Source organism: Marinobacter sp. G11 (assembly GCF_021282325.1).
In the GTDB taxonomy this organism is placed as follows: Bacteria; Pseudomonadota; Gammaproteobacteria; order Pseudomonadales; family Oleiphilaceae; genus Marinobacter; species Marinobacter vinifirmus.
Map to the genome: position 1 here is coordinate 1 of NZ_JAJSPB010000008.1, position 57,671 is coordinate 57,671.

Sequence of the window (57,671 nt, forward strand, 5' to 3'; positions counted from 1 at the left end):
CGGAGCACTGTTTACCGGCAGCTTCGACGTTTGCAAAAATTGCCACGACTATTGAAATCGTTTTTTGGCCATCCGGATTTGGCTTATATCTCCGGGTAATGTTCGCTTACTTTATTTCGAATTAGTAACGCCGATCATATCGACGATTCCGGCCCATGCACGGTTCCAGGCATTGTATTTGGAAATCCCGGCCATTCTTGGGCGATGATTGACCTCGACAATGGCGATTTCGCCTCCCGCGCCTTTCACCAGCGCGGGAATGAACCGATGGGCGTGATCGAACCACGGCAGTTTGAGAAAGGTCGACCGGGGAAACAGCTTCAGTCCACAGCCTGTATCGGGAACTCCATCATGTAGAAAGGCGTTGCGAATACGATTAGCCAGGCGTGATTGGAAACGTTTCCATGCTGTATCCTTCCGATTTCTACGATAGCCGGCGATACAAAAGTCGGGATTGTGAAGTCTGTTCGCTTGTTGCAACAGTGCTGGAATATCGGCGGGGTCGTTTTGACCATCTCCGTCCATTGTCACAATCAGTTGGCCTGTGGCGCGAAGGATACCGGTCGCCAGTGCCCCGCTCTGTCCGATGCTCTGTTCATGTCGAACCGCCAATAGCCTGCCCCCCAAAGCCTCGGCAGTGCGACGAGCTGTTGCCAGTGTCTGGTCGGAACTGCCATCGTCCACGAGCACGACTTCAAAGCCCGGGTAATCCCTCATAACGTTGAAGGCCTCGGTCAGCAGCTTCGCGATGTTTTCCTGCTCGTTTTTTGCAGGAATGACCAGTGACAGAGTGCTGTGCTGAGACATTGAGATATTCTCCAAGATGTTAACCAAACCACGTTGCCGTGCGGTTTATGCCTCGGAGAATTATCAGCCTTGAAGCTTAACCGAATCTTAAGAGCGTTTCGTGAGCGCCGGGCATCGTGCTGGCAGCCATACTTGCACACAAAGCCCGGGTTGACCGTCTGCCCTGTCTGCCAGGATAAGATGGCCACCATGGAGCTCGGCAATACGCCGAGCAATCGCCAGCCCCAGCCCTGCGCCTCCACCTTTACGTTGATCCAGTCGCACAAACCGGCTGAGTGCGCGTTCACGCTCCTCCGCGGGAATTCCAGGACCCTGGTCACAAACCGAAATGGCGTAGCCTTCACCTGCGGGAACGAGATTGGTGGTGATTATGGTATGAGGCGGACTGTATTGGATGGCGTTGGCCAGCAAGGAGCGCATGAGGGTGTTAATCAGGGCACGATGGCAGCTAATCAGGGACTGATCCGTTTCGTCCTGGAGCACCGGCTCTATGTTTTTCTTTAGCGCCAGCGGTGCAACATCTGCGATGCTTTGTTCCAGAATGGCGGAAAGATTGTGATGCTCCGGCGGAAACTGAGCGCCGGAGTCCACCCGACTCAGTAACAGCATTTGTTCGACCAGATGAACCATTCGGTCTACGGCCTGGATAAGGTCTCCATATTGTTCGGGGTTGTCACCGTAAACTTTCTCCAGATTCAGGCGCAGCGCGGCCAATGGGGTTCGCAGCTCATGTGCCGCATCAGCGGAGAAGCGGCGTTCACGTTCCAGAGCCTGATTCAGCCGTCTCAACAGGCCGTTGACTGCGTGCACCAATCCAGCTACTTCTTTCGGAGCCTGACGATCATCGAGGGGATGGATGTTCTCAGGCGCCATGTTCCGAACCGGTTTTTCGAGCTTTCTCAAAGGCTTGAAGCTCACCTGAATTGATGCCAGGACGGCTATGGCCAGTAGAGGCAACGCCAACAGAAAAGGCAGAACGTTGCCCAGCGCAATTTCCTGGCTCAGTTCATCCCGAACGTCCTCTCGCTGGGCGGTACGTATCCAGAATCCGGTCGATGTATCTCGCATGGTAAACGTTCGCCATTGATAGCCGGCGGCCTCCTGCCAGGCAAATCCTGGCTCAAGGCCCTGGGCATCGTTAGCCCGGAGCGTGTCCAGCACAGGTTGTTGATCAGGAGACCAGACTTCGAAAGCGATTTTGCGTTCGTATTTATGCCCGGCACCGTCGGGCAGAATTTCGTCCTCTTCTTCATCGCCCTGAAATAATGCGTCCGGCAATTCGAGAGTTTTCGACAGCGTAAAGGCTAACTGCTCGATAGACTGAGTGCTCGAGAGATGTTCCACCAGCCCCTGCACAATCCGGGTACTTTGTGCCAGCTCCGCATCGAACAGTTCGTCCAACTGGTGATTGCTGACATAGAACCCCCAGCCTGCCGCGATCAGAGTGATCATAAAAACAGTGCTGGTAATTAGCAGAATCAGCTTCCGTGTCAGGCTCATATTTCTTGGCCTTCCGAGGCTGCTTTGCTGTCCAGCATGTAGCCAACGCCGCGCACAGTGCGAATGGCCTGCTTACCCAGCCGCCGGCGCAGATGGTGAACGTGAACTTCCAGGGCGTTGCTCTCGGCACCCTGATCCCAGCCGTAAAGTTGTTCCTCCAAACGTCGTCTGGTTGCCACCTGATCAGGGTGCCGCATCAGATAGTGAAGGATCTGCAGTTCGCTACGGGGTAGCACGAACGTCTCTGTGCCTACCTGCAATTGCGCAGAGTCCGGATCAAGCACGAGTCGCCCCACCTTGAGTCCTGAGACTCGTGTGCCTGAGCGGCGGCGAGTAACCGCCCTTATCCGGGCTTTCAGTTCTGACATGGCAAAGGGCTTGGTCAGGTAATCGTCTGCCCCTGCATCCAGTCCCTGTAGTTTTTCGGTCAGTTCGCTCCGCGCAGTCAGGATGATGATGGGCAACTCTACGCCCTGCTCCCTCACCTGGCGGACAATGTCCAGGCCATCGACACGGGGTAACGTCAAGTCAAGAATGGCCAGGTCAAAGCTCTCGTTCAGTAAGGCGTTCAGAGCCTGTTGGCCATCATCGACCCAATCTACGGTATTCTGGTCGTCCCGGAGCATGCTCAACATGGTGTTGGCCAGGGGGTGGTCATCTTCGGTCAGAAGTATGCGCATTCTGTTACAGCCATCCGTTTGGTGTTCAACTCAAAGGTTGTTTGTGCTCTTCAGTGTAATTGAAAGCTGGCGGAGTGCGGCCGGAATCATTGCTCAACCCTGCACTCTTGGTTACCGGTTCCAGCAGAAACAGAATGTAACGCCGGTTTTGATCGACCGGATCGGCTATCTGCTCCAGTTGGTCGAGCAAGTCCCGCTGATCTTTATCCACCGCTACAGCGATGGGCAACGTTCGATTTCCATCAGCGAGTTCGCGCCTGAGGGCTTCCACCTCAATGCCATCAACTCTACCCGCGCTGTAAAACCGGGCAGAAAACGGAGGTTCGCCGGTATAAACAAGCCTCGCAGAGGGCTTGTCAGACAGATGGCTGGCGGTCATCACCAGCTCCCGTTCCGTTCTCAGCAGCTCCGGATGAAGGCTCACCCAGCCGCTGGCAAGTGAGCCAAGCACGGGGATGAAAAGGGTGGCGGCCACTGAGGAACGCTTCAAGCGTCGGCCGATGTCTGGCATCAGTAGCCCGGAGCTGAGCGCGGCAACAAATGGCAGACCAGGCAGCACATAGGTCCAGAGTATGTTACCGGCCAGGGTAAAGAACACGGCCGGTGTCACCGCGGCCAGGAGTACCAGCGCGCTGACATGTTGTTCGCCAGTATGCCATTGCTGCAGCTGGAAGGCGCCGCACCAGTGGTTGTGAAGCACGCCAGCCACCGCGACAAGCCCCCAGGGCATGCTGGCAAGCACAAGATAGAGCCAGATCGTGCCCCGGGGGAAATCATGGGCACTGCCGTAAAGGTCACCCTGCCAGCCGCTGACGACAAAGCGCTTGATGTGCTCACCGACAATGAAGTAATCCAGGAAACCCGGTGTCTTCAGCTCTGCCAGGACATACCAGGGCGCTGACATCAACAGGGTCAGGGCCAGACCGCGCACCCAGGGCAAACTGTGCCAGAGGGTCTGCCAACGGTTGAAGGTGAGCGCCCAGAGGAACACCGGCAGGCCAGCAAGCACCAGAACCAGTGGTCCCTTGGCCAGCAGGCCAGTAGCCAGGCCGATGAAGAACAGCCAGCCCCAGAGCGGCGGCCCCCCCTGCAGGCGAATGATCAGGCTCACCAGTGTCAGGCTGGTGCCAAGGGCCAGGAATGAATCTGTCATTACCGTGCCGGCAGACAGAAAGCCCAATGCCGTAGTGGCGTAGATTAACGCAGCCCAGAGCCCTTGAGTTTTGGCTCCGTGGCCGAGCGGGTCGGGGTGCAGGTAGCGACGCAGGTTGTAGACCAGCCAGACGATGCCGACATTGGCCAGCCAGGAGGGCAGTCGGCCGGCGAATTCGCTGACGCCGAACAGCTTGAACGACAGTGCCTGAGTCCAGAACGACAGGGGCGGCTTGCCCCAGAAAGGCACACCAATATCGAACCAGGGGGTTATCCAGTCGCCGGTTTCCGCCATAATCCGCGCCATCTCCGCGTAGCGGGGCTCGGTGGTGTCCGCGAACGGCAACAAGGCAGACAGGCCGAGCCTGGCAGCAAGCACCGAGACCAGCAGCCACAGCAAGGTGTTACTGATTCTGGTCATGGCCGGCCACTCGCAGCATGGGTTGTATGTAAGTCATGGTCTCCTGACTATCTTCCGCCACGATAAAAACCGGGCGTTGCTTGGTTTCCATATAGATGCGCCCGATGTATTCCCCCAACAAGCCGACACACAGAAGCTGGACGCCGGACAGGAAGGTGATCATGGCAATCAGGGAGGCATAGCCCGGTGTTGAAATGCCGAAGGCCAGCGCCCGGATTACCTCCCAGAGGCCAACGGTGCCGCCTGCCCCCGCGGCCAGTAAGCCCAGCACAAGGGCCAGTCGCAGTGGTCGGGTCGAGAATGAGGTGATGCCCTCCATGGCCAGGTGTACGAGTTTCAGGTAGTTCCACTTGGTGCTGCCTGCGATTCGGGGGTCGCGATCGAATTCCAGGGTTACGGTGGGCATACCGACCCAGGCAAACATGCCCTTGAGGTAACGGTTGCGTTCCGGAAGCCGGTTCAGGGCCTCGACCGTGCGCCGGCTCATCAGCCGGAAGTCGCCGGTATCGACCGGAATCGGAGAATCGCTGATCCGATTGATCAGACGATAGAAAAGGCTGGCCGTGATGCGTTTAAGCCAGCTTTCGCCGGCCCGGGATCGGCGTTTCATCAGCACGACATCGGCCCCTTTGCGCCATTCGGCAAGCATGTCGGGAATCAGTTCGGGGGGATCCTGAAGGTCTGCATCCATAAGCACCACGGCCTCGCCGCGGGCGTGCTCCAGGCCGGCCGAGACTGCCGCCTCCTTGCCGAAGTTTCGGGACAACTGCAAGACACGGATTTCTGGCTGCCGTTGCCTGGCGGCCATCAGAATGGCGACCGAATCATCCCGACTGCCGTCGTCGACAAACAGCAGCTCAAAGCTGCCGTCGAGCTTTTGCCCGGTCGTCCAGAGTCGAGCCAGCAGGGCCGGGAGCACTTCAGCCTCGTTGTGGACCGGAATAACTATGCTCAGCATAGGTTCAGGGGAGCTTGAGCGTTGTTTTTTCATGGAAAACAAACCTCTTGGCAAAGAAGTAATTGGCAACCGTGACGAGTGCCGTGGCCAGGAACTGTGCTGACAGGACTTTGAGGCCAGCCAGGCTGAGAACGGAGAAGCTGAAAAGGTTCAGGGTCCAGCCCAGACTGGCTGCCGCCAGGTATCGCGGCATCGCGACTCGGTGCGGCAGGTTCGAGGCAAACGCGTACTGATGCTGGGCCACGTAGTTGAAAACCAGTCCGGCCGTGGCTCCGGTTGCTGTTGCTAGCCTGGGGTCAAGCCCGGCCTGAACCAGCAGGCCCATCATCAGCCAATGCAACAGCGTGGCCAGTCCGCCGGCTGCAAGGAAACGGGCAAGTCGGCGTTGAAAAAAATGGCGAGCTTTGGGCATAGGTGTTTGCGTCTGTGTCGATTGTTTTCGGGATAGCCCCGAGGTTGGCCGCAATCTACCCCTCCTTTCTTAAGTGAGCCTTAACCGTGCAGGCACAGAAACCTTAAGGCGCTCTTAAGGTTTCTGTGGTGCCGTCTTAAGACTGGTTTAAGCCAGCCTTTCTAATCTGTCAGCCATGACCCTGCGTCCGTCTGGGCCAGGAAAAGCAAGCAGAGAGAAGGCAGCCATGACTGATCCGTTAACAATGTCGACCTGTTGTCCTCCGGATTCCGGGGAGTTGGTTCCGGCCGTCCGTTGTGCTGGCCGGTGGTTTTGCGAAATCCAGTCCAACACGCCATTGGCCCACACGGTGTCGGATTTCATTCGGCGCCGCTTCCTCCACGCGTACGGGGCCGAGCCTTCCCTGCGTATTCCACGGCTTCTGGCCCTGACAACCGCTCAGGGAACGCTGCTGGCCGCCGTTGGCGTGCGCAATGCGGAACAGGAACGGCTTTTTCTGGAGGATTACCTGTCGGTGCCGGTGCAAACACTGATGCCGGAACCGGGAACAAGGCGCAGCGGTATTGCCGAAATTGCCCACCTGGCCGGGGTGGAAGCCGGGGTCAGCCGCTATCTGTTCGCCTCGCTCTCAGTGTGGTTGGATGCTGCCGGCTATGACTGGGTGGTGTGTACCGGTACCGACCAGTTGCGCAACAGTTTCCATCGGCTCGGCATCGCCACGCAGGTGCTGGCGGATGCCGACCCTTCAAAATTGCCGGATGGCGGCGCTGGTTGGGGTCGCTATTACGACCATCATCCGGTGGTGATGACCATCAAGGTCGCTGATGGTATGGCGGCCTTGCGCACCGCCGGCTTGCTGAAGCTGGTGCAGCCGGTTGTTGCGGCCGAGTATAAACCGCAGGCGGACCTGGGAGGTGCCTATGGCCGCCTTGCCTGATCTCCTGTCTCAGCGGGTCCGGCAACATCCGGAGCGCATTGCACTGCAGGGGCCAGACGCCAGTTTCAGTTATCAGCAGCTATGGCGGGCGGCGCAGTTGGTGGCCGAACAGTTGCGAAACCTGGGTGTTAAACGCATCGGGCTGTGTGGCGTCAACACCCCGGCCTGGGTGGTGGCGGACCTTGCCTGCCTGATGGCAGAGGTGGTGTGTGTGCCGGTGCCGGTGTTTTTCTCCAAAAGCCAGACCGAGCACCTGATTCAGCGGGCAGGGCTGGATGCCCTGCTGTTCAGTGCCGAGGCCGAACAGGCGGAGGTGATTGGCCAGGGTGTCTGGCTGCGGCACCTGCCGGTGTCTCCGGGGGCGGCCTGGATGCCGGAACACACCGCCAAGATTACCTTCACCTCCGGCAGCACCGGTACCCCCAAGGGCGTGTGCCTGTCGGCGCAGCAGATGGCTGCGACCGCTTGTGCACTGCAACAGCGGCTTGAAGGTGTGACGTTACAGCAACACCTGTGCATCCTGCCCCTGGCGACCCTGCTGGAGAACATTGCCGGGGTATACCTGCCCCTGCTGATGGGTGCCACGGTGACGGTTGCCCCGCTGCAAACCCTGGGCATGACTGGCAGCAGCGGCCTGGAACTGGGCCAGCTGGTGGCCGGCCTGAATCAGCACCAGCCCCATTCGGTGATTCTGGTGCCGGAGCTGGCCATGGCGCTGGTCAATGCCGCCGAGCAGGGTTCGCTGGCTACGGATTCGTTTCGTTTCCTGGCCGTTGGTGGTGGCCGGGTTTCACCGGATTTTCTGGCCCGTGGCCGGGCGATGAATTTGCCCCTGTATGAAGGTTATGGCTTGTCTGAGTGTGGCTCGGTGGTGGCCCTGAATGTACCGGGCGTGGAGCGGGAGGGCACTGTGGGCCGGCCGCTTTCGCATGTACAGGTTCAGGTGGACGACAATCGGCGGATTCTGGTGCGGGGCAACACCCATCTGGGTTATCTGGGCGACGAGCCCGAAGATGATGGCTGGCTGGACACCGGAGACCTTGGGGCGATCAGCCCGGAGGGCTTCCTGGCTGTTAACGGCCGCGCCAAGAACCTGATCATTACCAGTTTTGGCCGCAACATCAGCCCGGAATGGCTGGAGAGCGAGCTGGTACAGGCCGTGGGCGCCGCCCAGGCCGTGGTGTTTGGTGATGGCGAACCACAACCCAGCGCCTTGCTGGTGGTTCGGGATGGTCGTGGCCCGGACAAGCTGCGGGCCGCCCTGATGGCACTCAATGCCGGTTTGCCCGACTACGCCCGTTTGCAGGCCGTGTACATACGCCGGCAACCGCTGACCCAGGCCGAGGGCCATATCACCGCCAACGGCCGCCCCGTGCGGCACCAGATTCAGGCTGACCTGCCCATGCTCATGGCCGAAGCCTTTCCCCTTTTTATGAATCTTTCTGTGCCTGCGGGCACTTCTCCCCAACAGACAACGCCAGGAGTCTCCAACATGGCATTTTTTGACCGACTGCAATCCGAAACCGAACAGGCCCGGGCCCATGTCACCGGAGCCCCGGTGATTCAAGCCATCCAGGAGGGTCGCTTTGACCTTGAAGGCTACACCTGGTTTCTGACCCAGGCCTACCACCACGTGAAACACACGGTACCGCTGATGATGGCTTGCGGCGGGCGGCTCCCTGAGCGGCTGGAGTTTGTGCGCAAGGCGCTGGTGGAATACATCGAGGAAGAATACGGCCACCACGAGTGGATCCTGAACGACCTGGAAGCCTGTGGTGAAGACAAGGAAGCCATCCGCCATGGCCAGCCGGATACCTCCATCGAGCTGATGGTGGCTTACCTGTACGACCGCATCCAGCGCGGCAACCCGGCCGCCTTTTTCGGCATGGTTCAGGTACTGGAAGGCACCTCCATCGAACTGGCCACGCCGCTGGGCGAAGCCATCCAGAAACAGCTGGGCCTGCCTGACCAGGCCTTCAGCTATCTGTATTCTCACGGCGCACTGGACCAGGAGCACTTCGAGTTTTTCCGCAACCTGATGGACAGCATTACAGATCCGGACGACCAGCAGGTCATCATCGAGTCGGCCCGCATGGTGTATCGACTTTACGGCGACATGCTGCACAGCATTCCGCTGCCGGCCAGTAACAAGGAGCAGCGCCATGAGGCTGCATGACCGAACCTTTCTCCTGCTGGGCGGCACTGGCGGCATTGGCCAGGCCCTGATCAGCCCCCTGGTGGAAAGTGGTGCCCGGGTGATTGTGGCGACCCGCCATCCCGAGCGGCTGGAAAAGCGCGCAGGCGTTTCCCCGGTGCACCTGGAGCTGGCCAGCCTGGAACTGGACCGGCAACTGCAACAGCTGACCGAGGTGTATCCGGATATTGATGGCGTGATCCACTGCGCCGGCCAGAACCGCTTTGCAGCGCTGGAGGGCATGGCGGTCAGCGACCTGGACGCCCAGCTCATGGTCAACCTGCGTTCCGCCATGCTGGTCGCCCGGCATTTTGTCCCGCGGTTCCGTAAAGCGGGGATGGGCGGCCTGGTGTTTGTGGGTTCCACCTTCGGCAGTATCGGGTTCCCGGGCTACACCGCTTACTGTGCCAGCAAATTCGGCCTGCGCGGCTTTACCGAAGCCCTGCGCCGGGAGCTGGCGGATACCCCGGTGCAGGTGGTGTACGTGGCCCCCAGGGCGACCGCCACGGCCATGAACCCGGAGCCGGTGAACGAGTTGAACCGGGCGCTGGGCAATGCCATGGACGCTCCGGAAACCGTGGCGGCCCAGATTCTTCAGGCCATGGAAAAGGATGAGCGCCGGCGCTTCCTGGGCTGGCCGGAAAAACTGTTTGTGGTGATCAACGGCATCCTGCCGAAGATGGTGGATAAAGCCATGTTGAAACAACTGCCGGTCATCCGGCGCTTTCTGGATTCAGGAGCAATGTCATGAAGTGGATGATGATGGTATTGGCCGCGTTGCTGGCCATGCCGGCGTGGGCCCAGGGTGTACCAACCGAACTGGCGCAGATCCAGCAACGCTGGGCTGAAATCCAGTATCAGACACCCGAACAGGAAAAAGAAAAGGCATTCGAGGCACTGGCCACCGAGGCCAAGGCCTTTGTTGAGCGTTACCCGGGCCGGGCCGAACCGCTGATCTGGCAGGGTATTGTGCTCAGCACCTACGCTGGCGCCAAAGGCGGTCTGGGCGCCCTGGGGCTGGTAAAAGAGGCCAGGGCTTCACTGGAAGCGGCACTGGACATCGATCCAGAGGCACTGGACGGCTCGGCCTATACGTCTCTGGGTAGTCTATACTACCAGGTCCCGGGTTGGCCGCTGGGGTTCGGGGATGACAGCAAGGCCCGGAGTTACCTGCAAAAAGCCCTGGCGATCAACCCTGATGGCATTGATGCCAATTATTTTTTCGGGGATTTTCTGCTGGATCAGGATGAGCCGGAGCGGGCGCGGGTGTACCTGGAAAAAGTACTGTCGGCGCCAGGCAGGCCGGGCCGTGAGCTGGCAGATGACGGTCGCCGCCGCGAGGCCACACAGCTTCTCGGGCAACGCTGAGCAAACACCCTGCCGGGTGCCGGAACGTGTTCCGGTGCCCGGTGTGATGCATCGAGCTTATCGCCTATATAAGAAAACAGAATTTCACCTTATATATCGTTTCAGTATATCCTTAGATCAAATCATAGATATCGGCGACATCCAAGGTGAATACCATGACTCAGCCTATCGTTCAGCATTTCTTCGACGAACCCACCAATACCTTCAGTTACGTGGTGCGTGATCCGGACAGTCAGGCCTGTGCCATCCTGGATTCGGTGCTGGATTTCGACTACGCCGCCGGCCGCACCGACGTGCGCTCTGCAGACGAGATCATCCAGTACGTTCGAGACAACAACCTGACGGTTGAGTGGATTCTGGAGACCCATGTGCATGCAGATCACCTGTCTGCAGCACCCTATCTGCACGAACATCTTGGCGGAAAGACGGGAATTGGCGCAAAAATCGTCGATGTTCAGGAAATTTTTGGTAAAGCTTTCAATGCAGGCACCGAGTTTGCCCGCGATGGCAGCCAGTTCGATAAGCTGTTCCAGGAAGGCGACACCTTTACCATCGGCAACCTGCAGGGCCGGGTGTTGCATACCCCGGGCCACACCCCCGCGTGCCTGACCTACGTGATCGACGACGCTGCGTTTGTGGGCGATACCCTGTTCATGCCCGACTACGGCACCGCCCGCTGCGATTTCCCGGGTGGCGATGCGCGCACCCTGTATCAATCGATCCAGAAGGTGCTCACCCTGCCGCCGGAGACTCGTATCTTCCTGTGCCATGACTACAAGGCACCTGGCCGGGATGAGTACCAGCATATGACCACGGTGGCGGAGCAGCGTGAGGCCAATGTGCATGTGCATGAAGGTATCTCCGAAGAGGAGTTTGTGAAAATGCGCACCGAGCGGGATGCCACCCTGGACATGCCCCGGCTGATCCTGCCCTCGGTGCAGGTGAATATGCGGGCCGGCCATATGCCACCGGCAGAGGATAACGGCCAGGTGTACCTGAAAGTTCCGGTTAACCGGTTCTGAGCCGGGTATGAACTTCAAACGCTACCTGCCCATTCTGCAGTGGGCACCACACTACAGCCGCAACCAGGTCACCAGTGACCTGATCGCGGCTGTGATTGTCACGGTGATGCTGATCCCGCAGTCGCTGGCCTATGCGTTGCTGGCGGGACTGCCGGCCCATGTCGGGCTGTATGCCAGTATCCTGCCGCTGGCGATCTACGCGGTGTTCGGCACCAGCCGAACCCTGTCGGTGGGGCCGGTGGCTGTGGCTTCATTGATGACAGCGGCTGCCCTGGCGCCACTGGCGGAGGCCGGCACGCCCGAATACGTTGCCGGTGCCGTGTTGCTGGCGGTGATGTCGGGCCTGATGCTGACTGTCATGGGGGTGATGCGGCTTGGTTTTCTGGCCAACTTCCTCAGCCATCCGGTGATTTCCGGGTTTATCACCGCCTCCGGCATCGTCATTGCTGCCAGCCAGCTGAAGCACCTGTTCGGTATCCAGTCTTCCGGCCACAACCTGATTGATATCGTCGGTTCGCTGTTAAGCGGCCTGGCTGATACCAATCTGCCCACTCTGCTGGTGGGTGGCGGTGCCCTGCTGTTCCTGGTGTGGTCCCGTCGCTACCTGAAGCCGCTTCTGAGCAAGCTGGGCCTGGCGCCCCGTGCCGCGGATATTTTCACCAAGACGGCACCGATTCTGGCAGTGGTGGTGACAACCCTGGTGGCCTGGGCCCTGCGGCTGGATGAACAGGGTGTCCGGCTGGTGGGTGCCGTGCCATCGGGTTTGCCCTCCTTTACCATGCCAAGCCTGGAGCCCTCGGTATGGTCCCAGCTGGCCGTCAGTGCCTTGCTGATCAGTGTGGTGGGCTTTGTGGAATCGGTGTCTGTGGGCCAGACGCTGGCCGCCAAGCGGCGCCAGCGTATTGATCCGGACCAGGAGCTGATTGGCCTGGGCACCGCCAACCTGGGTTCCGGTTTCTCCGGAGGTATGCCGGTAACCGGTGGCTTCTCCCGCTCCGTGGTCAACTTTGATGCCGGCGCGGAAACGCCGGCGGCGGGAGCCTATACGGCGGTGGGCATTGCCCTGGCCACCCTGTTCCTGACGCCTGCCATTGCCTGGCTGCCCCAGGCCACGCTGGCAGCGACGATTATCGTGGCGGTGGCTACGCTGATTGACCTGCCGGCCCTGGCTCGCACCTTCCGGTATTCCCGTACCGACTTTGGCGCCATGCTGGCCACCATTGTGCTGACCCTGGTTCACAGTGTGGAGGCAGGCATTATTGCGGGGGTGGCGCTGTCCATCGGGTTGTTCCTGTATCGAACCAGCCGGCCCCACAGTGCCGTGGTGGGCCTGGTGCCGGGTACCGAGCATTTCCGCAATGTGTTGCGCCATGACGTGGAACTGTGCCCGAAGGTAACCTTCCTGCGGGTAGACGAGAGTCTGTACTTTGCCAATGCCCGTTTCCTTGAGGAAACAGTGATGGACCTGGTCAGCCGGGAGCCGGAGCTGACAGACCTGGTGCTGGTGTGCCCCGCGGTTAACCTGATTGATGCCTCGGCACTGGAAAGCCTAGAAGCCATCAATGAGCGCCTGCACGATGCCGGCGCAAGGCTGCACCTGTCTGAGGTGAAAGGCCCGGTGATGGACCGGCTCAAGGGCACGGAGTTTCTTGAGCACCTGGGCGGTGGCGTGTACCTGAGCACCTATGAGGCCTGGCAGGCACTCACCAACCGGCCGGCGATCGCATGATCTGAGCGCAGTGATCCCATTGACCGGTGCGGGGGTATGTTGAACACTGCCCCCGTGTTTCTTGGCGCTAGTAACCGGTGACCACTGATGGGAATGACTGACAACCTGCTCTCCACTGGCCAGTGGCTGTTCACGGCACTGCTGTTTGTGCTGGTTCTGATTGCCGCCCTCCGGTCCGTGGACTGGCGGGCCTTCCGCAACGATGACGCGGCCCAGCACACGCTGTTTGGCGCTGCGGTGGTGTTGGGGTTTGTCTGGCAGTTAAGGGCGGGGATATCGCCCGGGCTGGCCATTCATATTTTCGGTATCACTGTGATTACCCTGATGGTGGGCTGGGCCCTGGCAGTGCTCGCCGGCCTGCTGGCGCTGGTGATTACGGTGATTACCGGGCGCGAACCGCTGATGATGTTTGCCGCCAACGGGCTGGTCACTGTGATGGTGCCGGCCCTGGTGAGCCACGGCATCATGCTGTGGGAGCGTCGGCGTAACTTCCGAAATTTCTTCGCTTATATCTTCTTTTGCGGGTTCTTTGGTGCCGGGCTGTCAGTGGCGGCGGCCGGGGTGGTGATGTGTTTGCTGCTCTGGACCAGCGGAGCCTATAGTTTCGACATGCTGGTGCACGAATACCTGCGCTACCTGCCGCTGTTCATGATTCCCGAAGGCTTTATCAACGGAGCCTTTGTGACCGGCCTGATGGTGTTCCATCCCGACCGGTTGAGCACCCTGGACCAGCGCCGGTATCGCTAGCGGGGGGCTCCGACTGGGCCTTGCAGGAGGCATTCTCCCGCCACATGGCCAGCCAGGGCAGCACCTCGGAAGCCGGCATGGGCCGGGCCACGGCATAGCCTTGCACCAGGTTGCAGCCCATGGCCATGAGCGCTTCGGCCTGGGCCATGGTTTCCACGCCTTCGGCCAGGGTCGGTTTCTCGAAGCGCTGGGCCATGAAAATCACACTTTCCACAATCGCCCGGTCGCTGTCGTCCTGCAGCATGTCGCGGATGAAACTCTGGTCGATCTTAATCATGTTGATCGGCAGGGTGCGCAGGTAAGTCAGGGATGAGAACCCGGTTCCGAAATCATCCAGCGCAACCTGGAGGCCCAGGGTCTGGCACTTTGCCAGTACGTTCTCGGCGCGCTGAATGTCTTCCAGGGCGGTGGATTCAAGCACTTCCAGTGTGATCTGTTCCGGATTTACCTCCGGGTGGCACTGCAGGTAGCTTTCCAGGTAGTGCACAAAGCTCCGGTCCATCAGGTGCGGTGCGCCGATGTTAATGCTCACCGCAAGCTGCTCGCCGGCCTCGTTCCACAGGTTCATCTGGTGGATGGCTTCTTTCAGCACCCAGCTGCCCAGCGGTACTTCCAGATGGCTGTTCTCTACCGCAGGCAGGAAATCCCCGGGCGTGGTCAGGCCCCTGGCCGGGTGGTTCCAGCGAATCAGGGCTTCAAAGCCCACGACCTGGCAGTCTGCCAGCCGCACCTTGGGCTGGAAATACAGTTCGAATTCGTTGTGCTCCAGCGCATTGCCGATTTCCACCAGCTGGTTGCGGCGCTGGCGCCGGAAGGCGTCTTCACCGGGGTCGAAAATGTGGAACTGGTTACGGCCTTTTTCCTTGGCTGCGTACATGGCCTGGTCGGCGTGGCGGATCAGGCCTTCGGCGTCGGTGTTATCGTCCGGATAAATGGCGGCGCCCAGGCTGGCGGTGACCGTAATAAAGGTATCCGCCACCGGGATCGGCTGACTCACTTCCGCCAGCAGTCGCTGATAGACGATTTCCGGGTTGTCGCTCTGAACCAGGATGACAAACTCGTCGCCGCCGATCCGCGCGATGGTGTCGCCCCGGCGCAGACTGTGGGCCAGGCGGTCGGCCACGGTTTTCAGGGCCTTGTCGCCGGCGTCGTGGCCGAATTCGTCGTTGATGGCTTTGAAACCGTCAATGTCCAGGTAACACACCGAGAGCGAACGTTTCTGGCGGTCGGCGTGCTGGCGGGCCGTGCGAAGACGTTCCACCAGCAACTGCCGGTTGGGTAGGCCGGTGAGTTCATCGTAGTTAGCAGCCCGGTCCAGGTCCCGGGCATGGTTTTTCAGTGCGGTGATGTCGGAAAACGACGCCACGTGGAAATATTGCCCCGGCTCCTCCAGGTGAACCCGGCTGACCGACAACAACTCCACATATTCCTCACCATTCTTGCGCCGGTTCCACAGCTCGCCACGCCAGAAATCGTTTTGCTCGATCGAGCGCCACATGGACTGGTAGTAGGCCTTGGAGTGCCGGCCGGAGCTGAGAATGTTCGGGTTCAGGCCCAGCACTTCTTCCCGGCTGTAGCCGGTGATGCGGGCGAAGGCCGGGTTCACATCCATGATGCGGTTGTGCTTGTCGGTGATCAGGATGGCCTCGTGGCTGCGGTCGAATACGCTGGCGGCAATGCGCAGGCCCCGCTCACTGTGCTTGCGGTCGGAAATATTGGTCTGGATGATGACAAAACCCGGGTCTACGCCCTCTGCTTTGCCGATCGGCATGCTGCAGGTGTGTACCCAATACGGGGTGCCGCTGGCAGTGTAGTGCAGGATGTCTTCTTCGAAGGGTTCGCCGTTGGCGAAGTGCGCCCGGATGCGGGCGACGGTTTCCTTGTTGGTGCCGGTTCCGGGTAACAGGTCAAACGGCTTTTTGCCCCGGATATCGGTCAGGGGGTAACCGGTATGGGCCTCAAACGCGCCGTTTACCCATTCGATGCGGGCCTCGCCATCCAGGATCAGCACCATGTTGCTGGTGGTGGTGGCCACCAGTGCCAGCCGGGCCGGGGAAATATCAGCAGTTGGTGCGACGTGTTCTGGACCTTTGGGCATCTCGGGTAAATCCGGTAATTGGCGGCTGGCTCTCCTCCCTGTGAGTGCGCCGGAAAGTATAGCAATCGCAATCAGTTTAACCGTCCGTAGAGGCCGAGATGGCCGCAGTGACAGTCAGCGGATTATCCATTTATTGCAAAAGTCAGGCGCCGCGCAATCCTAGCGTATACGCGAATTGCGGGCATTACACATTAGTCTGACGGAATTGATGTCCGTCAAAATCGTGTGGATTGAATAGCTTGCGTTGGGGTTATTGGCGCCACCGGGAGTGTTTCTGCAGCTTCCGTTGCAGGGTGCGGCGATGCATGTTCAGGGCCCGGGCCGTCGCCGAGATGTTGCCCTCGTGCTCATTCAGCACCCGCTGGATGTGTTCCCATTCCATTTCTTCCACCGAGGGTGGCTCCGGGCGCAATTCAGGCGGGGCTTCCAGTGGTTCAAAACCACTGATCAGCTGTTGAACGGTCACCGGTTTGCACAGGTAGTTGGCAGCACCCCGGCGCATGGCCTCCACGGCAGTGGCAATGCTGCCGTAGCCGGTGAGCACCAGTACGTCCAGGTCCGGGTTGGTGTCGAGAAGTTCCGGCAGCAACTGCAGTCCGCTCTCGCCGGCCAGGTTCAGGTCGAGCACGCAGCGGCGGATGTTGTGGGCATCCAGCGCATCCAGGGCGCTGTCGTGGTTGCTGGCGCTGATGGCCTCGATACCCTGCCGGGCCAGGGAGCGGCTCAGCACCTGCAGGAAGGCCTGGTCGTCATCAACAATCAGCCACTGTTCCTGTTCAGACATATTCCGGCTCTCCTGCAGTGGATGTCACGGCCTGTGGCAAATCGATCACCATGTTGGTTCCGGTGTTGCCGGTTCGGGCTTTCAGGTTGCCGCCCAGCCGCTGGATGGTGGCATTAGACAAAAACAGGCCAACTCCCAGACCGTTCCTGGAATCGACTATATCTTCGCCGGGTGCCCCGGCCAGGGCGGCCTCCAACCCTTCACCGTGGTCTTCGACCACAATCTCTATGCGGCCGTTATCGGTTTGCCGACTGCTGACTGCTACCCACTGGGGGCTGGCGGTCAGGGCATTGGCCAACAGGTTCAGGATGGCCTGGTCGAGGGTGGCGTCGACCGCAATGCGGGTGTCGGGATGATCCTTTGCCCACTGGATAGGACCGGACGGCCACAGCAGGGTGGCGGATTCCCGCAACCGGGCCAGCCACTCACGTACAGGCAGGGTTTCCAGTTGGGCGGTCCTGGCTTCTACGGCGGTTTTGGTGAGCTGCTGCAGGTGGCTGCTGCACAGCATCACCTGCTGGCCCATCATGTCCAGGTCTTCTTCCAGCTCCGGGCTGCCCTGGCCGCTGTGGGAACGGATTTCGTCCAGTAGCAAGGTCATGGTGTTCAGTGGCGTGCCGAGCCGGTGTGCAACCGCCGCCGCCGAGAGGCCAAGGGCGATTACCTGCTCATCCCGCAACCGGTTTTCCCGGAACCGGGACAGCTGGCTTTGCTGGTGTCGCAGGCGACGGGCCAGGGTGCCCACCACCAGCAGCAGAATGCCGGCGGTCAGGGCGAAGGTCACCCACATGCCGACAAGGTGTAGCTGGGCCAGGTCGCCACCGTGGTGATCGTGCACCACCGGGGTGTGCCAGATGACCAGGGCGGTGTACACGGCAATGCCGGTGAGCGTTAGCGCAATACTCTGGCGGGTTGGTACCAGGATAATGGCCACGGCAATGGGCAGCAGCAACACCGACACCAGCGGATTGGTATAGCCACCGGTGTAGAACAGCCAAAGACCGATCAGGATCAGGTCCGTGGCCAGGGTCAGGCTGACCGGAACCGAGGATTCGGGCGGTTTGCGGTTGAACCAGAGCCAGCCAAGGGTGGCCAGCACGCCGTACAGCAGGCAAACCAGCAGGGCCTCGGCCCGGTGCGCCAGGGTGATGACGGATTCGGCAACGGCAATAGCCACCAGTTGCGTGGTGATGATGGCCAGCCGCATGCCCAGCAGGTAGCGGGCAGCCTGGCGAAAACCGGTCTGAGAGTGAGTGAGCCATTCCATGAGGGCATTCTAGCAGCAAGCGGCTGCGGCGCACCTGAACAACGTGCGACCTTTTGTCAGGGGTCAATCGGTGAAATAACACACCAGTTGCTGGCTGACCACATCGCCGGTCAGTTGCAGCTGGCCCCGGGTGATGTGATGGACTTCCACGGCTTCTGCAGCTTGCCCAGCCATTCCTGAAAGCTGGCAGGGTGGCAGGCGATCAGGGTGGTACTGGCAGTGGGCGGTATCCGGGAACAGGGCCGCATAGGCAATACCGGTTTCCACCAGGTCCTGGAAGAAATGTGAACCGTAGGACAGGTCCGGCACCATGTCGCCGGCATTTTCGGACACTTCCACCAGCGCGGCCACGCCGGCAATGTCGGAAAACCGCACCGGAACACCCAGTTCCGGGCTGCTGGTGCCCCAGCGACCGGGGCCGACCAGCATCGTGGGTTCGGCCGAAGCCCGCACGGTTTCACCGACCAGCCGTGCTACCTCATAGCGCTCACTGGTATTCAGGCCGGCATAGACGGCGGCGTTTACCCGGATCACCCTTGTGATGGCCAGGTTGATGTTGCCGCCCATGAAATGGCCCCGGGTCCGGAACAGCAGCCGGGGCTCGGGCAGCGGGTCTGGAATCTGCACCGGGCCGGTTTCGCCAATGGTGGCCAGGGGGCGGCATTGCACCAGGTTGAAAGACGGCTCTCCCTCGGCATTCAGATGCAGGGTAAATTCCACATCCACCGGATGCCGGTAACCGGCTTCCAGGGTGGCCAGCAGGCTCGATAGCCGGTTGATAAACCGGCTGCCCTGCACCAGTGGCCGGAAGGTCAGGCGCCAGACCGGGCCATCAAGGCCGATCTGCTCGGCCCTGGCGGTGGCGTCCCGGTCGATTTCGGCAAGGTGGTTCATGGGCAGGTTTGGCGCAGATGGAAGCATCTGGCTCAGGGGCCGGGTTTCGAGGCCCCCGGTTTCCAGGTCCAGCAGGTCCACCAGGTGCTGGGAGAACCGGAAGCTTTCGTCCTGGTTACGGAACGGTTGCCGGGTGGGATGGTCCAGTGCCATCACGCAGGCGTGGTCGCCTTCAATACGGTCCACCGCCCGGGTGCCCAGGCCCATCACCAACCGCACCATGCCGGCTTCCGGGTCCATGTTGCTGTCCCAGGCAAAGGTGTTGCGGGACACCCCCACGCCGGCAGCATCCGGCAGGTAATAGCGGTTGTGGAACCGGCCGTTTACCCGCTGGATCAGCAGTGCCATGGGTTCTTCTCGCTGGTCGAGCCCTCGCTGTTTGCGGTATACCAGCGCATCTTTGCTCATGGACGATGCATACACCTGCCGGATGGCATCTTCCAGCGCGGCCAGTCGCTGTTCGGGCGAGCCCTGGTTGACCAGGAACACGCTGTCGTACTTGCCCGCAAAGGCATTGCCGAAACCGTCTTCCTGCAGGCTGGATGAGCGCACCAGGATCGGGTACTGGCCGTAGTGGTCCAGCAGGCGCTCCAGGTCTGCCCGGATTTCATCGGGAAAGCGGCCTTCCAGAATACCGTTTTGCAGGGCCGGGGCTTCTGCCAGGTAACCGGTGGCGGAGCGCTGGCGCATGATTGCCGGCCACAGGCCGTTATGCACCAGGAAGGCATAGTAGGCATCGGTGCCCAGATAGCTGGAGTCGTGGGGTTCCAGCATCTCCTGCCATTGTTGCGGATCGTCTTTCAGCAGGATGTTCCGGGCAATCAGCATGCCCGTAGCCTTACCGCCGATATAGCCGCTGCCCACCAGCCGGCCGCGGATGGCCAGCAGGTCTTCCAGCGACAGATAACGGCGGGCCAGTTCCAGTATCTGCGGGTCCCGGCTGACCAGAACCTGCAGCACCTGCTCCTGAAGGTTTGCAATGGCGGCGTCGTCGTTTTCGGACAGGGCCCGGCTGGCGTCCTGGAACAATCGGTCCCAGTAATCCAGAAGGGGCTGCCGGTGCAGGCTTTCCTGTTCCAGGCTGGCCTGTAACCGGGTGGCATCGCTGCTGTCGGTAATCGGGCAGAACTGGCCGTTATGCTCCCGGTGGGGCAGGAACATGGTGGGTGATTGCCGGCGCCAGGCCTTGATTGGCTGTACCTGCACATTGTCGCCATGGCGGCGAACGTCCAGCATTACCTGGGTGGTCTGGCGGATTCTGTCCAGGGTCATCCGGGAGTGGCGCTCCGGGTGCAGCGCAAACCAGGCCACGGTATCCAGCTCGAACAGGAACGGACATACCACCCGGAAGAAATTACCCACCATGGCGTCGGTGGCCCAGGCATTGAGCAACTCGCTCAGGCTGTCACAGACATAGAACGCGCCGCGACCGTGTTGCTCGATCAGGTGCCAGACCCGGCTGGTGAAGCTTTCAAAACCGCCAAGGGCGTCGATTTCGATCGTGCGAACGGCAGGGTGATTTTCAATGATCGGCGGATGGTCGCCAAACCGGAGGTAGAGAATCTGCCGGCCGGCATCGGCGGCGGCATCAACGAAGGGAAGGACGAAACGGCGATAGTCATCAAGGTGGGAGACCCGCCAGACAACGTTATCGCCGATTCTGAGGTAATCCAGAACCTCGTCCAGTCCGGCCAGACCGGTAGATACCCGGTCTTCGGACTGGCGAGGTTCTTCGCCGTTCATGGCAGGATCAGATAACGCCCATGGCGTTCATGGCCTTGGCAACCCGCAGGAAGCCATTGATGTTGGCGCCCAGCACGTAGTTGCCTTCGGCGCCGAACTCGGCCGCAGTCTCGTAGCAGTTCTTGTGGATATCAATCATGATTTCCTCAAGGCGCTTCTGGGTGTAATCGAAGGTCCAGGAGTCACGGCTGGCGTTCTGCTGCATTTCCAGCGCAGAGGTAGCAACACCACCGGCGTTGGCTGCCTTGCCCGGGCCGTAGGCGATCTTGGCATCCTGGAAGATGATGATGCCTTCCGGGGTGGTCGGCATGTTGGCGCCTTCTGCCACTGCGATACAGCCGTTTTCGACCAGGGTCTTGGCATCGCTGCCGTTGAGCTCGTTCTGGGTGGCGCAAGGCAGGGCCACGTCACACGGAACGCTCCAGATGTTGCCGTCTTCCACGTACTTGGCGTCTTTGTGGAACTCGGTGTAGGCACTGATGCGACGACGCTCAACTTCCTTGATACGCTTGAGGGTCTGCAGGTTGATGCCGTTCTCGTCCACGATCATGCCCTGGGAGTCGGAGCAGGCAATGACCTTGGCGCCCAGCTCGTGGCACTTGTCGATGGCGTAGATGGCCACGTTACCGGAGCCGGAAACCACGACAGTCTTGCCTTCCAGGGAGTCACCACGGGCTTTCAGCATTTCGTGGGTGAAGAACACGGTGCCGTAACCGGTGGCTTCGGTACGGGCGCGGCTGCCGCCCCAGTCCAGGCCCTTGCCGGTGAACACGCCGGACTCGTAACGGTTGGTGATGCGCTTGTACTGGCCGAACAGGTAGCCAATCTCGCGGCCGCCCACGCCGATGTCACCGGCAGGAACGTCGGTGTACTCGCCCAGGTGACGGTACAGCTCGGTCATCAGGCTCTGGCAGAAACGCATGATTTCGTCGTCGGACTTGCCCTTCGGATCGAAGTCGCTGCCACCTTTACCGCCGCCAATGGGCAGGCCGGTCAGGGCGTTCTTGAAGATCTGCTCGAAGCCCAGGAACTTGATGATGCCCAGGTAAACGGAAGGGTGGAAACGCATGCCGCCTTTATAGGGCCCCAGGGCGCTGTTGAATTCAACACGGAAGGCGCGGTTGATGTGGATCTCGCCGCTGTCGTCCTGCCAGGGTACACGGAAGATGATCTGGCGCTCTGGTTCGCAGATGCGCTGGATGATCTTCTTGTCGGCGAACTCGGGGTACTTCACCAACACAGGCCCCAGAGTTTCCAGCACTTCATGAACCGCCTGGTGGAACTCTTTCTCACCGGGGTTGCGGTGCAGAACGTCCTGGTAAATCGGTTCCAGCTTTTCGTCGAGTTTTGCTGTCATGGGATAAGCCCTCGGAATTCGCGTATTGAAAGCCGCAAGAATTTGCGACCACCCAAAAAAAGGGACGAGATTTCACCACATCTGACGGTAGTTTTGCAAGTGCAGGGCGAAACAATGTGCTTCTGCACCTATCGGAGATACCCCCAAAGAGGTGCGGCATTGTGTCTCAAGCCAGGCTTAAGGAAGGGTCTTACAATTCCGGATCATTAGTCATGCAACCAACTAAAACGATCCAAGGACTGCCAACCGATGTTGAGACAAACCCGCCTGGCTCGCTGTATCAGCCTTGTGATGGCCGGCTATACCGTCGCTCCCCTTGCCAATGCCCAGTCCGAAGCTGAAAACCCGGTGGTCATCCGGGTAACCGAAGGCCAGTCCGCCGAAGCGGCCAGGCTTTCTGCGGCGGCTATCCAGACCGAGCCGGTACAACGGTTGTCGTCTGATGCGTCTGTGTCCCTGTCCCGTATGGGTGGCCGTGGCCTGGACCCGGTAATCCGTGGCCAGAACGAAGAGCGGGTTGAGGTATTGCTGGACGGCATGCGGGTGGAGGGCGCCTGCCCGAGCCGCATGGATCCGCCTACCAGTCGGCTTAGCACGGCGCTGGCGCCGGTGCTGGAAGTGCGCACCAGCAACCGCACCCTGCGCTGGGGGCCGATTGCCGGCGGCCAGGTGGTGGCCACCACTGCAGCTCCGGAATTTGCGGATGACAACCGCACAACCGGCCACCTGACCCTGGGCGGCGCCAACAATGGTGAAGGCAAGCTGGTGAATGGCAGCGTAGCGGCCGGTAGCAAGGATGCCTTCATTCGATTGGCCGGCGGCTACGACGAAGCGGACGACTACGAAGACGGCGACGGTAACGAAGTCCGCAGCTCCTATGAAAACACCGAAGGCCGGGTGGATGGCGCCTGGACAGCTGATAACGGCTTCTACATCAAAGGCATGGTCAGCCGCCAGGAAGAGCGGGATGTCAGCTTCCCGGGCCGTGGTATGGATGCGCCGAAAACCGACACCGACCTGTACCGGATGGAGCTGGGTGCGCCCGTTGCCAACGGCGGCTGGAACCTGATGGCCTGGCAGGCGGACGTTGACCATGTGATGGACAACTTCAGTCTGCGCGAGCAAACGGCTCCCATGAAAATGTTGACCGCCTCGGAGACCAGTACGCAAGGCGTGCGGCTGGTGCTGGATCAGACCATCAACTACACCAAAGACATTGCTATCGGTGTGGATGTGGAAAGTAACGACTGGGATGCCGCGCTGAACAACGTGGATAAAGACGTTGTGGCCTCTTACATGTGGCCTGGCGTTGAGCGGGATCGTGTGGGTGTGTTTGTTGAAGCCTTCCACCAGATCCGCATGAACACCCGGTTGGGTGCCGGTATTCGTTACGACCGGGTAGAGATGCAGGCCACCGAGGCTGACCAGACCTACATGCTTAAAAAGCCAGATGGAACCATGGTGTCGATGAGTGCGGCCAAGGCTTACGAGCAGGTATATGGCACCACCAGCACCGATGCCAATGATGACAACGTCAGTGGCTTTGTCAGTGGTGAGTGGCGTTACGCGCCGAACCGTAGCCTGGATGTCGTGGCCAGCCACAGTGTGCGCAGCCCTGGAGTGACCGAACGCTACGTCAACAAAATGCTGGGTTGGGTGGGTAACCCGGACCTGGATACCGAAAAGCACAACAAGCTGGAAATCAGCCTGTCGGGCCGTGAAGGCAACTGGAACTGGCGTCCGGCGGTCTGGGTAGACCAGGTGGACGACTATGTTCTGCGTTCCCAGGACCGCTACTACAACATTGATGCCCGCTTGCTGGGTGTCGAAGGCCAGCTGGGCTGGAGCAACGGAACCTGGAGCACGAACAGCAAGCTGGCGTCTGTAAGGGGTGAAAACCGGGATGCCGACAAGGCGCTGCCGCGGATTCCGCCCATTCAGTTTATCCAGACCCTTGGCTGGCATCATCAGGGCCATACCCTGGAAGCCGAATGGCAGCTGGCGCGCCGGCAGGATCGGGTAGACCTGGAGTCTGGCCTTGATCCCAGCACCTCACCGGGTTACGGCGTCTTCAACCTGTCCGGTACCCATCCGCTTATGGCCAACCTGAGCTTGACCTGGGCGGTGGATAACGTGTTCGACAAGACCTGGGCATCCCACGTGAGCAAAGCGGATGCCCTAGGCGAGGAGTTTTTCAAGGTCAACGAACCCGGCCGTACCGTGCGCGCAGCACTCACGGCCCGGTGGTAAAGACGATTATGGCGGTTACCCGCTTCTCATAGCCGGCGGGTGACATTTATACCCCGGGCGGATGTTGAGTCTGTCCGGGGTTTTTTTGTGCCTTTCTGCAGGGGGACTAGAATGGGACGCTATCAATTCAGCAAGATCAGGTAAAAGGGTGGTTATGAGTCATCGTCCCGGTTGGGTTTTCTACAGTTCATTTGTTCTGCTGGCGGTCTTTGTGGTGGCCGGCGGGCTGATGCCGGACCAGTTGTCCTTCTATGCCCACAAGGCCCTGGAGTTCACCACCCTGCACTTTGGCTGGTTGTACCTGTTTGCCACCTCGGGTTTCCTGGTGTTCTGCATAGCGATTGCTGGCAGTGACTACGGCCGGATACGACTGGGGGCCGACGGCGAGGCGCCGGAGTTCTCCTACCTGACCTGGCTGGGCATGATCTTTTCCGCCGGTATGGGGGTGGGGCTGGTGTTCTGGGCGGTGGCCGAGCCCATGAGCCACTTTGTTTCGCCGCCGTTTGGTTCCGCTGAACCGGAAAGCCCGCAGGCGGCCAGTATGGCCATGCGCTATTCGCTGTTTCACTGGGGCTTTCATCAATGGGCCAACTTTGCCCTGGTGGGGCTGGCGATTGCCTATGTGCGTTTCCGGCTGCAGCGCCCCGGCCTGATCAGTGAAGCTTTCCGCTCCACCATGGGCGACCGGGTGGATTCCGGTGCCGGCCATGCCATCAATATCCTGGCAGTCGTCTCCACGGTGTTCGGGGTTGCCACCACACTCGGGCTGGGGGTTATCCAGATCAACAGTGGCCTGGGGGCGGTGGCCGGCACGGCATTCGGGGTCAGCCAGCAGCTGTTCATCCTGGCGGGAGTGGCCGCGGTATTTCTGCTGTGTTCGCTGGCGCCGCTGGAAAGCGGTATCCGTTACGTGAGTGATGCCAATATGGTGCTGGCGGCGGGTTTGCTGGTATTCGTGTTTTTCTTCGGGCCCACCGATTTCATTACGGCGGCCATGACCAATGCCATCGGGGATTATTTTTCCAACATGGTGGGCATGAGCCTGGTGATGACGCCTTACACCGGCGATGACTGGGTAGAGCGCTGGACCATTTTCTACTGGGCCTGGGGGCTGTCGTGGGCGCCGTTTGTGGGCAGCTTTATTGCCCGGATTTCCCGCGGCCGCACCATCCGCGAGTTCGTGTTCGGGGTGATCGGTATGCCGGTGCTGCTGAGTATTGTCTGGTTCTCCACCTTTGGCGGTTCGGCGCTGTATTTCGAACTGTTCGAGGGCGCGGCGCTGGGCGAGGCGGTGACCACGGAAATGAGTTCGGCCTTGTTTGCCACCCTGGAATACCTGCCGGGTACTGCCATTCTGGGCGGGCTGATGCTGGTGCTGATCGTTTTGTTTGTTATCACTTCAGCTAACTCGGCTACCTTTGTATTGGGGATGTTCACCAGCAAGGGGGTGCTCAACCCGAAACGCTGGTCCCGCTTGACCTGGGGCATAGTGCAGGTGTCTGTGGCCGGTGTACTGTTGCTCAGTGGCGGGCTGGAGGCGTTGCAGACCATATCCATACTGGCGGCCTTTCCGTTCATGATGCTGATGATCTTCATGGCAACGGCACTGTTGAAGTCCCTTCGCAACGAGCAGCGCCAGATCGAGCTGCACGAGGCCATGACCCGGGAACGCCTGCTGCGATTGCTGGCGGAAAGTGACGACCTGGGTGACAAAGGCTGGAAACCGGCCGAAGAGGGCGGCTCAGAGGCTCCGCCGGAACAGCCGGAAAATAACCCCCGGGCCTGATTTCATCGGGTGAAAAGGGTGCTAGAATTTGGTTATTAGCAAATACCAAAAAGGAATAAGTTGATGGCTAAGCGCGCGTTGATCGGATGGATGCTGGCACCCTGGTTACTCTTTTCCATTGCAGCTCCGGCACAGGATCTCCAGGCCACGCCGGTAACCCGGGCGCCGTTCAATGAAACCGTACACCTTGACGGGCTGATTGAGGCAGTTCAGCAGAGCACGGTGTCGGCCCAGACCAGCGGTACGGTGGTCGAGCTGCCGTTTGATGTGGACGATTCGGTCGCAGCCGGAGACCTGATCGTGCGCCTTGAAGACAGCGAGCAGCAGTCGCGCCTTCGGCAGGCGGAAGCCGGCCTTGGAGAAGCCCGCTCCGGTTTGCAGGATGCCCGGCAGCAGTACACCCGCATAGAAGCCATCCATGAGCGGGGCCTGGTGTCGCGGCAAGAGTTTGACCAGGCCAGGAACAACCTCAGTGCGGCCAGGGCCCGGGTGGAGCGGGCGGAAGCCTCTGTGGCAGAAGCGCAGAAACAACTGGACTACACCCGCATTATTGCCCCTTATGGCGGAATCCTGACCGAGCGCCATGTGGAATTGGGCGAGTCGGTAAACCCGGGCCAGCCGCTGCTCAGCGGCCTGTCGCTGGAGCAACTGCGGGTGGTGGTTGACCTGCCCCAGAAGTACGCAGACCTGGCCCGCAGCGAACGCCAGGCTACCGTTACCCTGGCCGACGGCCGGGTGCTGGAAACCGGGGAGCTGACGTTCTATCCCTACGCCAATCCGGAAACCCACACCTTTCGCCTGCGGCTGCGCCTGAATGAACCCAATGGCAGCCTGTTCCCGGGCATGCTGGTGAAGGTCAGTGTGCCGGTAGCCAGCCGGGAGGCCCTGTGGGTGCCGGCCAGCGCGCTGATTCAGCGCAGCGAACTGCGGGCCGTGTTTGTGCTGGACAGCCAGGATCAGCCCCGTCTGCGCCAGGTCCGCCTGGGTCTTCGCGAGAACGACCGGCTGGAGGTGCTGGCCGGGCTTTCGGAAGGCGAACGGGTGGTGACCAATCCGGATGAGCTGGTGGGCAGCGAACGCTTGAGCCTGTCTGAAAACGCTCGGGCTGAAGGGGAGTAATGGCTGTGAGTGATAACCTGCCGCCGGTCGGCCCGTCCGGAGCCATTGCCCGGGTATTCCAGAACAACCACCTGACGCCGCTGCTGGCGATCCTTGCGATTATTCTTGGTGTCCTGTCTGTCGTGGTGACACCCAAGGAAGAAGAACCTCAGATTGATGTCACCATGGCGGACATCATGGTGGCCATGCCCGGTGCCAGCACCCGGGAGGTTGAAAGCGCCATTGCCACACCTGCCGAGCAGGTAATGAGCGAAATCAAGGGCGTGAAGCACGTGTATTCCGTGTCCCGTCAGGGCCAGGCGGTGATCACCGTGCAGTTCGAGGTGGGCATCGCCCGCCAGGACGCCCTGGTTCGGCTGTACAACCAGGTGTATTCGAACCAGGACTGGTTGCCGCAGAATCTCGGCGCCTCCCAGCCGGTCATAAAACCCCGGGGCATTGATGATGTACCGGTGATGACCTTGACACTGTATGACCCCACCGGCACCCACAGCGGGGAAGAACTTACCCGCCTGGCCCATATGCTGGAAGTGGCCCTGAAGCGGGTACCCGGTACCCGGGATATCTACACAGTGGGCGGCGTGCCCGACCGGGTGGATATCGTATTTGATCCGGCTCTGCTGGCCGGTTTCGGCCTGACCACGGCGGATATCGAAAGTGCCCTGCAGTCTGCCAACGCCTCCAGCCAGGAAGCCCGGGTAACCCGGGATAATCTCTCGATACCGGTGCAGGCCGGTACCCTGTTGCAGTCCCTCGAAGACGTAAAGCGCCTGGTGGTGGGGATGCACCAGGGCGCGGCTGTGTACCTGGATGATGTGGCGGAGGTTCGTCGCGGCAGTACCGTACCCGACCAGAGCGTGCTGGCGGGCTTCGGACCGGCCCATGGGGATGAACGGGCAGGGAAGGCCGGCGATGTTTACCCTGCGGTCACCCTCGCGATTGCCAAGAAACCGGGTGAAAACGCCATCGATATCACTACCGCGATCGAACAGCGCCTGGACCAGCTGCGCAACCGGGCACTGCCGGCCGACGTGGAGGTGCTGGTTACCCGTGACTACGGAGTGACCGCGTCTGACAAGGCGCAGAAGCTGATTTCCGACCTGGTCTCCGCCACCCTGGCGGTGATGCTGCTGGTGCTCGCCTTTATGGGCTGGCGCCAGGCGCTGATCGTCGGTATTTCGGTGCTGATCACCCTGCTGCTGACTCTGGTGTTTTCCTGGGCCTGGGGCTTTACCCTCAACCGTGTCTCGCTGTTCGCGCTGATCTTTTCCATCGGCATCCTGGTGGACGACGGCATTGTCATTACCGAGAACATTAACCGCCGCATCCAGAACAGCCGTCGGGCCATAAAAGACATTATCCCGGTGGCCGTGGATGAAGTGGGTACACCCACCATCATGGCCAGCCTGACCATCATGGCGGCCCTGCTGCCCATGGCGTTTGTCTCCGGGCTGATGGGCCCCTACATGAGCCCGATTCCGATCAACGCATCGGCCGGCATGGTGGTGTCCCAGGTTGTGGCGTTTGTGGTGGCGCCCTGGCTGGCCTTCCGGCTGCTCAAGCACAAGAAAGGCGAGGCCCTGGAAGAGGATGGCGATTCCGGCAGCTCTGCCGATGGCGTCAGCCCGGTGTCCCTGAAAATTTTCAATACCGTGCTGGGGCCGTTTCTGGGTGAACACGCCTGGCGCCGGCGTTTGCTGGCGCTTGGGGTGGTCCTGCTGACGCTGGGCGCCACCTCTTTGCCGGTGTTCCAGGCGGTGATCCTGAAAATGCTGCCTTTCGACAACAAGTCGGAATTGCAGGTGGTGGTGGATATGCCCGAGCGCACACCCATGGAGCAAACCCAGCGGGTGCTGACGGAAATGGGCCATTACCTGGAAACCGTGGACGAAGTGGATAACTGGCAGGCTTATGCCGGTACCGCGTCACCAATCAATTTCAACGGCCTGGTGCGCCAATATTATCTGCGCAGCGAGCCCTACCAGGGTGATATCCAGGTCAACCTGGCCAGTGCGGAGGCGCGCAGCCGCCCCTCCCATGACATCACCCAGGCCCTTCGTGGCCCGCTTACCGAGATTGCTGACCGGTATGGCGCCAAGGTGAAAATGGTGGAAGTGCCACCGGGGCCGCCGGTGATGTCGCCGCTGGTCGCGGAAGTCTACGCCGCTGATGGCTTCCGCCGGGCGGAGCTGGCCAACCTGATTGCCGGGGATATGGCAAACATTGAGGGGCTGGTGGATATCGACACCACCCTGGAAGCACCCACCCGGCAATGGGAAGTGGTGGTAGACCGGGCCCGGGCGGCCCGGCTGGGCGTGTCCCAGGCCCAGGTGGTGGCTACCCTGCAGACGACCCTGGGCGGCGTGAATGTCAGTTACCTGCACGATGAACAGGCCAAGTACCCGGTGCCAATCAGGGTGATTTTGCCTGAGGCCGACAAGGCCCAGCCGTCTGCCCTGTTGTCCATCAAGGTGCGCAGCCGCAGTGGCGAGCTGGTGCCGCTGGCCAGTGTCGCCGAGGTGCGGGAAGCGGACTGGATGGGCGCTATCTATCACAAGGACTTGCTGCCGGTGACCTACGTGACGGCGGATATGGCCGGCGAGATTGATTCACCGCTATACGGCATGTTCCGGATGGTCAGCCTGTTGAACGAGCAGGAGCAGGCACCGGAGCAGTTCTTTATCCAGCAACCGCCGTTGCCGGAAAAAGGCACCCTGAAATGGGATGGCGAGTGGCAGATCACCTACGAAACCTTCCGGGATATGGGCGCGGCCTACAGTGTGGGAGTGTTCATGATCTTCGTGCTGCTGGTGGCCCAGTTCCGCTCCTACATACTGCCGCTGGTGATCATGGCGCCGATTCCGCTGACCATGATCGGCATCATGCCCGGCCACGCCCTTCTGGGTAAGGAGTTCACCGCTACCAGTATGATCGGCATGATCGCCCTTGCGGGGATTATCGTACGTAATTCCATCCTGCTGGTGGTGTTTATCAAGCAGCTGCTGGACGAAGGCATGGAGCTGGAGAAAGCGGTGGTTCTGGCCGGTGCCGTGCGGATCAAGCCCATTGCGCTGACGGCGGTGTCTGCCGTAGTAGGGGCTTACTTCATCCTCAGTGACCCGATCTTCAACGGCCTGGCGATTTCGCTGGTGTTCGGGCTGGCCATGTCCACGTTGTTCACGGTGATTGTGGTGCCGCTGCTGTACTACACCCTGGCCCGCTGCAAGTGGGTTTGAAGCCGCTAGCGGGCGGGCCAGTAACGCTGCATTTCCAGGAACAGGAATGAGGCGCTCCAGGTCAGCAGGAGAAACCCGGTAAGCCCCTCAATGCCGGTCAGGTAGCGCAGCTGGCCCATAGGCACAACATCGCCGTAGCCCAGTGTGGTGAACGTGGTGAAGGAAAAGTAGACGCAATCGAGCAGGCTGCCCGAGAAGTTACCGGTCAGCAGGCCCCAGCCGTCGGCGTGGTGCATGAACCAGAATGTGGTGGCGAACACCCATACCTGCAGTGCGTGGGAAATCAGGCACCCCAATACCGCCACAATCAGGCGGAAATGGTGGCTCTTTCTCATTTTGCCGAGCATGGTGCTCAGGCGCAGCAAGGTTTCATTATGGATAAACACCACAATGCACACCAGGGCGCAGTTGAGCAGGACAACGTTCAGCAATGTGTCGTAGGTGCTCGGCATTGAGCGGGCTTCCTGGTCAAGAAGGGGGCCTGTGTGAATTTGTCGCAGGGTGCGGTCCATCGGATCCGCCCTGAAAATTCTATAGTAGTTTTAGCGCGTTAACGCGACCCTGCCAACCGGAACAAGAAACCTGGCTATGTTTAAACGTCTGTTACCCCTGATCATCCTGGCTGTCGGTGTACTGGTTTTTATTGCCCTGAAAGCCACCCGTCCGGAACCGGCGGCGGTTACGGCCACGGAACGCAGCTGGCGTGTTGAGGTGCAAGCCATTACACCGGGCAGCCAGGTGCCGGTATTGCCCCTGTATGGCGAAGTGGTGGCACCGGACCAGCAAACCATCACCGCCACCCTGGCCGGCCGGGTGGCGCAACGCCCGGTGTCTGAAGGCATGGTGGTCAAACAGGGCGATCTGTTGCTGGCGCTGGATGAAGCGGACATTGGCCCGGCCCTGGCCCAGGCCCGGGCCCAGGTAGACGACCTGGACGCGCAGATCCGCTCGGAGCAGGTGCGCTACCGCAACGATCAGGCGGCCCTGAAGAGCGAACAGGCCATTGTCGCCAACGCCCGCCGCCAGTTCGAACGCATTGACGCACTGGTGGGGCGTAACCTGGCCTCCCGGGAAAATCTTGAAGCCGCCACCGATGCCCTGGCACGTGCCGAGCTGACCGTCAGCACCCGGCTGCGGGCTATCCAGGAACACCCCGCCCGCCTGCAAAGCCTCGAGGCCAAACTGGCTCAGGCCCGGGCTAACCTTTCCGCGACGGAACGGGATGTCGACCGGGCCAGGGTGGTGGCACCGTTTGACGGTGTGGTGACCGGCATTGAGGTGGCCGTAGGCGATCAGGTATCCCGCAACGAGCCTCTGCTGACGGTGTATCCCACCCGAGGCCTGGAAGTGCGGGCCCGGGTGCCCCAGGTATTCCAGAACGAACTGATCACCGCGCTTGGGCAGGGGCAAACCCTGACCGCGATTTCAGATAATGGCCATGAATTCGTCCTGGCCCGCTTTGCCGGCCTGTCGGACCCCGCCGGTACCGAAGCCGTGCTGGAACTGCAGGGCGAACCCGGTGGCTTGCGGCCCGGAGCATTGCTGCCCCTGACCCTTGATCGGCCAGCCCGGGAACAGGCAGTGGAGGTACCGTTCAGCGCCCTGTATGGCGCAGACAGTGTTTACCTGATGACCGATGACGGCCGGATGCAGCGGATTGAAGTGGAACGCATCGGTGAGGCCCGCAGTGAAAATGGCGAACGCCGGTTGCTGATTGCCGGAGAGCAGCTCACCCCCGGTGCCCGCCTGATCACCACCCACCTGCCCAACGCTGTGACCGGCCTGAAAGTCGAACTGGCAGGTACTGACGGGGAGCCTGCCCAGTGAAGCGAAAGCAGGGCGTAATCGGTTTCTTTGTTCATCACCGGGTTGCCGGCAACCTGGTGATGCTGGTGATGTTGCTGGGTGGCGCATTGGCCCTAACCCGGATGAATATCCAGTTTTTCCCGACCTTCGCCCTGGACGTAGTCAGTGTGCGGGTGGTCTGGAGTGGTGCCTCTGCGGAAGACGTGGAGCGAGGTATTACCGACCCGCTGGAGCAGCGCCTGCGCAGTGTCGATGGCCTGAAAAAGATGACATCCACCTCCGCCCAGGGGGTGTCATCCATCAGTCTGGAATTCCATGAAGGCACCGACCCGATCCAGGCGGTGGACGATGTGCGCCAGCAGGTGGATGAATTCAACAACCTGCCCGGCGATGCCGAGGAACCCCAGGTAGCCCGGGTGGAGCGTTATGAACCGGTGGCCCGGCTACTGGTATACGGCGAGGTAGACCGCAGCGAGCTGCGCCAGCTGGTGTACCGGTTTGAAGACGAGCTGCTGGAGCGGGGTATTGACCGCATCAACATCCGCGGCCTGCCTGAACAGCAGGTCAGTGTGGATGTGCCGGTAGAACGCCTGGAAACCCTGGGGCTGTCGCTGGAGCAGATTGCTGACCGCGTTGCTTCCCTGTCCCGGGATTTGCCCGCCGGCATGATGGCCCAGCAGGACGCCACCCGGGAATTACGTTCGGTAGAGCAGCGTCGCAGCCCCCAGGCTTTTGAAACGATTCCGGTACTCAGCGGAGACCGCATTCGCTTGCAGCTGGGTGATATCGCCATCATTCGCCAGGAAGCCCGGGACAACCAGACGGTGATGGAAAACGAAGGCCTGCCGGCGGTGGAGCTGCAATTGCAGCGGGCGGAGAACGGCAATTCGCTGGCGGCGGCCCGGGTGCTGGAAAGCTGGCTGGAAGACACCCGCCCGGTATTACCACCCACCATCAAAATGCAGGTGTATGACGAAACCTGGCAGCTGCTGGAAGACCGGATTTCCCTGCTGGTGAACAATGGCCTAAGCGGCCTGGTGTTGGTGATCGCCCTGCTGTACCTGTTTCTGCCCGGGCGGGTGGCGGCCTGGGTGGCCATCGGCATTCCCACCGCCTTTATGGCCGCGCTGGCGGTGCTGTGGCTGTTGGGTGGCTCTATCAACATGATGTCGCTGTTTGCCTTGATCATGGCGCTCGGGGTTATCGTGGATGATGCCATTGTGGTGGGCGAGGATGCCGACGCCCATGCCCGCATGGGAGAGCAATCCATCTACGCCGCCGAAGGCGCCGCCAAGCGCATGGTGTGGCCGGTGCTGGCCTCGTCCCTGACCACGGTGGCTGCGTTTATGCCGCTGCTGGTGGTGGGTGGTATTATCGGCAACATTCTGGGCGATATTCCGCTGGTGATGATCTGTGTTCTGGTGGCGTCGCTGCTGGAATGCTTTGTGGTACTGCCGGCTCACCTGCGCCATGCCTTTGTGGTCAAGGACAAGGGCGACAAGCTACCGGAGCAGGGCGCTCGCCCACGCGGCAACCCGGTAAGCCGGTTCCGGGATCGTTTTGAGCAGAGCTTTGATCGTTTCCGGGAAGGCCCGTTCCGCCGGTTTTCCCGGTACAGCCTGAAACACCGCGGCGCTACCGTGGCCAGCGCCCTGGCCCTGGCGATTGTGACGGTGGGCCTGTTGGCCGGCGGCCGCCTGGGCTTTAACTTCTTCCCCACACCGGAGCCTTCCGTGTTCTATGCCAATGCCAGCTTTGTGGCCGGCACGGACAAAGGCACCGTGGAAGATTTCATGCGCCAGATGCAGCAGACCCTGAACGAAACCGAACAGGCCCTGGGCGGTAACCTGATCCGCCATGCGGTAACCACCTTCGGGGCCACCCAGGGTGCTGAAGGCAGCTCCCGTAACGATGACGAACTGGGCTCCATGCTGGTGGAGCTGGTGCCGTCGGACCGGCGGGATGTTCGTAACCCGGAGTTTATGCGGGAATGGCGCAGCCGCATGGCGCTGCCCGCCGGGCTGGATGCCCTGAACATCAATGAACGCCAGGCCGGGCCTCCGGGGCGGGATGTGAACGTACGCCTGAGCGGCGATAACGCAGAAAACCTGAAACGGGCCGCTGACGAAGTGGCTCAGGCCCTGAGCACCCTGCCCGGGGTGCTGGATGTGGAAGACGACATGCCCTGGGGCCGGGAACAACTGATCTACCAGGTGAGCCCGTTTGGTGAGGCCCTGGGCCTGACCACGGTGGATCTTGGCCGGCAGTTGCGGGCCGCCTTTGACGGCCGGATCGCCCAGATCTACCAGGATGGTCGCGACGAAGTGGAAGTGCGGGTGCAGCTGCCCCGGGATCAGCGGGAACAGTATTCCACCCTCGAGCGCATGACCGTGCGCCTGCCCGACGGCCGGTTTGTGCCCCTAGCCCAGGTGATGAACCTGGATCACCGTCAGGGCTTCCAGGCTCTGCGCCACGCCGATGGCAAGCTGGCGGTGGAAGTGACGTCAGCACTCAATACCCGGGTGGCCACGACCGACCAGGTGATCGAGAGCCTGCAGGCCGGCGCGCTGCCGGACATTGCCAGCCGCTACGGCGTGCGTTACAGCTTTGAAGGCCGTTCCGCTGACCAGCGCGAAACCATGGACGACATGAAAAGCGGCCTGGTGATCGGGGTTGCGCTGATGTACGTGGTGCTGGCCTGGGTGTTTGCGTCCTGGAGTTTGCCGCTGATCGTGATGGCCATCATCCCGTTCGCCCTGGTGGGTGCCCTGTTGGGGCATTGGGTCATGGGGCTTCAACTGACGATTCTGTCACTGTTTGGTCTGTTCGGCTTGTCAGGCATCGTGGTCAACAACGCGATTATCCTGGTGGCTTTCTACAACCAGCAGCGACAGAAAGGCCTGGGCATTACCGATGCCCTGAACGAAGCGGCGGTGCAGCGGGTGCGGGCAGTGTTGCTGACCTCCCTGACCACCATCGGCGGCCTGTTGCCCCTGCTGTTTGAAACCTCCCTGCAGGCCCAGTTCCTGATTCCGATGGCGACATCCATCGCCTTTGGCCTGGGGTTGGCGACCTTCCTGGTGTTGCTGGTGATTCCGGCACTGTTATCCTGGGTGGAGCAGTTCCGGGAATGGCGGGCGAGCCGTCGGGGCCAGCAGCCGGAGGCGTCGGAAGCCTGAGTGCCGTTACTCAGGTTTCATTGAGGTCTTTCCAGGCTGCGTACTTGTGCAGGTCGGATTCCACCAGTTTCAGGCACAGGGCAACGACGCCGGCATCATCCAGCAGGCCAAAGCCGAAAATGAGGTCCGGAATCAGGTCCAGCGGGTTCATCACGTACAGCAGGGCGCCTGCGATGGCGGCAATGGATTTCCAGGGAATGGCCCGGTAGTCGCCGCGCCAGTAGTCCCGGATCAGCGAGAACATCAGGTGGATGTCGGTGCCAAAACGCTTTAGCTTGCCGCTGTTCTTCACTTTGTCTTCGATGGCTTTCTGTCGTTCCAGCAGGGATTGCAGGTCCTCTTTCTGAACCTGGCTGGCTTCCTTGTCCAGCTGATGCTTAGCCGTTTTATCTGTAATCCACGCCATACACTCTTACCTTACTAAACGTTGGTGCGCCCAAGATAACCCGTCAGCCGACAAAAATCCGCTTCGCCAGGCTGGCTCCCTTGAGGCCCTGGGTGGCAGGGTTGTTACCAGCCCGGCATGATATTCAGGCTTCGCCTTGCCAGCGTGCCACGAAATGCCCTTCAGGATCGTACTGGCTGGCCTGCTTGTCCAGATTAAACTGGCGCAATCCACGGGGGTCTGCGCCCACGCCGGCGAGGTACTGCCAGTTGCCGTGCCCGGTTGCTGATATAGCCGGTGAGCCGGAGCTGGTTCATGGCGGCGTTGACCAGCGGGTAGGGTGTGGTGCCCTGGCACCAGCTCTCGAAATCCGGCCGGTGGAAGGCGGTGTCACGGCTTTGCTGTTGTACGCCATCCCGCAGGAACAGCCGGCGGCCGTGCTTCATGGCGTACCAGTAAAAGTATTCCCGCCACAACAGCTCGAACCACAGCCAGTAGGTGGAATCGTTGCGGGTTTCGGACTGCTCGTATTCGTCAATCATGCCGGTTACCTCGCGTACCGACAGGCAGCCATTGGCCAGCCAGGGTGACAGGCGGGATGACGCCAGCGGATCATCCAGTGCGTTGCGGGTTTCCTTGTAGCGGGCTATGCCATGGCTGACAAACAGATATTCCCGTAATTGCCGCAGCCCGGCTTCTTCACCACCCCGGAAGCCGGCATCGTGTTCCGGCTCGGTAATCGGCGGGCAATCGCCCCGGTTGTCCTTCGCAAATCCCGGAGGCGGCGGCAGGGCTGTCATGGTGCGGATGCGTAGCCGGTCGGTGCAGCGGTCACCCTGTTTTTCCACCAGCTTGCGGAACTGGGAGAAGGTGTGGGGTAAGTCGGCCAGGTCCATGGGCAGGGATTTTTCAGTGAACAGGCTCAGGGTTTCAAATTGCTGGAAGTGCACATCCGGCAGCTTCTCCTGAAGGCCCTGCCATTGACTAGCTTCTTCTGTGCCTGGCTGCCGGGTGCGGATTACCTGGTTGACCTGGTGTTGTTGTACCAGTTCGGGAAGCACGTTTTCTGGCTCCCCAAACGCGATGTGGAGGCGCTGGCCAAGGGGCCGGAGATTGCGTTCCAGGGTCATCAGGCTTTGCCACAGGAAACGCCAGCGGTGTTCGCCCATGGCGCTGAGCCCGAGCGGCCCGGGTTGGAACCAGCGGGGCTCTACCACGTACACGCACAGCAGCATGTCTGAGCGGCCGGCGGCCAGCAGGGCAGCGTTGTCGTGCATGCGAAGATCGCGGGTAAACCAGTAGAGTGTGCGCACCTGAAGGGCCCTTTCTGACAGTTCGGGAATCTATACGCCCGCGCCTGCGTATGAGATTGCAGCGCGGGAAAGCCTGCAGCCGGCAGGCGTGTTAAAGTTAAGAGTGTATCCCGCAAGCCTGACCCGACCAAACGGAAACGAGGAGACTGAACGTGATCAAATCCCGCGCAGCTGTGGCATTTGAAGCCAATAAACCGCTGGAAATTGTTGAAGTGGATGTGGCACCACCCAAGGAAGGCGAAGTGCTGGTGAAGATCGTGGCAACCGGTGTGTGCCATACCGATGCCTACACCCTGTCCGGCGCTGACCCCGAGGGCCTGTTTCCGACCATTCTGGGCCACGAGGGTGGCGGCATTGTCGAAGCGGTGGGCCCTGGCGTAACCGGCCTGGAAGTGGGCGACCACGTGATTCCGCTGTACACAGCCGAGTGTGGCAAGTGTAAATTCTGCACCTCCGGCAAGACCAACCTGTGTGGCGCTGTGCGTGAAACCCAGGGCAAGGGTGTGATGCCGGACGGCACCTCCCGCTTCTCCTACAAGGGCCAGCCGCTGTACCACTACATGGGCTGCTCCACCTTCTCTGAATACACCGTGCTGCCGGAAATCTCCCTGGCCAAGATCCCCAAGGAAGCGCCCCTGGACAAGGTGTGCCTGCTGGGTTGTGGCGTAACCACCGGCATCGGTGCGGTACTGAACACCGCCAAGGTTGAGGAAGGTGCGACTGTGGCTATCTTTGGTCTGGGTGGCATCGGCCTGGCAGCCATCATCGGTGCGACCATGGCCAAGGCTGGTCGCATCATTGCCGTCGACATCAACCCGGGCAAGTTCGACATCGCCAAACAGCTGGGTGCTACCGATGTGGTTAACCCGAACGATTACGACAAGCCGATCCAGGAAGTCATCATCGAAATGACCGATGGCGGTGCCGACTACACCTTCGAGTGTGTGGGCAACGTGAAGCTGATGCGTGCCGCGCTGGAAGCCTGCCATAAGGGCTGGGGTGAAAGCACCATCATCGGCGTGGCCGGTGCCGGTGAAGAGATCAGCACCCGCCCGTTCCAGCTGGTAACCGGCCGGGTATGGCGCGGTTCCGCCTTCGGTGGCGTGAAAGGCCGCACGGAGCTGCCGTCTTACGTGGAAAAAGCCGAGAAAGGTGAGATCCCGCTGGATGTGTTCATCACCCACGAGATGAAGCTGGAAGACATCAACAAGGCGTTTGACCTGATGCACGAGGGTAAGAGCATCCGGTCGGTGATTCACTTCTGATCATTGCTGGCCAGAAGTGAATCAACGAGTTGCCGGGGCGCGGGTGTTTGCTCGCTCCCGGTTAACTCAGGCTTTGCAGGAGTTGCGAGGCCAGGGTCTGAGGGCATTCAACGGAAGGTACGTGCCCGATCCCATCCAGAATAACCGGGTCCGACGCGCCACTGAACTGTGCCAGTGCTTTCAGGGACTCTGGTGGTGTTGCCAGGTCTTCGGAGCCACCGATCAGCAGTAACGGTACCCTGTGACCGTGCAGCTTTTCCCGGAAGTCCGCTTTGCCCAGCATTTCGCACAGCAGTGCATAGCTGTTGGCGTCGCCCCGTCCCATGATCACTTTCCAGCCGTCCAGAAGCGCAGGCTGTTCCTGACAGGCATTCGGGCCGAACCAGCGGGGTACGATTTCGCCGGCCATCGCCACCAGGCCTTTCTCCCGAACATTGGCCGCACGCAGGCTCCAGGCTTCCGCGGTGCCAATGATGGCGCCGGTGTTGGTCAGCGTGGCGATCTCAAGCTGCTCGCTATGGGCGGCAATCAGCTGTTGACCGATTACCCCGCCGATAGAGGTGCCGGCAAAATGAAAGCTGGATACCCCGGCTTCTTTCGCCAGTGCCAGGGTTTCCTGTGCCAGATCTTCCGGTGTGATTTCTCCGGCCGTTTCGGGCCAGGCGCCACTTGCACCGTGCCCGGGCAGGTCCCAGGTCAGAACCCGGAACTTTGGTAACAGCGTGGGCAGCATGTCGTCCCAAACCCCCTGGGTCATGCCCAGAGGGTGTGCCAGCATCAATAACGGCTTTTGGCTGTCGCCCAGCATGCGATAGCAGATGGTGCGGCCGTTGTGATTCAGAAATGCCATGTTGTCTCCTCAGAATGGGTCCGATCAGACCCGTTCAATCAGTGTAGCAATACCCTGACCCACACCCACACACATGGTGCACAGGGCGTAGCGGCCGCCAGTGCGCTGCAGTTGGTGTGCCGCAGTCTGCAGCAGGCGCGCGCCGGACATGCCCAGTGGGTGGCCGAGGGCAATGGCACCACCGTTCGGGTTCACCCGGGGGTCGTCATCGGCAACGCCCAGCTCACGCAGCACGGCCAGGCCCTGGGCGGCGAAGGCTTCGTTGAGCTCGATCACGTCGATCTCATCGATGCTGATGCCCTGTTTTTTCAGCAGCTTCTGGACAGCCGGGACAGGGCCAATACCCATGATCCTCGGTTCTACGCCAGCGGTCGCCATGCCCAGAATTTTCGCCATAGGCTTCAGCCCGTGCTGTTTGACTGCTGCTTCGCTGGCCACCAGCATCGCGGCGGCGCCGTCGTTGACGCCCGAAGCGTTGCCGGCGGTCACACTGCCGTTTTCACGGAATGGAGCTGGCAGGGCCGCGAGTTTCTCCAGGGTACTGGCGCGGGGATGTTCGTCGGTGTCGAACACCAGCGGGTCTTGTTTGCGGCGCGGAATGGACACCGGCACGATCTCTTCGGCAAATACACCTTCCTGCTGTGCCCGAGCGGTTTTCTGCTGGGAGCGGAAGGCGAACAGGTCCTGATCTTCCCGCGACACCTTGTACTGCTCGGCCACGTTCTCCGCCGTTTCCGGCATTGAATCGACGCCGTACTGCTTTTTCATCAGCGGATTCACAAAGCGCCAGCCGATGGTGGTGTCTTCGATCTTCTGGCCGCGGGAGAACGCGGAGTCAGCCTTGCCCATCACGTAGGGCGCGCGGGACATGGATTCCACGCCGCCGGCCAGTACCAGGTCCATTTCACCGGCGCGGATGGCGCGGAAGGCAGTGCCCACGGCGTCCATGCCGGATCCGCACAGCCGGTTGAGGGTGGTGCCGGGCACGGAAGTGGGCAAGCCCGCCAGCAGCGCAGACATACGCGCTACGTTGCGGTTGTCTTCACCGGCCTGGTTGGCGCTGCCCATCATTACTTCGTCGATGGCGGCAGGGTCCAGTTCCGGCGCCTGCTCCAGCACGGCCTTGAAAATATGGGCGGCAAGGTCGTCCGGGCGCACACTGGCCAGGGTGCCGCCGAAACGGCCGATGGCGGAGCGGCGGGGATGGCAAATGAATACGTCAGTCATGGTGGACCTCACTGTTGGCCGGAATGATGGGCATTGGTGCGGGTTTTCAGGTCCCGCAGCACTTTGAGTTCCTCGGCGGTCGGCGCCGGGGTGGTTTCCAGCTGCTCGGCGAAGCGGATGTCCCAGCCGGTCGCCTCGATCACGTCTTCCCGGGTCACGTTCGGGTGCAGGGAGGTGACCACGAGCTCCTTAGTCTCCGGATCCGGCTTGAGGATGCACAGGTCGGTAATGACCACCGTGGGGCCACGGCCAATGTTCGGTACGTTGTCCCGGGCCTTGCCGTCACGGCCGAAGCCGACGGTGGTCACGAAGTCCACATCCTTCACGAAGGTGCGCCTGGAGTGCTTCACGGTAATGAACACTTCCTTCGCGTTGGTGGCAATTTCCGGGGCGCCGCCACCGCCGGGCAGGCGAACTTTCGGCTCGCGGTAATCGCCGATCAGGGTGGTGTTCAGGTTAGCGTAACGGTCGATCTGGGCGGTGCCCAGGAAGCCAACGCTGATGTGGCCGCCCTGCAGCCAGTAACGGAACATCTCGGGCACGGAGACGGTGGTCAGGGCCGATTCGCACAGCTCGCCGTCGCCGATGGACAGTGGCAGCACGTCCGGCTTGGTTTGCAGGGTGCCGGATTCGTAGATCAGGGTGACATCCGGAGCGTGGGTCAGGCGAGCCAGGTTGGCGGCCTCACTGGGCAGGCCGATACCCACGAAGCAAGTCATGTCGTTGGTCAGCGCACGGGCAGCGGTAACGCTCATCATTTCTGAAGATGTGAATTCAAGGCTCATCACGCGGCTCCTTTCTCGAATACGTTTTCTTGCAGCCAGGTCTGGAAGGTCTCGCGGTCGCGGGCAATGCCGTCCCAGTCTTTGTAGAAGGCGTTGTCGCGGTCGTAGTAGCCCAGTGCATAGGACGGCCTGGCGCCTTTCGGAGCCTCGGCAATCGCGGTGATCGCCCAGGACGGCAGCACGCAGGCATTAACCGATGCGCCCAGGTCATCCACGATTTCCTCGACGGTGACAATGCTGCGCTTGGCGGCCAGTACCACTTCTTTCTGGATACCGACGATGCCTTCAATCAGCACATTGCCCTTGCGGTCGGCCCGCTGGGCATGGATTACCGCCACGTCCGGGCGAATCGACGGCACGGCCGCCAGGCGCTCACCGGTGAACGGGCATTCGATGAACTTGATCTGGTCATTTACTTTCGGCAGATCGCTGCCTACATATCCGCGCAGAACTGCCAGCGGCAGGCCGGCCGCACCAGCTTCATAGGCGTTGGCCATGGCCGCGTGGCTGTGTTCGAGAATCTCCAGCTGGTTCGGCCAGCCCTTTTCAACAGCATCCCGCAGGCGGTGCAGGGAGCCCACACCCGGGTTGCCGCCCCAGGAGAAGATCAGTTTTTTGGCACAGCCGGCACCGATCATCTGGTCATACACCAGGTCCGGGGTCATGCGGATCAGGGTCAGATCCCGCTTTTCCTGACGGATGATTTCATGGCCCGCAGCAAACGGGATCAGGTGGGTGAAGCCTTCCATCGCCACGGTATCACCGTTGTTGATGTACTTGCTCACCGCTTCCTTGAGGGGAAGAAACTCGGCCATCGCAATGCCTCCTGTGTCACTTCTGTGATGAGTTCGCTGTACGAACATAAGTTTAATATGCGAACATGATGGCGCGATTGGTTTTGGGTCGTCAAGTACAAATTTTGTTCACAAGGCAAAAATGTACAGTTGTTCGTTGTGCGAACACGCTGTGGGCGTGCGAAACTAAGGCCAGTAACGGTACTTAAGGAGTCAGAATGGACGAGCAGATTCTCAAGCCCGGTGATCGGGATTACGTGGGAGCGTTGGCTTCGGGGCTGGAGGTTTTACAGGCTTTTGATGCGGAGCACCCACGAATGACCCTGAGCGAAGTGGCAGCCCGCACCGAGATGGACCGGGCCAAGACCCGGCGCTTCCTGCTGACGCTGCACGCACTGGGCTTTGTGAAGCGAACCGGCCGGCAGTTTGAGCTGACCCCCCGGGTGCTTCAGCTGGGTTATGCCTACCAGGCGTCAAACCAGTATCGGGCTGTGATTCAACAGTACCTTGAAGACGTGACAGCTGAACTCGGGGAGTCGTCTTCTCTGGCCGTCCTGGATGGTGATGACGTGGTTTACGTGGTGCGCTCGGCGGCCCGCCACCGGTTGATGGCCATTACCTTGTCGGTCGGCACTCGGCTGCCGGCGGCCTATACCTCGATGGGGCGGGTGTTATTGGCCCAGTTGCCGAAGCATGAGTTGGAAGCGTATCTCGACAGGGTCAGTCTTGAGCCTTATACCGAGTTTTCCATTACCGACAAGCAGGCGCTTCGGAAAGAAATAGATAAGGTTCGCGATCAGGGCTATGCGATGGTTGACCAGGAACTGGACCAGGGACTGCGCTCGGTGGCAGTGCCAGCGTTTGCTGGTAGTGGCGAGTTGCTGGGGGCACTGAACATCAGTACCAACGCCGCACGGGTGGATATGGATACCCTGATGAACACCTACCTGCCCCGCCTGCAGGCAGTGGCCGAAAAGGTCCGGCAAACCGCTCGCTGATGCTCAGGGGTACCGGCCCATCACCCGGTTTTCGATCAACTCCCCCAGAATCGTATTTGTCAGGCGCATGACTGCGTTGGGGCTTTCTCCTCTTCGGCGGGAGGCGATCACCGGCGTGGTAATGTTGTCATCCTCCAGCGGCATATAGTCCACCCCTTCACGGTGCAGACGGCGCACCTGCTCTGGCACCAGGGTAAAGCCCATGTCAGAGGCCACCAGAGACAAGGCGGTTTGCAGGTCGTTCACTTGCTGGATGACATGTACTCTGAGGCCGCGACGGTGAAACAACCCCTGGGTAATATCGGAAAAGTTGGGGCCGGCGCCGGCGGGGAAGGTGATCATGGGCACCCCCGAGAGTTCCTTCATGGAGGGCGGGTGCCGGGTGAGGGGATGGCTTGCCGGAACGGCTGCAATCATCGGCTCGTCGAAGAGGATTTCCTGTTCTACGTCCGGATCCTGGATGTTCAGCCGGCCAAAGCCGATATCAATCCTTCCCACCTTCAGAGCTTCGACCTGCTCCCGGGTTTTCAGCTCGTGCAGCACAATTTCCAGGTTTTTGTTCTGCCGAAGCCGGCGAACCATCAGGGGTAACTGCCCATAGAACACCGATGGCACAAAGCCGATCGAGAACAGGGTTTTCCGGTGCTGGGCGATCCGGCGGGTATCGTCCACGGTGGCATTAACCTTGTCCAGTACCTGCTTGGCCTGCTCCAGAAAGTACTCACCGCCGGTGGTCAGCTCCAGGCCCCGTGGTTTGCGAATAAATAACTCCACACCTACTTCCTGTTCCAGCTGTTTGATCGCCCGGGTCAGGGGTGGTTGCGCAATAAACAGCTTTTCGGCGGCGCGGGTCAGGTTGCCTGCTTCGGCCACTGCGACGAAGTACCGCAAGTGTCTCAGCTCCATCCATACCTCCAGGGTATCGGTTATTACTTAATCAATATTGGTTCACGTCAGTGAAACTTCGTACTGTTTGAATCACAGGATTTTTACCTTGCGATTCGGAGCAGTCATGTCAGCCACCATTAAGTCCCTTGAAGCCATCCTGGTCGATATCCCGACCATTCGACCGCACAAGCTTTCCATGACAACCATGGGGGTTCAGACCATGGTGATTGTGCGTGTTAAGGATTCTGATGGCGTGGAAGGCCTGGGCGAGGCAACCACCATCGGCGGCCTGGCCTACGGCCCGGAAAGCCCGGAAAGCGTAAAGCTTACCATTGATACCTATTTCAAACCGCAACTGATTGGCCAGTCGGCCGATAATGTCAATACCTTAAGGGTAATGTTAGACCGCTCCACCCGCGGCAACAACCTGGCCAAGTCTGCCATCGAGACCGCCCTGCTGGACCTTCAGGGCAAGCGCCTGAATCGCCCGGTGTCGGACCTGCTGGGCGGCGCACTGCACCAGCACATCCCGGTGCTCTGGACCCTGGCCAGCGGCGATACCGCTAAAGACATCGAAGAGGCCCTGGGGCTGCTCGAAACCCGCCGCCACTGTGATTTCAAACTCAAGATCGGTTCCCGCCCGGTGATGGACGATGTTCGCCATGTGGCGGCGATTAAAGAAGCGGTCGGTGACAGCGCCAGTGTCCGCGTGGATGTGAATCAGGCCTGGGATGAAGCGACCGCGGCAAAAGGCATGGCCGAGTTGCAGGCTGCCGGTATTGACCTGGTAGAGCAGCCCACCCCGATGAAGGATTACGCCGCCCTGGTACGGCTGTCTGAAAAGTTCCACCTGCCCATCCTGGCCGACGAGGCCGTGGCAGACGCCAAGGATATGTTCAGCCTGGCGGCCGCGGGTTTCAGCGGCGCCGTAGCGATGAAAATTGCCAAGGCGGGTGGCCCGATGAAGGCACTGGACCAGGCGAAGGTGGCCCAGGCAGCGGGTATCGGCCTGTACGGCGGCACCTTGCTGGAAGGCACCATCGGCACTGCCGCTTCCCTGCATGCATGGTCAACCCTGGAAACCCTGCACTGGGGCACGGAGATGTTCGGCCCGCTGCTGATGAAAGACGACATCGTGGTCAAGCCGCTGAACTTCCACAACAACGGCGTCGACCTGCCGAAGGGCCCGGGCCTGGGTGTGGAAATTGATGAAGACAAGCTGGACCGGTATCGCCGCAAAGCCTGATACGCCAAAAGATTCAGTAAACGGAGGAAAGCACATGCTGTTCAAAGTTGAGATGAAGGTGAACATCCCCCACGACATGCCCGCCGAAGTGGTTGCGGACATCAAGGCCCGGGAAAAAGCCTACGCCCAGGACCTGCAAAAACAGGGTAAGTGGCGCCACCTGTGGCGGGTGGCGGGCAGCTACGCCAACGTCAGTATCTTTGACGTGGCAGACAACGCCGAGTTGCAAGACCTGATCAGCAACCTGCCGCTGTTCCCTTATATGGATATCACCGTCGCGCCCTTGTGCCGGCACCCGTCTTCCATCCATGAGGATGACCGTTAATCACACCCATTGTTGCTAACTGATGAACTGATACGAGCAACAAAAATAACAGTAACCGAGGAGAACAATCATGACCGTTAAAACCATGCATACTGCGGACGTGAAGGACCTGCTGGAGAAAGTGGCCGGCTTCAACCAGGAAGGTGGAAACGAGCGAGTAAAGAAAATTGTTCATCGTCTGATGCACGATATTTTCCAGATTGTTGAAGACTTTGACGTGACAGCAGAAGAGTTCTGGCAGGCCGTTTACTACGTTGGTGACCTGGGCAAGAACGGCGAAGCCGCCCTGCTGGCGCCGGGCCTGGGCATGGACAAATACCTGGACATCCGTATGGATGCCGAAGACGAGCAAGCCGGCCTGGCCGGTGGCACGCCGCGCACCATTGAAGGCCCGCTGTATGTAGCCGGTGCCCCCATGAGCGAAGGCTTTGCCCGCATGGATGATGGTTCCGACGAAAGTGCCGAGACCATGATCCTGACCGGTCAGGTGACCGACGAGAATGGCCAGCCGGTCGCCAACGCCGTGGTTGACGTATGGCACGCCAACACCATGGGCAACTACTCCTACTTTGACCAGTCCCAGAGCGATTACAACCTGCGTCGCCGCATCAAGACCGACGATAACGGCCGTTACACCGCCCAGTCCATCATTCCGGCTGGCTACGGCTGCCCGCCAGAGGGTTCTACCCAGGCACTGCTGAACCTGCTGGGTCGTCACGGTAACCGTCCGGCGCATATCCACTTCTTTATCGCCAAGCCGGGTTACAAGCACCTGACCACCCAGATCAACCTGGCCGGTGACGAGTACACCTACGACGACTTCGCCTTCGCCACCCGTGAAGAGCTGGTGGTTGAAGCCAACCGCATCGAAGACCCGGCCAAGGCTGAGCAGTTCGGCCTGAACAAGCCGTTCACCGAAGTGGAGTTCAACATCCAGCTGGTTGCTACCGACAAGCCTGAGCTGCAAAGCCGCCATGAGCGCAAGCGCGCCCTGGAAGGCGAAGCGGCCTGATTCCAACCCTTTAATCCCAATGTTCTTGTGATCCGACCGGCCTGTGAATGCAGGCCGGCCAGGGGGCCCTCACGCCCGAAAAACGGTTTTCACAACAACAAAATGGAGTGACGAACATGACTCGCCAACTCGACCGACTTGAGAAAACGATCCGCAACGCGGTGGAAGCCGATGCACAGACTGGCCACTACCGCTGTGACCGCAGCATCTTCACCGACGAAGAGCTGTTTGAGCTGGAGATGAAACACATCTTCGAAGGCAACTGGATTTTCCTGGCCCATGAGAGCCAGATCGAGAATCCGGGCGACTACTACACCACCATGGTGGGTCGTCAGCCGGTGATCATCACCCGGACCAAGGATGGCGAGCTCAAGGCGATTCTGAACACCTGTACCCACCGTGGTGCCACCCTGTGCCGCAAAAAGCGCGGCAACAAGACCTCCTTCACCTGCCCGTTCCACGGCTGGACCTTCAAGAATGACGGCAAGCTGCTGAAGGCCAAGGACCAGAAGAAGGGCGGTTACCCGGAAAGCTTCAACGTTGACGGTTCCCACGACCTGAAACAGCTACCGAAGTTCGAAAACTACCGCGGCTTCCTGTTCGGCAGCCTGAACTCTGACGTATTGCCGCTGGAAGAGTACCTGGGTGAAACCACCAAGGTGCTCGATGCCATCGTTGACCAGGCGCCGGAAGGCCTGGAGATCCTGCGCGGCGCGTCCACCTATACCTACGAGGGTAACTGGAAGCTGACTGCCGAAAACGGCGCGGACGGCTACCACGTAAGCACCGTGCACTGGAACTACCTGTCTACCATGGGCCAGCGCAACTACGAGAAAGGCGGCACCGAGGCAGTAGACGCCAAGAGCTGGTCCAACGAAGGCGGCTTCTACTCCTTCGAGAACGGCCACATGATGCTGTGGACCCGCCTGACCAACCCGGAAGTACGCCCGGTATACAACCAGCTGGAGCGCCTGGAAAAGGAAGTGGGTGAGGCGAAGGCCGACTTCATCGTGCGCACCACCAAGAACCTGTGCCTGTACCCGAACGTCTACGTGATGGACCAGTTCTCCACCCAGATCCGGGTGCTGCGCCCGATCGACGTCAACAAGACCGAGATCACCATCTACTGCTGGGCACCCAAGGGTGAATCCGCCGAAAACCGCGCCAAGCGCATCCGCCAGTACGAAGACTTCTTCAACGTGTCCGGCATGGGCACGCCGGATGACCTGGAAGAGTTCCGCGCTTGCCAGGAGGGCTACTACGCCAAGGGTACCAAATGGAACGACATGAGCCGTGGCGCCCAGCACTGGATTGAAGGCGCGGACGACTGGGCCAAGGGTATCAATCTGAAGCCAATCCTCAGTGGCGCCAAGCCGGAAGATGAAGGCCTGTACGTGACGCACCACCAGCATTGGGTGGAAGAGATGACCAAGGCGATTGATACCGAGCGCGCCCGCTTTATTTCCCTGACCGAGGAGGCTTCCGCATGAGCATGTCATACGAGCAGATCCAGGCCTTTGTCTACCGGGAAGCCCGCCTGCTGGATGATCGGCAGTGGGATGAGTGGCTGAAGTGCTACCACGAGGACGTCACCTACTGGATGCCGGCGTGGGACGATGACAACGAGCTGACCGAAGATCCGCAGACCGAGATTTCACTGATCTACTACCCGAACCGCAACGGTCTGGAAGATCGCGTATACCGGTTGAAGACCGAGCGCTCCGGTGCCAGCTCTATTCCCGAGCCGCGCACCGTGCACCTGACCAGCAACCTGGAAATCCTGGAGCGGGACGGTGACACCGTGAAGCTTCGGTTCAACTGGCAGACCAACAGCCACCGTTATCACACGACCCAGTCCTTCTTCGGCGTGTCTTTCTACACCCTGGACTGCAGCGGCGAGCAGCCGCTGATTACCGAGAAGAAGGTGGTTCTGAGCAACGATTACATCAATCAGGTGATTGATATCTATCACCTGTAATTGATGGGGAGAGCATCATCATGAGTTACAACATCGCGCTTAATTTTGAAGACGGCGTTACCCGGGTGATCACCTGCAACGAAGGTGAAACCGTTCTAGACGCCGCCTACCGGGCCCAGATCAACCTGCCAATGGACTGCTCCGACGGTGTCTGCGGAACCTGTAAGGGTTCCTGCCACCAGGGCGAGTTCGACATGGGCGACGAGTACATCGACGAGGCACTGTCTGACGAGGAAGCCGAACAGGGCATGGTGCTGACCTGCCAGATGGTGCCCTCCAGCGACTGTGTGGTCGAGATTCCGGCGGCCGCGTCCCTGTGCAGCAAGGCAGGTAACGAGGCCGTGACCGGCACCGTGGGTGAGGTCAATCTGATTTCCCCCACCGCCATCGAACTCAAGGTTACCGCAGACGCCGATATCGGCTTCCTGCCGGGCCAGTACGTGAACATCCAGGTGCCCGGCACCGAGGAAACCCGTGCTTACTCGTTCAGCTCCCGCCCGGGCAGCCGCGAGCTGAGTTTCCTGATCCGCAACGTGCCCGGTGGCCTGATGAGCTCCTGGCTGGTGGGCAAGGCCAAGACCGGCGACAAGGTGACCCTGACCGGCCCCATGGGTGTGTTCTACCTGCGCCCGGTTCAGCGCCCCGTGCTGATGCTGGCCGGTGGTACCGGCCTGGCTCCGTTCCTGGCCATGCTCGAAAGCCTGAAGGAAAAAGGCTGCGACCAGCCCACTCACATGATCTACGGCGTGACCAACGACGACGACCTGGTGGGGCTGGAAGCCCTCGAAAAGTTTGCCGAAGAGATTGAAAACTTCAGCTTCAAGACGGTAGTGGCCAGCGACGAAAGCACCCATCCCCGCAAGGGCTATGTCACCAACCACATGGAAGATGCGCCCATCAACGACGGTGATGTAGATGTGTATCTGTGTGGCCCGCCTCCGATGGTCGACGCGGTACTGGGTTACTTCCGGGAGCAGGGTATCGAGCCCAACTCCTTCCACTACGAGAAGTTCACCCCGAGCGTATCCGCCGTTGAGGAGAAAGTGGCATGACCCCGCGTTTCACCGGCAAGGTGATGGTGGTCACCGGTGCTGCCCAGGGCATTGGCCGGCGAGTGGCCGAACTGGCCGCCGCCGAAGGTGCCCGCCTGGTACTGGTGGACATCGCGGACTACGTGCAGGGCGTTGCCGCCGAGTTGCGCGACCAGGGCTCTGAAGCCCTGGCCGTGCAGGCCAACCTGGAAACCTGGGAAGGTGCGGAAATGGTGATGGCCAAGGCCCATGAGCAGTTCGACCGCATCGACATCCTGGTCAACAACGTGGGCGGCACCATCTGGGCCCAGCCGTTCGAGCATTACCAGCCGGAACAGATCCAGAAGGAAATCCAGCGCTCGTTGTTCCCGACCCTGTGGTGCTGCCGGGCGGTTCTGCCTTACATGGTGGAGCAGAAGGGCGGTGCCATTGTGAACGTCTCGTCTGTGGCGACCCGTGGCCTGATGCGGGTGCCCTACGGCGCCGCCAAGGGCGGCGTTAACGCCATGACTGTAAACCTGGCTTTCGAGTACGCCGAGCACGGCATCCGGGTGAACGCCACCGCGCCGGGCGGCACCGAAGCACCTCCACGTCTGACGCCACGTAACACCGAGGCACAGGGCGAGCGGGAACAGGCCTGGTACCAGACCCTGATCGACCAGACCAACGCCACCAGCTTCATGCACCGCTACGGCACCCTCGATGAGCAGGCGGAACCGATTTTGTTCCTGGCTTCCGATGCGGCCAATTACATCACCGGAACCATCCTGCCCGTGGCCGGAGGCGACTGCGGCTGACGGGCAGCCACGCCAGATGAATTTCCTGGCCCTGGCAACCAGTAATTAAGAAATCAGCGTTGATGTGACCTGAGGGAGACAGTCAGTCATTCGGACCCCTCTTTGCCCCGGCACCACAGTGACCGGGGCTTTTTTGCTGTTATACGGCTCAAACAGAACTCAATAACAAGGAGCTGAATATGCCCCAGCTGTTTCGGGACTTGTCTGTGTCTGCGGTTGCCGCAGGGTTTCTGGCGGTACTGGTGTCCTATGCTGGGCCTTTGGCGATTTTCTTCCAGGCCGGGGCGGCGGCGGATTTGTCACCGGAGATGATGACCTCCTGGGTCTGGGCCATCTCCATGGGGGCGGCGGTTTCCGGAATCTTCCTGTCGATCTGGATTCGGGCGCCAGTGGTGACCGCCTGGTCGGCACCGGGCACGGCTCTGTTGGTGGTGCTGTTTCCGGAGCTATCCCTCAATGAAGCGGCAGGTGCTTACATCACCGCCGCGCTGATTATCTTTTTCATTGGTGTTTCGGGTACCTTTGATGCCTTTGTACGTGCCATCCCGAAGGGGGTGGCAGCGGGCATGATGGCGGGCATCCTGTTTCAGTTCGGTCTCGGGGCTTTCGCTGCCATTGAAACCACGCCGGCACTGGCCATCGGCATGCTGGTCGCCTATGTGGCCTTCCGTCGCTTTACCCCCAAATACACCCTGGTGCTTTTGCTGTTTGCCGGGGTCATCCTGGCGGTGGTGCTGGAAGATGCGTCGCTGGCCGGCGTTAGCCTGAGCCTGGCGGTGCCGATGTTCATCACGCCGGAATGGAGCTTCGGCGCTACCCTGAGCCTGGCCATTCCCCTGGTGCTGGTCAGCCTGACAGGCCAGTTCCTGCCCGGCATGGCGATTCTCCGGAGTGCCGGCTATCGGGTGAAAGCCAAACCGGTGATTGCGGTCGCCAGCCTGGTGTCCCTGCCCATGGCGCTATTTGGGGGCATTACCACAGTGGTGGCGGCGATTACGGCGGCTATCTGCACGAGCGAGGATGCCCACGAAAATCCGGACAAGCGTTATGTGGCCGGTGTATTTAATGGTGTGTTCTATCTGGTGGGGGCGGTCTTTGCCGGCACCATCGTCGCCTTGTTCACCTCGTTACCTTCGGCCTTTGTTGCAGTGCTAGCGGGCCTGGCACTGCTGGGTGCCATTGCCAACAATCTGTTTGCGGCACTGGAGGAGGTCAGCCACCGGGAGGCATCGCTGATTACCTTTCTGGTAACGGCGTCCGGGTTATCGCTGTTCGGACTGTCGTCGGCTTTCTGGGGGGTGGTGATCGGTTACGGTTGTTACCGGGTACTCAACGGAGGGAAATAAGGTTGGGCTGACGAACGCCAGCCCAACCGGGACGTCAGCCTTCCTGCAGCGCCTGCAGTACAGCCTTGGCCGCACCTTCAGAGGACGCCGGGTTCTGGCCGGTAATCAGCTTGCCGTCCACCACAATGTGCGGTGCCCAGTCATCGCCGCGGCTGTAGCGGCCGTTGTTCTGCTTGAGCATGTCTTCCAGCAGGAAGGGCACGATGTTGGTGAGTTGCACGGCGTCTTCTTCCGTGTTGCTGAAGCCGGTAACTTCGCGGCCACCCACGATGTTCTGGTCTGGCTTTACGAACACATTCTTGAATACGGCGGGGGCGTGGCACACGGCACCGATCACCTTGTCCTGCTCGTAGGCGGTCTTGATCAGGGCGACAGACTTGTCGTCCTCGGCCAGGTCCCACAGTGGGCCGTGGCCGCCGGGGTAGAAAATGGCGTCGTACTGGTTCATGTTCACGTCGGCCAGTTTCCTGGTGCTGGCCAGCATTTCCCTGGCGTGGGTATCTGCCATGAAGCGCCGGGTGGAATCAGTGAGTGCGTCTTCGGCTTCGCTGTTCGGGTCTACCGGCGGCTGGCCGCCTTTGGGGGAGGCCAGGGTGATATCCGCGCCAGCATCCTTGAATACGTAGAAGGGAGCGGTGAATTCTTCCAGCCAGAAACCGGTTTTATGGCCGGTGTCGCCCATCTGGTCGTGGGATGTCAGTACCATCAGAATTTTCATATCGGTCGATCCTCCTGTCGGGAATCGGGGAGTTTGTTCGGGCGTTACTCCACAAGTAGTGGTGGCCCGGGATGCAAATTTCAACAGGAATTACGGCAATAAGGCGGGAATGGATGCCCGGAGTGTCTATACTCCGGTTACATATTGCTCAATGGGTCAGGGAAAGTGTCCGCAATGAAGGTAACGCTCATCAAGGCAGCCATGCTGTGCCTGTTCGTGCTGGCTGCAGCGCCTGCATGGTCGCAACAGGGGACGGAAACCGTGGAGCCGTTGACGGTGGTGGTCGGTGTGGATCACGCGCCACCTTACCGGATCCTGGAACCGGACCGGAAGACCGGGCTGTACCTTGATATGTTCGAGGAAATGACCAGTCGCCTTGGCTGGGCGGTCGAATACCGGGAAGCACCGTTTCGCCGGCTGCAGCTGATGCTGCAGCAGGGCGAGATCGACATGATGCTGGGCCTGGTGCGCAACGGTGCCCGGGAGCAGTCGATGGAGTTTGTAGCACCGGCCTTTCCGCCGGAGCGGCGATTGTTCCTTTACCTGGATGAAGCCAATCGCGTAGACCGGTACCAGGATCTGTACGGCAAAACCATCGGGGTACTGGAAGGAGCCAGTTATTTCAGCCGGTTCGATAAGGATACGGATTTGCTGAAGGCCTCGGCTGCTCATTATGAAAACCTGATGCTGATGATGCAGAAGGGCCGGGTGGATGTGGTCGTTGCGCCGGAGTTGGTGGGGCTGTATACCGCAAAGAGTCTGGGTATTGAGGCCCGGGTCTCACCGTTTTTTGTGCCGGGGAGCGATCCTGGATTGTGGTGTCCGGGCAATCACCCGTCGTGCGCTATGCCGATGATATCCGGGCTGCCCTGAAGCTGATTGAGCGAGAAGGCATTCGGGAGAACCTGGTGCTGAAGTACCTGGAACAGCCGCTTCCCTGACGCGCCCATCGGGAGCGCCTCCCTTATCGGAATTTGATCCCGGTCTGCCCACCATTAACGGAACTTAGTATGCTCACGGTTGTCTTGAGGCAGAACCTGTTGTGAGCATAAGGAACTCGTATGACAACCATTCGGTTATGGGATTTACCGACACGCCTGTTTCACTGGTTGCTGGTACTGGCGGCTGTGGGTGCCGTGATCAGTATTAAATCGGGCGCGATTGACTGGCATGAACGCTTTGGCCTTGCAGTAGTCGGGCTGTTGTCGTTCCGTATTATCTGGGGTTTTACCGGCTCTACCTATGCCCGGTTTGCCAGCTTTGTTCGTGGGCCGGGAGCCATCATCGATTATTTGCGTGGACGCTGGCAGGGGGTAGGTCACAACCCGCTGGGGGCGCTTTCCGTGCTGGCGCTGATCGGCCTGTTCGGCTTCCAGGCGGCAAGCGGGCTGTTCGCCAACGATGAAATTGCCTTTAACGGCCCGCTGACTCCGCTGGTGTCATCGGCCTGGAGCGATACCCTGAGCAGCTGGCACCGTTTGACGGAATGGTTCTTGTACGGGTTGGTCATCCTGCATGTGGCAGCCGTCGTGCTGTATTCGAAAGTGAAGAAAGACAATCTGCTGAAGCCGATGATCACCGGTAAAAAGCCGGTTGAGAAGGGTCTGGCGGAAGATGCCCGGGGCGGTGGCGCGTTAGCGTTTGTGATTTCGCTGGTGCTGGCGGGGATTGTGGTTGTCGGTGCCAGTGGCAGCTTTGTATCGCCGCCACCGGCACCGGAGCCAGCACCCCAGAATCTGGGGTGGTAAGCCCGGGGCAGTCTTACTTCGCGCGGAAGTTGTCGTGGCAGGCCTTGCAGGTCTCGCCCACGGCAGCAAACTGGCGCGCCAGGGCGGCTTTATCACCGCTAGCAGCAACTTCCTGCAGCTTGTTGGCTTCACGGCCGAAGTTCATGCCCACTTCACGGGCTTTTTCCGGCTGTTCGAAAAACTCAGGCTTCAGGCGGGTGTTCTCGGCTTTGTCCAGGGTGGAATCCGGGCTGTAGAGCGCGCCCATGCCGGAGTTGGCCACTGCGGCAATGGCATTGGCTGCGGCTTTCATCTGGTCGGCGTTGAACTCAACCTCGCCATCGACCGCCTGTGACTTGATCTTGCCCATGTTCCAGGACATGAACTGGTAGGCTGCCTGGCGGGCTTCAATCTGGTCTTCAACCGTCATCTGGGCGCTCGCCGGCATAGCAAAAGACAGCGCCAGGGCTGCGGCGGATACAAAACTTGTTTTCTTCATTTCAGGTCCCTCTCGTATGGTTTGCGTTTGGTCTGATTGGTCTTGCTGCAAAAATGCCTTATAAAGGTTTGGTTATGAGCATGCTACCTGTATAGACTCATTGCTGACAGTTATAAGAGCCTAAAGTTCAATCCGGAGAAATTCCACCATGGCAATATGGACAGTAACCCCCGATCTTGACCAGATGATGGCACACAGCCAGAAAACTGCCGTCAGTCACATGGGCATTGAATACCTTGAGGTCGGTGACGACTACGTGAAAGGCCGCATGCCGGTAGATGAACGCACGGTTCAGCCGTTTGGCATTCTGCATGGGGGCGCCTCGGTATTGCTGGCGGAAACGCTGGGCAGCATGGCGGCCAACTGTTGCCTGAAAGACAAGAACACCGTGGCCGTTGGCCTGGATATCAATGCCAACCACATCCGCCCGGTTACCGGCGGCTGGGTATACGGAACTGCCCGTGCCCTGCATATCGGCAGTGCGACCCAGGTCTGGGAAATCCGGCTGGAGAACGAACAGGGCAAGGTAACCTGTATCTCGCGCCTGACCATGGCGGTTACCAAGCGGCCATAACGAGAGGCCGAAAACCCGGAAGCGGGATCAGTCCGAGCAGGTGCTGACCCGGCCCCGGCCCTGATCCTTGGATTGGTAGAGTGCCCGGTCGGCCCGGTGCATCAGGTCTTCCAGGGTCTGGTCGCCCACAATGAGGCGGGTAATGCCAAAGCTGGCACTGGCGTGAATGGAACGGCCTTTGTGCTGGATGACCAGCTCGTTGAGCATTTCAAGCATCCGCTCCGTCAGTTCGATGGCTTCGCCCATTGTGGTGTCCGGCAGCAGCAGCGCGAACTCTTCGCCCCCCAGCCTGGCGACAATGTCCGATTCCCGAACCCGGTTCTGCAGCAGCCGGGCGATCTGCCGGAGCACCTCGTCGCCGGCATCGTGGCCATAGGTGTCGTTAACCTGCTTGAAGTAGTCCAGGTCCATCATCACCATGGCCAGCGGGCTGGCATGGCGCTTGGCGTGGCGGAGCAATTGCCCGCCAAACTCGTAGAAGGCGCGGCGGTTGTGAAGGCCGGTCAGCTCGTCTTCCAGGGCCGCGGCCCTGGCTTGCTGGTGGGCCTCCTGAAGTTCCAGTTCCATCTGCTTGCGCAGGGTGATATCGGTGGCAATTTCCAGCCGCACCAGCCGGCCGTCGGTCCAGTGGATGGCCTGGTCACGGCACTGGTACCAGTGGCCGTCCAGCTGGTTCTGGAACTCCCACACGTGTGGCGGGTTGGGGGTGCCGTCTTCGGCCAGCAGCAGGTGATTGGTGCAGAAGCTGCAGGGGCCATCGCTGTCTTGCAGCACCTGCCAGCATTTTCGGCCCTCGATGTTGCCCCAGATGCGCCGGCCGTAGGCGTTCATATACAGCAACTCGTGGGTCTGGAAGTCGGAAACGTAAACCAGGGCATCAAGGTTATCGAGTACAGCCTGAAGCCCGGCCGCCGGGGTGGTCCCGGAGGCAGGAAGGCCTGCATCGGCAGGCAGGTTGAGAGAGGGGATACCTGATTTCATTGCGTTGTTTTCGTTTGTACTGTTCCCTGTCATCACCGCAGTATGGCCTTTTTTCAGGCTGGCTGTCTGTACTGAAAGTGATACTGATTGTGGTAATTAACTATGTCTGATTCTAATAATGCCGAGGTCTGCCCCTGTGGCAGTGGCCTGGCTTATCCGGCCTGCTGTGGCCGATGGGATGCCGGTACACCGGCACCGTCGCCCGAGGCCCTGATGCGCTCCCGCTTCACAGCCTTTGTAACCGGAGACAGCAACTACCTGCTGGCTACCTGGCACCCGGACACCCGCCCGGAAAGCCTGTCACTGGACGGCTCTCCCGAGTGGACAGCTTTGCAGATTTTCAGTGCCGGTGAGCAGGGAGCGAAAGGCCTGGTTCATTTTCGGGCCATCTACCGGACAGGATCTGGTTGGGGATACCTGGAAGAACACTCGGACTTCGTCAAAGAAGGCGGGTACTGGTTCTACGTGGCCGGTGAAACCAGCGAAGGCACCCTCAAGTCCGGCCGTAACGAGCCCTGCCCCTGTGGTAGCGGGCGAAAGTACAAATCCTGCTGCCTGAACGGATGAACCTGCTATGACCAATACAGTGCCGCAAACCGGCAAGGGTGTGGCCTATGGCCTGGCGGCCTACACCATGTGGGGCAGTTTTCCCCTGTACTTTGCCCTGTTTGAGGGTATTCCGGCCTGGGAGGTGCTCATCCACCGGGTGATCTGGTCCTGCCTGTTCCTGGCGGTCGTGATTTCCCTGCTTCGGCGCTGGCCGCCAGTCACCGCAGCCCTGAAACAGCCGAAAAATCTGGGCTTTGTGCTGGGCTGCTCGGTGTTTATTGCCGCTAACTGGGGTATCTATATCTACGCCGTGGAAACCCGCCATGTGCTGCAGGCCAGCCTGGGCTACTTTCTTACGCCCCTGGTGAACGTCGCCATGGGCTTGTTGATACTCGGTGAGCGTATTTCCCGCCTGCAGGTGGTGGCGGTTGTGATGGCCGGCGTTGCCATCCTGTACCAGTTCTTCCTGCTGGGCGAGCTGCCCTGGATAACCTTGGCGCTGGCCTTCAGCTTCGGTACCTATGGCCTGCTGCGCAAGAAGGTGGAGCTGGATGGCCTGTCCGGCCTGTTTGTGGAAACCCTGTTGCTGCTGCCTCTGGGGTTGCTGACGCTGGTCTGGTTGTCCTCGCAGAATCTTTCGCACTTTACCGATAGCACCTACAGCACGTTATTACTGCTCTCCAGCGGTGCAGTCACCGCCATTCCCCTGCTGGCCTTCGCAGGTGCGGCGCGCAGGCTGAAGCTCTCCACCGTGGGTTTTCTTATGTACATTAACCCCACTATCCAGTTTCTGATCGCGCTTTATATCTTCCATGAACCACTGAGTACCGCAAAGTTACTGAGTTTTGTGATGATCTGGGTAGCGCTGGCGCTTTACTCGTGGTCTGCCTGGGTGGGGCGGGCACGCACTGTGTAAAATCCTGCAAAATATGCAGAG

49 protein-coding genes and 1 pseudogene are annotated in these 57,671 nt (G+C 60.3%); 28 read left to right on the forward strand and 22 right to left on the reverse strand.

Annotation, left to right across the window (positions count from 1 at the left end):
* Positions 1-111: 111 nt before the first annotated feature.
* The 6 genes from LWH94_RS07010 to LWH94_RS07035 form a co-directional block, all read right to left on the reverse strand.
* Complete coding sequence (locus LWH94_RS07010; RefSeq protein ID WP_232901674.1) at positions 112-807, reverse strand: glycosyltransferase family 2 protein; 696 nt, start codon at positions 805-807, stop codon at positions 112-114.
* Between the two features lie 87 nt (positions 808-894).
* Positions 895-2,307, reverse strand: coding sequence for an ATP-binding protein (locus LWH94_RS07015; protein WP_232901675.1), 1,413 nt, complete (start codon positions 2,305-2,307; stop codon positions 895-897).
* A complete protein-coding gene (locus LWH94_RS07020) occupies positions 2,304-2,987 on the reverse strand; it encodes a response regulator transcription factor (protein ID WP_011783840.1) in 684 nt (227 codons plus the stop codon). Before LWH94_RS07020 ends, LWH94_RS07015 begins: the two co-directional genes overlap by 4 nt.
* Before the next feature lie 25 nt (positions 2,988-3,012).
* A complete protein-coding gene (locus tag LWH94_RS07025) occupies positions 3,013-4,560 on the reverse strand; it encodes an ArnT family glycosyltransferase (protein ID WP_232901676.1) in 1,548 nt (515 codons plus the stop codon).
* Complete coding sequence (locus LWH94_RS07030) at positions 4,544-5,518, reverse strand: glycosyltransferase family 2 protein (protein ID WP_022990574.1); 975 nt, start codon at positions 5,516-5,518, stop codon at positions 4,544-4,546. The genes LWH94_RS07025 and LWH94_RS07030 overlap by 17 nt, the downstream gene beginning before the upstream one ends.
* Before the next feature lie 4 nt (positions 5,519-5,522).
* On the reverse strand, positions 5,523-5,930 hold the full coding sequence (locus tag LWH94_RS07035; RefSeq protein ID WP_011783843.1) for a GtrA family protein: 408 nt from the start codon (positions 5,928-5,930) through the stop codon (positions 5,523-5,525).
* Between the two features lie 226 nt (positions 5,931-6,156).
* Here LWH94_RS07035 and LWH94_RS07040 point away from each other — a divergent pair, with 226 nt between their 5' ends.
* The 7 genes from LWH94_RS07040 (at position 6,157) to LWH94_RS07070 (ending at position 13,927) form a co-directional block, all read left to right on the forward strand.
* Positions 6,157-6,867: a thermostable hemolysin gene (locus LWH94_RS07040; RefSeq protein WP_167373008.1), complete on the forward strand. Its 711-nt coding sequence runs from the start codon at positions 6,157-6,159 to the stop codon at positions 6,865-6,867.
* Complete coding sequence (locus LWH94_RS07045) at positions 6,851-9,043, forward strand: AMP-binding protein (RefSeq protein ID WP_232901677.1); 2,193 nt, start codon at positions 6,851-6,853, stop codon at positions 9,041-9,043. The genes LWH94_RS07040 and LWH94_RS07045 overlap by 17 nt, the downstream gene beginning before the upstream one ends.
* Entirely contained in the window at positions 9,030-9,812 is a 783-nt protein-coding gene (locus LWH94_RS07050; protein WP_022990577.1) for an SDR family oxidoreductase, read from the forward strand. Before LWH94_RS07045 ends, LWH94_RS07050 begins: the two co-directional genes overlap by 14 nt.
* A complete protein-coding gene (locus tag LWH94_RS07055; protein WP_232901678.1) occupies positions 9,809-10,429 on the forward strand; it encodes a tetratricopeptide repeat protein in 621 nt (206 codons plus the stop codon). The genes LWH94_RS07050 and LWH94_RS07055 overlap by 4 nt, the downstream gene beginning before the upstream one ends.
* A gap of 155 nt (positions 10,430-10,584) precedes the next feature.
* The gene (locus tag LWH94_RS07060) at positions 10,585-11,451 is read left to right on the forward strand and encodes an MBL fold metallo-hydrolase (RefSeq protein ID WP_232901679.1); all 867 of its coding nucleotides are present in this window, start codon (positions 10,585-10,587) and stop codon (positions 11,449-11,451) included.
* Between the two features lie 7 nt (positions 11,452-11,458).
* Positions 11,459-13,180, forward strand: a complete 1,722-nt coding sequence (locus tag LWH94_RS07065; RefSeq protein WP_232901680.1) for a SulP family inorganic anion transporter — start codon at positions 11,459-11,461, stop codon at positions 13,178-13,180.
* Positions 13,181-13,267: 87 nt separating this feature from the next.
* A complete protein-coding gene (locus LWH94_RS07070) occupies positions 13,268-13,927 on the forward strand; it encodes an energy-coupling factor ABC transporter permease (protein ID WP_022990581.1) in 660 nt (219 codons plus the stop codon).
* Here LWH94_RS07070 and LWH94_RS07075 read toward each other — a convergent pair.
* The 5 genes from LWH94_RS07075 to gdhA all read right to left on the reverse strand — a co-directional run bounded on the left by LWH94_RS07075 (position 13,848) and on the right by gdhA (position 22,070).
* Positions 13,848-16,025, reverse strand: a complete 2,178-nt coding sequence (locus LWH94_RS07075) for a sensor domain-containing protein (RefSeq protein WP_232901681.1) — start codon at positions 16,023-16,025, stop codon at positions 13,848-13,850. The genes LWH94_RS07070 and LWH94_RS07075 overlap by 80 nt on opposite strands.
* Positions 16,026-16,275: 250 nt before the next feature.
* Entirely contained in the window at positions 16,276-16,809 is a 534-nt protein-coding gene (locus LWH94_RS07080) for a response regulator transcription factor (protein ID WP_232901682.1), read from the reverse strand.
* Positions 16,802-18,076, reverse strand: a complete 1,275-nt coding sequence (locus LWH94_RS07085; RefSeq protein WP_232901683.1) for a sensor histidine kinase — start codon at positions 18,074-18,076, stop codon at positions 16,802-16,804. The genes LWH94_RS07080 and LWH94_RS07085 overlap by 8 nt, the downstream gene beginning before the upstream one ends.
* A 63-nt stretch (positions 18,077-18,139) precedes the next feature.
* Positions 18,140-20,713, reverse strand: a complete 2,574-nt coding sequence (locus LWH94_RS07090) for a PEP/pyruvate-binding domain-containing protein (RefSeq protein WP_232901684.1) — start codon at positions 20,711-20,713, stop codon at positions 18,140-18,142.
* A 7-nt stretch (positions 20,714-20,720) separates the two neighbouring features.
* A complete protein-coding gene (gdhA, locus tag LWH94_RS07095; protein WP_022990586.1) occupies positions 20,721-22,070 on the reverse strand; it encodes an NADP-specific glutamate dehydrogenase in 1,350 nt (449 codons plus the stop codon).
* 249 nt (positions 22,071-22,319) lie between these two features.
* On the opposite strand from gdhA, the gene LWH94_RS07100 reads away from it, so the two are divergent.
* The 4 genes from LWH94_RS07100 to LWH94_RS07115 all read left to right on the forward strand — a co-directional run bounded on the left by LWH94_RS07100 (position 22,320) and on the right by LWH94_RS07115 (position 30,461).
* Entirely contained in the window at positions 22,320-24,320 is a 2,001-nt protein-coding gene (locus tag LWH94_RS07100; RefSeq protein ID WP_232901685.1) for a TonB-dependent receptor domain-containing protein, read from the forward strand.
* A 154-nt stretch (positions 24,321-24,474) separates the two neighbouring features.
* Positions 24,475-26,106 carry a BCCT family transporter gene (locus tag LWH94_RS07105; RefSeq protein WP_232901686.1) on the forward strand — a complete coding sequence of 544 codons (1,632 nt, stop codon included), beginning with the start codon at positions 24,475-24,477 and terminating at the stop codon, positions 26,104-26,106.
* Between the two features lie 63 nt (positions 26,107-26,169).
* Entirely contained in the window at positions 26,170-27,225 is a 1,056-nt protein-coding gene (locus LWH94_RS07110) for an efflux RND transporter periplasmic adaptor subunit (RefSeq protein ID WP_232901687.1), read from the forward strand.
* 5 nt (positions 27,226-27,230) lie between these two features.
* Entirely contained in the window at positions 27,231-30,461 is a 3,231-nt protein-coding gene (locus tag LWH94_RS07115; RefSeq protein WP_232901688.1) for an efflux RND transporter permease subunit, read from the forward strand.
* Positions 30,462-30,466: 5 nt separating this feature from the next.
* Here LWH94_RS07115 and LWH94_RS07120 read toward each other — a convergent pair whose 3' ends face one another.
* Complete coding sequence (locus tag LWH94_RS07120; protein ID WP_094624444.1) at positions 30,467-30,913, reverse strand: potassium channel family protein; 447 nt, start codon at positions 30,911-30,913, stop codon at positions 30,467-30,469.
* 136 nt (positions 30,914-31,049) lie between these two features.
* On the opposite strand from LWH94_RS07120, the gene LWH94_RS07125 reads away from it, so the two are divergent.
* Complete coding sequence (locus tag LWH94_RS07125) at positions 31,050-32,288, forward strand: efflux RND transporter periplasmic adaptor subunit (RefSeq protein ID WP_232901689.1); 1,239 nt, start codon at positions 31,050-31,052, stop codon at positions 32,286-32,288.
* Positions 32,285-35,446: an efflux RND transporter permease subunit gene (locus tag LWH94_RS07130; protein WP_232901690.1), complete on the forward strand. Its 3,162-nt coding sequence runs from the start codon at positions 32,285-32,287 to the stop codon at positions 35,444-35,446. Before LWH94_RS07125 ends, LWH94_RS07130 begins: the two co-directional genes overlap by 4 nt.
* Before the next feature lie 10 nt (positions 35,447-35,456).
* On the opposite strand, the gene LWH94_RS07135 is transcribed toward LWH94_RS07130, so the two are convergent.
* Positions 35,457-35,852 (reverse strand): YkvA family protein, encoded by a 396-nt coding sequence (locus LWH94_RS07135; RefSeq protein WP_232901691.1) that lies wholly within the window; start codon positions 35,850-35,852, stop codon positions 35,457-35,459.
* Between the two features lie 124 nt (positions 35,853-35,976).
* A pseudogene (locus LWH94_RS07140) lies at positions 35,977-37,108 on the reverse strand (DASH family cryptochrome).
* Between the two features lie 188 nt (positions 37,109-37,296).
* Here LWH94_RS07140 and LWH94_RS07145 point away from each other — a divergent pair.
* Positions 37,297-38,409 (forward strand): S-(hydroxymethyl)glutathione dehydrogenase/class III alcohol dehydrogenase, encoded by a 1,113-nt coding sequence (locus LWH94_RS07145; protein WP_094624449.1) that lies wholly within the window; start codon positions 37,297-37,299, stop codon positions 38,407-38,409.
* A gap of 61 nt (positions 38,410-38,470) precedes the next feature.
* On the opposite strand, the gene LWH94_RS07150 is transcribed toward LWH94_RS07145, so the two are convergent.
* The 4 genes from LWH94_RS07150 to LWH94_RS07165 are packed head-to-tail and all read right to left on the reverse strand — an operon-like array spanning position 38,471 to position 42,086.
* The gene (locus LWH94_RS07150; protein WP_232901692.1) at positions 38,471-39,259 is read right to left on the reverse strand and encodes an alpha/beta fold hydrolase; all 789 of its coding nucleotides are present in this window, start codon (positions 39,257-39,259) and stop codon (positions 38,471-38,473) included.
* A 24-nt stretch (positions 39,260-39,283) separates the two neighbouring features.
* Entirely contained in the window at positions 39,284-40,486 is a 1,203-nt protein-coding gene (gene pcaF, locus LWH94_RS07155) for a 3-oxoadipyl-CoA thiolase (protein WP_232901693.1), read from the reverse strand.
* A gap of 8 nt (positions 40,487-40,494) precedes the next feature.
* Positions 40,495-41,271 carry a CoA-transferase subunit beta gene (locus LWH94_RS07160; protein ID WP_022990599.1) on the reverse strand — a complete coding sequence of 259 codons (777 nt, stop codon included), beginning with the start codon at positions 41,269-41,271 and terminating at the stop codon, positions 40,495-40,497.
* Positions 41,271-42,086: a CoA transferase subunit A gene (locus LWH94_RS07165; protein WP_199457805.1), complete on the reverse strand. Its 816-nt coding sequence runs from the start codon at positions 42,084-42,086 to the stop codon at positions 41,271-41,273. Before LWH94_RS07165 ends, LWH94_RS07160 begins: the two co-directional genes overlap by 1 nt.
* Before the next feature lie 197 nt (positions 42,087-42,283).
* Here LWH94_RS07165 and LWH94_RS07170 point away from each other — a divergent pair, with 197 nt between their 5' ends.
* Positions 42,284-43,063 (forward strand): IclR family transcriptional regulator domain-containing protein, encoded by a 780-nt coding sequence (locus LWH94_RS07170; RefSeq protein WP_232901694.1) that lies wholly within the window; start codon positions 42,284-42,286, stop codon positions 43,061-43,063.
* A 3-nt stretch (positions 43,064-43,066) separates the two neighbouring features.
* Here the strand turns inward: LWH94_RS07170 and LWH94_RS07175 are convergent, their stop codons facing one another.
* Positions 43,067-43,969, reverse strand: coding sequence for a LysR family transcriptional regulator (locus LWH94_RS07175; protein WP_199457807.1), 903 nt, complete (start codon positions 43,967-43,969; stop codon positions 43,067-43,069).
* Between the two features lie 106 nt (positions 43,970-44,075).
* Between LWH94_RS07175 and LWH94_RS07180 the strand changes: the two genes are divergently transcribed.
* From LWH94_RS07180 to LWH94_RS07215, 8 genes are all read left to right on the forward strand, one after another.
* The gene (locus tag LWH94_RS07180) at positions 44,076-45,197 is read left to right on the forward strand and encodes a muconate/chloromuconate family cycloisomerase (protein WP_232901695.1); all 1,122 of its coding nucleotides are present in this window, start codon (positions 44,076-44,078) and stop codon (positions 45,195-45,197) included.
* Positions 45,198-45,231: 34 nt separating this feature from the next.
* Entirely contained in the window at positions 45,232-45,522 is a 291-nt protein-coding gene (catC, locus tag LWH94_RS07185; protein ID WP_022990604.1) for a muconolactone Delta-isomerase, read from the forward strand.
* A 70-nt stretch (positions 45,523-45,592) separates the two neighbouring features.
* On the forward strand, positions 45,593-46,534 hold the full coding sequence (catA, locus tag LWH94_RS07190) for a catechol 1,2-dioxygenase (protein WP_199457809.1): 942 nt from the start codon (positions 45,593-45,595) through the stop codon (positions 46,532-46,534).
* Between the two features lie 116 nt (positions 46,535-46,650).
* On the forward strand, positions 46,651-48,024 hold the full coding sequence (locus tag LWH94_RS07195) for a Rieske 2Fe-2S domain-containing protein (protein ID WP_199457810.1): 1,374 nt from the start codon (positions 46,651-46,653) through the stop codon (positions 48,022-48,024).
* Positions 48,021-48,512, forward strand: a complete 492-nt coding sequence (benB, locus tag LWH94_RS07200; protein WP_232901696.1) for a benzoate 1,2-dioxygenase small subunit — start codon at positions 48,021-48,023, stop codon at positions 48,510-48,512. Before LWH94_RS07195 ends, benB begins: the two co-directional genes overlap by 4 nt.
* Positions 48,513-48,532: 20 nt before the next feature.
* Positions 48,533-49,564, forward strand: a complete 1,032-nt coding sequence (gene benC, locus LWH94_RS07205) for a benzoate 1,2-dioxygenase electron transfer component BenC (RefSeq protein ID WP_232901697.1) — start codon at positions 48,533-48,535, stop codon at positions 49,562-49,564.
* Positions 49,561-50,340, forward strand: a complete 780-nt coding sequence (gene benD, locus LWH94_RS07210) for a benzoate diol dehydrogenase BenD (protein ID WP_232901698.1) — start codon at positions 49,561-49,563, stop codon at positions 50,338-50,340. The genes benC and benD overlap by 4 nt, the downstream gene beginning before the upstream one ends.
* Before the next feature lie 179 nt (positions 50,341-50,519).
* Entirely contained in the window at positions 50,520-51,686 is a 1,167-nt protein-coding gene (locus LWH94_RS07215; RefSeq protein WP_232901699.1) for a benzoate/H(+) symporter BenE family transporter, read from the forward strand.
* 34 nt (positions 51,687-51,720) lie between these two features.
* On the opposite strand, the gene LWH94_RS07220 is transcribed toward LWH94_RS07215, so the two are convergent.
* On the reverse strand, positions 51,721-52,404 hold the full coding sequence (locus LWH94_RS07220; RefSeq protein ID WP_058342337.1) for a type 1 glutamine amidotransferase domain-containing protein: 684 nt from the start codon (positions 52,402-52,404) through the stop codon (positions 51,721-51,723).
* A gap of 174 nt (positions 52,405-52,578) precedes the next feature.
* Here LWH94_RS07220 and LWH94_RS07225 point away from each other — a divergent pair, with 174 nt between their 5' ends.
* Complete coding sequence (locus LWH94_RS07225) at positions 52,579-53,277, forward strand: substrate-binding periplasmic protein (protein ID WP_232901700.1); 699 nt, start codon at positions 52,579-52,581, stop codon at positions 53,275-53,277.
* Positions 53,278-53,465: 188 nt separating this feature from the next.
* The gene (locus LWH94_RS07230; protein ID WP_232901701.1) at positions 53,466-54,152 is read left to right on the forward strand and encodes a cytochrome b/b6 domain-containing protein; all 687 of its coding nucleotides are present in this window, start codon (positions 53,466-53,468) and stop codon (positions 54,150-54,152) included.
* A 13-nt stretch (positions 54,153-54,165) separates the two neighbouring features.
* On the opposite strand, the gene LWH94_RS07235 is transcribed toward LWH94_RS07230, so the two are convergent.
* Positions 54,166-54,630, reverse strand: a complete 465-nt coding sequence (locus tag LWH94_RS07235) for a c-type cytochrome (protein ID WP_232901702.1) — start codon at positions 54,628-54,630, stop codon at positions 54,166-54,168.
* A gap of 148 nt (positions 54,631-54,778) precedes the next feature.
* Between LWH94_RS07235 and LWH94_RS07240 the strand changes: the two genes are divergently transcribed.
* Entirely contained in the window at positions 54,779-55,204 is a 426-nt protein-coding gene (locus tag LWH94_RS07240; RefSeq protein ID WP_022990615.1) for a hotdog fold thioesterase, read from the forward strand.
* Positions 55,205-55,231: 27 nt separating this feature from the next.
* Here the strand turns inward: LWH94_RS07240 and LWH94_RS07245 are convergent, their stop codons facing one another.
* Positions 55,232-56,185, reverse strand: a complete 954-nt coding sequence (locus LWH94_RS07245) for a sensor domain-containing diguanylate cyclase (protein WP_058342341.1) — start codon at positions 56,183-56,185, stop codon at positions 55,232-55,234.
* Positions 56,186-56,287: 102 nt separating this feature from the next.
* On the opposite strand from LWH94_RS07245, the gene LWH94_RS07250 reads away from it, so the two are divergent.
* Complete coding sequence (locus LWH94_RS07250) at positions 56,288-56,752, forward strand: YchJ family protein (protein WP_232901703.1); 465 nt, start codon at positions 56,288-56,290, stop codon at positions 56,750-56,752.
* A gap of 7 nt (positions 56,753-56,759) precedes the next feature.
* Positions 56,760-57,650, forward strand: coding sequence for an EamA family transporter RarD (rarD, locus tag LWH94_RS07255; protein WP_232901704.1), 891 nt, complete (start codon positions 56,760-56,762; stop codon positions 57,648-57,650).
* Positions 57,651-57,671: the final 21 nt, after the last annotated feature.

Coding starts and splice junctions, on each gene's coding strand:
- LWH94_RS07010 (WP_232901674.1), bottom strand. CDS start 807: ATGTCTCAGCACAGCACTCTGTCACTGGTCATTCCTGCAAAAAACGAG.
- LWH94_RS07015 (WP_232901675.1), bottom strand. CDS start 2,307: ATGAGCCTGACACGGAAGCTGATTCTGCTAATTACCAGCACTGTTTTT.
- LWH94_RS07020 (WP_011783840.1), bottom strand. CDS start 2,987: ATGCGCATACTTCTGACCGAAGATGACCACCCCCTGGCCAACACCATG.
- LWH94_RS07025 (WP_232901676.1), bottom strand. CDS start 4,560: ATGACCAGAATCAGTAACACCTTGCTGTGGCTGCTGGTCTCGGTGCTT.
- LWH94_RS07030 (WP_022990574.1), bottom strand. CDS start 5,518: ATGCTGAGCATAGTTATTCCGGTCCACAACGAGGCTGAAGTGCTCCCG.
- LWH94_RS07035 (WP_011783843.1), bottom strand. CDS start 5,930: ATGCCCAAAGCTCGCCATTTTTTTCAACGCCGACTTGCCCGTTTCCTT.
- LWH94_RS07040 (WP_167373008.1), top strand. CDS start 6,157: ATGACTGATCCGTTAACAATGTCGACCTGTTGTCCTCCGGATTCCGGG.
- LWH94_RS07045 (WP_232901677.1), top strand. CDS start 6,851: ATGGCCGCCTTGCCTGATCTCCTGTCTCAGCGGGTCCGGCAACATCCG.
- LWH94_RS07050 (WP_022990577.1), top strand. CDS start 9,030: ATGAGGCTGCATGACCGAACCTTTCTCCTGCTGGGCGGCACTGGCGGC.
- LWH94_RS07055 (WP_232901678.1), top strand. CDS start 9,809: ATGAAGTGGATGATGATGGTATTGGCCGCGTTGCTGGCCATGCCGGCG.
- LWH94_RS07060 (WP_232901679.1), top strand. CDS start 10,585: ATGACTCAGCCTATCGTTCAGCATTTCTTCGACGAACCCACCAATACC.
- LWH94_RS07065 (WP_232901680.1), top strand. CDS start 11,459: ATGAACTTCAAACGCTACCTGCCCATTCTGCAGTGGGCACCACACTAC.
- LWH94_RS07070 (WP_022990581.1), top strand. CDS start 13,268: ATGGGAATGACTGACAACCTGCTCTCCACTGGCCAGTGGCTGTTCACG.
- LWH94_RS07075 (WP_232901681.1), bottom strand. CDS start 16,025: ATGCCCAAAGGTCCAGAACACGTCGCACCAACTGCTGATATTTCCCCG.
- LWH94_RS07080 (WP_232901682.1), bottom strand. CDS start 16,809: ATGTCTGAACAGGAACAGTGGCTGATTGTTGATGACGACCAGGCCTTC.
- LWH94_RS07085 (WP_232901683.1), bottom strand. CDS start 18,076: ATGGAATGGCTCACTCACTCTCAGACCGGTTTTCGCCAGGCTGCCCGC.
- LWH94_RS07090 (WP_232901684.1), bottom strand. CDS start 20,713: ATGAACGGCGAAGAACCTCGCCAGTCCGAAGACCGGGTATCTACCGGT.
- gdhA (WP_022990586.1), bottom strand. CDS start 22,070: ATGACAGCAAAACTCGACGAAAAGCTGGAACCGATTTACCAGGACGTT.
- LWH94_RS07100 (WP_232901685.1), top strand. CDS start 22,320: ATGTTGAGACAAACCCGCCTGGCTCGCTGTATCAGCCTTGTGATGGCC.
- LWH94_RS07105 (WP_232901686.1), top strand. CDS start 24,475: ATGAGTCATCGTCCCGGTTGGGTTTTCTACAGTTCATTTGTTCTGCTG.
- LWH94_RS07110 (WP_232901687.1), top strand. CDS start 26,170: ATGGCTAAGCGCGCGTTGATCGGATGGATGCTGGCACCCTGGTTACTC.
- LWH94_RS07120 (WP_094624444.1), bottom strand. CDS start 30,913: ATGCCGAGCACCTACGACACATTGCTGAACGTTGTCCTGCTCAACTGC.
- LWH94_RS07125 (WP_232901689.1), top strand. CDS start 31,050: ATGTTTAAACGTCTGTTACCCCTGATCATCCTGGCTGTCGGTGTACTG.
- LWH94_RS07135 (WP_232901691.1), bottom strand. CDS start 35,852: ATGGCGTGGATTACAGATAAAACGGCTAAGCATCAGCTGGACAAGGAA.
- LWH94_RS07150 (WP_232901692.1), bottom strand. CDS start 39,259: ATGGCATTTCTGAATCACAACGGCCGCACCATCTGCTATCGCATGCTG.
- pcaF (WP_232901693.1), bottom strand. CDS start 40,486: ATGACTGACGTATTCATTTGCCATCCCCGCCGCTCCGCCATCGGCCGT.
- LWH94_RS07160 (WP_022990599.1), bottom strand. CDS start 41,271: ATGAGCCTTGAATTCACATCTTCAGAAATGATGAGCGTTACCGCTGCC.
- LWH94_RS07165 (WP_199457805.1), bottom strand. CDS start 42,086: ATGGCCGAGTTTCTTCCCCTCAAGGAAGCGGTGAGCAAGTACATCAAC.
- LWH94_RS07170 (WP_232901694.1), top strand. CDS start 42,284: ATGGACGAGCAGATTCTCAAGCCCGGTGATCGGGATTACGTGGGAGCG.
- LWH94_RS07175 (WP_199457807.1), bottom strand. CDS start 43,969: ATGGAGCTGAGACACTTGCGGTACTTCGTCGCAGTGGCCGAAGCAGGC.
- LWH94_RS07180 (WP_232901695.1), top strand. CDS start 44,076: ATGTCAGCCACCATTAAGTCCCTTGAAGCCATCCTGGTCGATATCCCG.
- catC (WP_022990604.1), top strand. CDS start 45,232: ATGCTGTTCAAAGTTGAGATGAAGGTGAACATCCCCCACGACATGCCC.
- catA (WP_199457809.1), top strand. CDS start 45,593: ATGACCGTTAAAACCATGCATACTGCGGACGTGAAGGACCTGCTGGAG.
- LWH94_RS07195 (WP_199457810.1), top strand. CDS start 46,651: ATGACTCGCCAACTCGACCGACTTGAGAAAACGATCCGCAACGCGGTG.
- benB (WP_232901696.1), top strand. CDS start 48,021: ATGAGCATGTCATACGAGCAGATCCAGGCCTTTGTCTACCGGGAAGCC.
- benC (WP_232901697.1), top strand. CDS start 48,533: ATGAGTTACAACATCGCGCTTAATTTTGAAGACGGCGTTACCCGGGTG.
- benD (WP_232901698.1), top strand. CDS start 49,561: ATGACCCCGCGTTTCACCGGCAAGGTGATGGTGGTCACCGGTGCTGCC.
- LWH94_RS07215 (WP_232901699.1), top strand. CDS start 50,520: ATGCCCCAGCTGTTTCGGGACTTGTCTGTGTCTGCGGTTGCCGCAGGG.
- LWH94_RS07220 (WP_058342337.1), bottom strand. CDS start 52,404: ATGAAAATTCTGATGGTACTGACATCCCACGACCAGATGGGCGACACC.
- LWH94_RS07225 (WP_232901700.1), top strand. CDS start 52,579: ATGAAGGTAACGCTCATCAAGGCAGCCATGCTGTGCCTGTTCGTGCTG.
- LWH94_RS07230 (WP_232901701.1), top strand. CDS start 53,466: ATGACAACCATTCGGTTATGGGATTTACCGACACGCCTGTTTCACTGG.
- LWH94_RS07235 (WP_232901702.1), bottom strand. CDS start 54,630: ATGAAGAAAACAAGTTTTGTATCCGCCGCAGCCCTGGCGCTGTCTTTT.
- LWH94_RS07240 (WP_022990615.1), top strand. CDS start 54,779: ATGGCAATATGGACAGTAACCCCCGATCTTGACCAGATGATGGCACAC.
- LWH94_RS07245 (WP_058342341.1), bottom strand. CDS start 56,185: ATGAAATCAGGTATCCCCTCTCTCAACCTGCCTGCCGATGCAGGCCTT.
- LWH94_RS07250 (WP_232901703.1), top strand. CDS start 56,288: ATGTCTGATTCTAATAATGCCGAGGTCTGCCCCTGTGGCAGTGGCCTG.
- rarD (WP_232901704.1), top strand. CDS start 56,760: ATGACCAATACAGTGCCGCAAACCGGCAAGGGTGTGGCCTATGGCCTG.